General features: G+C 65.6%; 34 protein-coding genes (1 of these 34 running past the window's edge). 16 read left to right on the top strand and 18 right to left on the bottom strand.

From position 1 onward, the window contains the following. Window positions 1-109: 109 nt before the first annotated feature. From FFY45_RS00725 to FFY45_RS22055, 3 genes are all read right to left on the bottom strand, one after another. Window positions 110-841: a copper homeostasis protein CutC gene (locus FFY45_RS00725; RefSeq protein ID WP_176338958.1), complete on the bottom strand. Its 732-nt coding sequence runs from the start codon at window positions 839-841 to the stop codon at window positions 110-112. Then, window positions 838-1,902, bottom strand: coding sequence for a glycosylasparaginase (locus FFY45_RS00720; RefSeq protein WP_176338957.1), 1,065 nt, complete (start codon window positions 1,900-1,902; stop codon window positions 838-840). Before FFY45_RS00720 ends, FFY45_RS00725 begins: the two co-directional genes overlap by 4 nt. Window positions 1,903-2,429: 527 nt before the next feature. Continuing rightward, window positions 2,430-2,579 (bottom strand): hypothetical protein, encoded by a 150-nt coding sequence (locus tag FFY45_RS22055; protein ID WP_255171836.1) that lies wholly within the window; start codon window positions 2,577-2,579, stop codon window positions 2,430-2,432. Window positions 2,580-2,757: 178 nt separating this feature from the next. Between FFY45_RS22055 and FFY45_RS00715 the strand changes: the two genes are divergently transcribed. From FFY45_RS00715 to FFY45_RS22050, 3 genes are all read left to right on the top strand, one after another. Further along, complete coding sequence (locus FFY45_RS00715) at window positions 2,758-4,242, top strand: vWA domain-containing protein (RefSeq protein ID WP_439333502.1); 1,485 nt, start codon at window positions 2,758-2,760, stop codon at window positions 4,240-4,242. A 29-nt stretch (window positions 4,243-4,271) separates the two neighbouring features. Beyond that, window positions 4,272-4,844 (top strand): sigma-70 family RNA polymerase sigma factor, encoded by a 573-nt coding sequence (locus tag FFY45_RS00710; RefSeq protein WP_176338955.1) that lies wholly within the window; start codon window positions 4,272-4,274, stop codon window positions 4,842-4,844. A 404-nt stretch (window positions 4,845-5,248) separates the two neighbouring features. Further along, complete coding sequence (locus FFY45_RS22050; protein ID WP_255171834.1) at window positions 5,249-6,652, top strand: hypothetical protein; 1,404 nt, start codon at window positions 5,249-5,251, stop codon at window positions 6,650-6,652. A gap of 205 nt (window positions 6,653-6,857) precedes the next feature. Here FFY45_RS22050 and FFY45_RS00700 read toward each other — a convergent pair whose 3' ends face one another. The 8 genes from FFY45_RS00700 to pilG all read right to left on the bottom strand — a co-directional run bounded on the left by FFY45_RS00700 (window position 6,858) and on the right by pilG (window position 20,025). Beyond that, the gene (locus tag FFY45_RS00700) at window positions 6,858-7,430 is read right to left on the bottom strand and encodes a GNAT family N-acetyltransferase (protein WP_176338954.1); all 573 of its coding nucleotides are present in this window, start codon (window positions 7,428-7,430) and stop codon (window positions 6,858-6,860) included. A 51-nt stretch (window positions 7,431-7,481) separates the two neighbouring features. Next, the gene (locus FFY45_RS00695) at window positions 7,482-7,958 is read right to left on the bottom strand and encodes a chemotaxis protein CheW (protein ID WP_006450740.1); all 477 of its coding nucleotides are present in this window, start codon (window positions 7,956-7,958) and stop codon (window positions 7,482-7,484) included. 34 nt (window positions 7,959-7,992) lie between these two features. Then, complete coding sequence (locus FFY45_RS00690) at window positions 7,993-9,180, bottom strand: chemotaxis protein CheB (protein ID WP_176339088.1); 1,188 nt, start codon at window positions 9,178-9,180, stop codon at window positions 7,993-7,995. A 7-nt stretch (window positions 9,181-9,187) separates the two neighbouring features. Next, window positions 9,188-16,522: an Hpt domain-containing protein gene (locus FFY45_RS00685; protein WP_176338953.1), complete on the bottom strand. Its 7,335-nt coding sequence runs from the start codon at window positions 16,520-16,522 to the stop codon at window positions 9,188-9,190. Window positions 16,523-16,637: 115 nt separating this feature from the next. After that, window positions 16,638-18,674, bottom strand: a complete 2,037-nt coding sequence (locus tag FFY45_RS00680) for a methyl-accepting chemotaxis protein (protein ID WP_176338952.1) — start codon at window positions 18,672-18,674, stop codon at window positions 16,638-16,640. A gap of 39 nt (window positions 18,675-18,713) precedes the next feature. Next, complete coding sequence (locus tag FFY45_RS00675) at window positions 18,714-19,244, bottom strand: chemotaxis protein CheW (RefSeq protein ID WP_006450736.1); 531 nt, start codon at window positions 19,242-19,244, stop codon at window positions 18,714-18,716. Beyond that, entirely contained in the window at window positions 19,244-19,606 is a 363-nt protein-coding gene (locus FFY45_RS00670) for a response regulator (protein ID WP_006450735.1), read from the bottom strand. Before FFY45_RS00670 ends, FFY45_RS00675 begins: the two co-directional genes overlap by 1 nt. 17 nt (window positions 19,607-19,623) lie before the next feature. After that, window positions 19,624-20,025 (bottom strand): twitching motility response regulator PilG, encoded by a 402-nt coding sequence (pilG, locus tag FFY45_RS00665; RefSeq protein WP_023904776.1) that lies wholly within the window; start codon window positions 20,023-20,025, stop codon window positions 19,624-19,626. A 236-nt stretch (window positions 20,026-20,261) separates the two neighbouring features. Between pilG and gshB the strand changes: the two genes are divergently transcribed. Next, window positions 20,262-21,212, top strand: a complete 951-nt coding sequence (gshB, locus tag FFY45_RS00660; protein ID WP_176338951.1) for a glutathione synthase — start codon at window positions 20,262-20,264, stop codon at window positions 21,210-21,212. Further along, window positions 21,209-22,084, top strand: coding sequence for an energy transducer TonB (locus tag FFY45_RS00655; RefSeq protein WP_176338950.1), 876 nt, complete (start codon window positions 21,209-21,211; stop codon window positions 22,082-22,084). Before gshB ends, FFY45_RS00655 begins: the two co-directional genes overlap by 4 nt. 573 nt (window positions 22,085-22,657) lie before the next feature. On the opposite strand, the gene tsaB is transcribed toward FFY45_RS00655, so the two are convergent. From tsaB to mrcB, 4 genes are all read right to left on the bottom strand, one after another. Beyond that, window positions 22,658-23,380: a tRNA (adenosine(37)-N6)-threonylcarbamoyltransferase complex dimerization subunit type 1 TsaB gene (tsaB, locus tag FFY45_RS00650; RefSeq protein ID WP_176338949.1), complete on the bottom strand. Its 723-nt coding sequence runs from the start codon at window positions 23,378-23,380 to the stop codon at window positions 22,658-22,660. 28 nt (window positions 23,381-23,408) lie between these two features. Further along, a complete protein-coding gene (gene yoaA, locus FFY45_RS00645; RefSeq protein WP_176338948.1) occupies window positions 23,409-25,415 on the bottom strand; it encodes a DNA repair helicase YoaA in 2,007 nt (668 codons plus the stop codon). Window positions 25,416-25,695: 280 nt separating this feature from the next. Beyond that, on the bottom strand, window positions 25,696-26,223 hold the full coding sequence (locus tag FFY45_RS00640; RefSeq protein WP_176338947.1) for a hypothetical protein: 528 nt from the start codon (window positions 26,221-26,223) through the stop codon (window positions 25,696-25,698). A gap of 14 nt (window positions 26,224-26,237) precedes the next feature. Further along, the gene (mrcB, locus tag FFY45_RS00635) at window positions 26,238-28,685 is read right to left on the bottom strand and encodes a penicillin-binding protein 1B (protein ID WP_176338946.1); all 2,448 of its coding nucleotides are present in this window, start codon (window positions 28,683-28,685) and stop codon (window positions 26,238-26,240) included. Between the two features lie 95 nt (window positions 28,686-28,780). On the opposite strand from mrcB, the gene FFY45_RS00630 reads away from it, so the two are divergent. Further along, window positions 28,781-30,883, top strand: coding sequence for a glycosyltransferase (locus FFY45_RS00630; RefSeq protein WP_176338945.1), 2,103 nt, complete (start codon window positions 28,781-28,783; stop codon window positions 30,881-30,883). A gap of 149 nt (window positions 30,884-31,032) precedes the next feature. On the opposite strand, the gene FFY45_RS00625 is transcribed toward FFY45_RS00630, so the two are convergent. Together FFY45_RS00625 and FFY45_RS00620 are read right to left on the bottom strand one after the other, a co-directional pair. Further along, window positions 31,033-32,547, bottom strand: a complete 1,515-nt coding sequence (locus FFY45_RS00625; protein ID WP_176338944.1) for a hypothetical protein — start codon at window positions 32,545-32,547, stop codon at window positions 31,033-31,035. A gap of 199 nt (window positions 32,548-32,746) precedes the next feature. Next, window positions 32,747-34,933 (bottom strand): RelA/SpoT family protein, encoded by a 2,187-nt coding sequence (locus FFY45_RS00620; RefSeq protein ID WP_176338943.1) that lies wholly within the window; start codon window positions 34,931-34,933, stop codon window positions 32,747-32,749. A 290-nt stretch (window positions 34,934-35,223) separates the two neighbouring features. Between FFY45_RS00620 and pqqA the strand changes: the two genes are divergently transcribed. From pqqA to FFY45_RS00580, 8 genes are all read left to right on the top strand, one after another. After that, entirely contained in the window at window positions 35,224-35,304 is an 81-nt protein-coding gene (gene pqqA / locus FFY45_RS00615; RefSeq protein ID WP_002812057.1) for a pyrroloquinoline quinone precursor peptide PqqA, read from the top strand. 67 nt (window positions 35,305-35,371) lie between these two features. Further along, window positions 35,372-36,271, top strand: coding sequence for a pyrroloquinoline quinone biosynthesis protein PqqB (gene pqqB, locus FFY45_RS00610; protein WP_176338942.1), 900 nt, complete (start codon window positions 35,372-35,374; stop codon window positions 36,269-36,271). Then, entirely contained in the window at window positions 36,268-37,020 is a 753-nt protein-coding gene (pqqC, locus tag FFY45_RS00605) for a pyrroloquinoline-quinone synthase PqqC (protein ID WP_176338941.1), read from the top strand. The genes pqqB and pqqC overlap by 4 nt, the downstream gene beginning before the upstream one ends. Beyond that, window positions 37,017-37,295, top strand: coding sequence for a pyrroloquinoline quinone biosynthesis peptide chaperone PqqD (gene pqqD / locus FFY45_RS00600; protein ID WP_055823953.1), 279 nt, complete (start codon window positions 37,017-37,019; stop codon window positions 37,293-37,295). The genes pqqC and pqqD overlap by 4 nt, the downstream gene beginning before the upstream one ends. Beyond that, window positions 37,292-38,416, top strand: coding sequence for a pyrroloquinoline quinone biosynthesis protein PqqE (gene pqqE, locus FFY45_RS00595; protein WP_176338940.1), 1,125 nt, complete (start codon window positions 37,292-37,294; stop codon window positions 38,414-38,416). Before pqqD ends, pqqE begins: the two co-directional genes overlap by 4 nt. A 171-nt stretch (window positions 38,417-38,587) precedes the next feature. Further along, window positions 38,588-39,100, top strand: coding sequence for a hypothetical protein (locus FFY45_RS00590; protein ID WP_176338939.1), 513 nt, complete (start codon window positions 38,588-38,590; stop codon window positions 39,098-39,100). Window positions 39,101-39,504: 404 nt separating this feature from the next. Continuing rightward, window positions 39,505-40,539, top strand: a complete 1,035-nt coding sequence (locus FFY45_RS00585; RefSeq protein WP_176338938.1) for a glucokinase — start codon at window positions 39,505-39,507, stop codon at window positions 40,537-40,539. A 107-nt stretch (window positions 40,540-40,646) separates the two neighbouring features. Next, entirely contained in the window at window positions 40,647-43,283 is a 2,637-nt protein-coding gene (locus FFY45_RS00580) for a TonB-dependent receptor (RefSeq protein ID WP_176338937.1), read from the top strand. Window positions 43,284-43,530: 247 nt separating this feature from the next. Here FFY45_RS00580 and hrpA read toward each other — a convergent pair whose 3' ends face one another. Beyond that, window positions 43,531-47,652: an ATP-dependent RNA helicase HrpA gene (gene hrpA / locus FFY45_RS00575; RefSeq protein ID WP_176338936.1), complete on the bottom strand. Its 4,122-nt coding sequence runs from the start codon at window positions 47,650-47,652 to the stop codon at window positions 43,531-43,533. 90 nt (window positions 47,653-47,742) lie between these two features. Between hrpA and FFY45_RS00570 the strand changes: the two genes are divergently transcribed. Next, the gene (locus FFY45_RS00570; RefSeq protein ID WP_006452768.1) at window positions 47,743-48,300 is read left to right on the top strand and encodes a Dps family protein; all 558 of its coding nucleotides are present in this window, start codon (window positions 47,743-47,745) and stop codon (window positions 48,298-48,300) included. A 279-nt stretch (window positions 48,301-48,579) separates the two neighbouring features. Beyond that, a protein-coding gene (gene recQ / locus FFY45_RS00565) for a DNA helicase RecQ (RefSeq protein WP_115040745.1) crosses the window boundary here: on the top strand, window positions 48,580-49,184 show its 5' end (the start). The gene runs 1,198 nt beyond the window's last position; the window shows 605 of its 1,803 coding nt (coding positions 1-605); the start codon lies at window positions 48,580-48,582; its stop codon lies off the right edge, out of view.

Below are 49,184 nucleotides of genomic sequence, written 5' to 3'. Positions count from 1 at the left end.
GTAAGAGCCTACACGGACGTACTTGCGGCGTGTCCCGCGACGGTGGGCGGGCAAGGGCCCTGCAGCCAAGCCACAGATCAGCCGCTCTACAACTGAGCAGCTTCCAACCTCATGCCCCCTGCAACAACCCCACTATCCGCCGCACACGTGCCACATCGGTACGCTGGTAATCGCCGCCCAGATCAGTGATATACGCATGCCGCGCATGCACCTGCGCCGCAACCGGCCCACGTGAGGAGGCATGAAACTCGCGCGCACCGGTCTTGGCACGCAGCGTAAGTACATTGGTTTCGGACACACCAGCGCCCGGCATCACGCTGATCCGATCGCCGGCCTGACGCACCAGTGCAGCAATGGTGTCCACACCTTCAAGCGCGCTCGCACGCCCACCCGACGTCAGCACTCGCTCGCAACCCAGCGTGATCGCATCTTCCAGCGCGCGCCCCGGATCGGCACTGACATCGATCGCACGATGGAAGGTCACACCGAGCGATCCCGCTGCCGCGATCAACACCCGCATCGTGGCCATATCGACCTGCCCATCCGGATCCAGCGCGCCCAACACCACGCCATCGCAGCCCAGCCGCACACACAGCTCCACATCGCGCCGCATCACCTCGACCTCGTCCGCATCGAAGACGAAATCGCCCACGCGCGGACGGATCAACACATACAGCGGAATCTGTAAACGCTCACGCACCACCGCCAGCGTGCCGAACGACGGCGTCAACCCGCCGCCATCCAGCCCCCCGCAGAGCTCGACCCGCATCGCACCGCCCTCCTGCGCAGCCAATGCCGAACCTATCGAATCGGCAGCCACTTCCAGCCCCAACGCGCTCATGCCGCAGGCTCAGTGGTGTAGTGGCTTTCACCGGGCACCAGCAGATCCTGACGTTGCGCATCGCAGACCGCGTAGCTGAAACCCTTCTGGATCGCGAATGCACCCACCTCGCCCCGCTTGTTCATTGCCAGAAACCCCACCTGCAGTGTGCGGGTGAGTTCGGGCTTGCGCCGTATCAGCCGCATGACGACCTCGCGGCAGGCATCGGCCGGCGACTTGCCCTGACGCATCATTTCCACCACCGCGAAACTACCGACATTGCGGATCACTTCCTCGCCAACGCCGGTCGAGGTCGCACCGCCCACCTCGTTGTCCACATACAGGCCCGCACCGATGATCGGGCTGTCGCCAACGCGCCCGTGCATCTTCCACGCCATGCCGCTGGTGGTGCACGCACCAGACAGATTGCCGTGCGCATCCAGCGCCAGCATGCCGATGGTGTCGTGATTGTCCTTGCCGCCCGGCAATTTGGCATCGCGCCAGGCGCGGTTTTCGATGTTGGCTTCCGGCGAATACTTCGAGGTCTTCAACCACTCCTTCCACGCCGCTTCCGAGCTGGGCGTGAGCAGCTTGGTCTTCGGAAAGCCCTGCTCCAACGCGAACTGACGCGCACCATCGCCGACCAGCATCACATGCGGGGTTTTCTCCATCACCGCGCGCGCTACCGAGATGGCATGCACCACGTCTTCCAGTGAAGCAACCGAGCCGCAATTGCCCAGGTGATCCATGATGCAGGCATCCAGCGTCACCCGCCCATCGCGATCCGGGTAACCACCCAGCCCCACGGTGGGATTGCTCGGGTCCGCTTCGGGCACGCGCACGCCGGCTTCCACTGCATCCAGCGCGATGCCGCCGGTACTGAGAATTTTCCAGGCGGCCTGGTTGGCCGCAATGCCGAAATCCCAGGTGGAAATCACCCGCGCCTGGCCGCGCGGCAACACCGCAACGCGCCCGCCGGTGCCGGCACCGACCGCCGCCTGCGCACGTGCGCCCCACCCGGCCAGACCGGAAGCGATCGCACCAAGCGTGGCGCTCTTGAGGAAGTGACGACGTTGGATCATCCGGGCGAACTCCATGCATGAAGAAAACAGGCAGCCGCAGGACGCGGCAACAGCCTTCTATCATGCGGCAGCGCCGCGTGCGGATAAACCGTATTGCGGCCCCCAGTAATGCGGATCCGCGCATAACGCACGGTAATGGCTGTAAAGCCCCTCTCCAGCGGGGCGAGAATGCACGGCTTGCGCGCCACTGGCGCGCGTGCCTTGGAGCGCCCGCTGCTGGCGCGGGCCGGGCCGGGGCGCGGAGCGGGGGGTTGTGGTGAGGGTACGAGGCGACCGACACCGCCCTGCCCAGCCGTACCCTCATCCGGCGCTACGCGCCACCTTCTCCCGATGGGAGAAGGGAAGAATCCCCCCCCGCTGGCGCTGCAAACAGCAGCACGCACCAGCGACCAAAAAATCTTCAACCCACTTAACCCCATTCGGCGCACTGGCCCGTTTACTCACCAGAGGCGCAGTGCACGGCGACCTCGGGCTGTCCGGTTGTTCACCCATCCCACCTTCGCCACGCAAAGGATTCCCATGCCACGTCACAGCCTTCTTGCGCTCGCCCTGCTGCTGAGCGCCTGCTCGCACGAGCCGACCGAGCCGAACAGCGACAGCTCGCGCACCACCGCGCCGCCTGCAACCGCGCAGCCATCGCAACCCAGCGCATCGACCACGCCCCACACAGAAGGCAATCTCGCAGCGCCTGTCCCCGCATACCCCATGCAGCAGCCGTCTGCGCCGAGCCCACAACCGGCACCGTTATCGCCATCAGCGATGCCGATGCCATCGCCGATGCCGGCAGCGCCCATCGCGCTCGAGTCCTTCGTGGCACAACGCGCACCGGCCGCCAAACTGGTCGCGCGTCGCCCAATGCTCGACAACCTCATGCCGATGCCGCCGATCCTCCCGGCACCCGCCGACAACCGCGAAACCTACCAAACGCTGAGCGACAACCCGATCGTGCAGACCGCGGCGAATCCGGTGTCCACCTTCAGCATCGACGTGGACACCGGCAGCTACAGCAATGTGCGGCGCTTCCTGAGTGCAGGCACGCTGCCGCCGGTCGACGCAGTGCGCGTGGAAGAATTGATCAACTACTTCCGCTACGACGACCCGGCGCCCACCAATGGTCAACCGTTCGCCGTGCGCACCGAACTGGCGAGCACGCCCTGGAACAACGACAGCCTGCTGCTGCGCGTGGGCATCGCCGGCCGCGACATCGCCACCGCCGACCTGCCGCCCGCCAACCTGGTCTTCCTGGTCGACGTCTCCGGCTCGATGGACGCGCCGGACAAGCTGCCGCTCCTGCAAGCCTCGCTCAAACTGCTGGTGCGTCAGCTGCGCAAACAAGATCGCATCACCCTGGTGACCTACGCCGGCAACACCGCAGTGGTGTTGCCGCCTACCCCAGGTAATCAACAAGCGCGCATTGTCGAAGCTATCGACAGCCTGCAATCGGGCGGCGGCACCGCCGGTGCCAGCGGCATCGAGCTGGCGTACAAGGCGGCGCAGCAAAGCTATCTGCGTGGCGGCATCAATCGCATCCTGCTGGCCACCGATGGCGACTTCAACGTGGGCGTCACCGACTTCGATCAGCTCAAGGGCATGGTCGCCGAGAAGCGGCGCTCCGGTGTGGCGTTGTCCACGCTCGGCTTCGGCACAGGCAACTACAACGACACCTTGATGGAGCAGCTGGCCGATGCCGGCGACGGTGCCTACGCCTACATCGACTCGCCGCTGGAAGCACGCAAGGTACTCACCCACGAGCTGGGCGCGACGCTGGCCACGATCGCCCGAGACGTCAAGATCCAGGTCGAATTCAATCCCGACACGGTCAAGGAATATCGCCTGATCGGCTACGAAAACCGTGCCTTGCAACGCGAGGATTTCAACAACGACCAGGTCGATGCAGGCGAGATCGGCGCAGGCCACACCGTCACCGCGTTGTATGAAATCACTCCGACCGACGGCCACGCATCGGTGGACCCGCTACGCTATGCCACCACCACCGCGCCTCGACAGCAGCGTGCGGTGGACAACGAACTGGCGCACGTCAAATTGCGCTACAAACTGCCCGACGCACAGCGTAGCCAGCTGCTCGACACGGTGGTCCGCAGCGAGCAACGCCGCGCCTTGAACGCCACCAGCGATGCCTTCCGCTTTTCCGCCGCAGTGGCCGGGTTCGGCCAGCGCCTGCGTGGCGGCAGTCAGTTGCGTGGCTGGGATTATCCGCAGGTACGCGCCTTGGCTGCCGGCAGCCTGGGCAGCGACCACTTCGGCTACCGCGCCGATTTTCTGCGCATGGTGCAGCAGGCCGACACCCTGAGCACCCGGCCACTCGCCAACACCGACTGATGCACGCGGCGCTTGCCTATACTGCGCGCATGCAACCTGCCGATCTTGCGCACCTTCCCGACGAGGAGCTCATGCTCCTCGTCGCCAATGGGTTTGTCGAACAACCGGCCACCGAGTTGTTCACGCGCCACAACCGCGCCCTGTTCAATTTTTTGGCCTGGTTGTGCGAAGGCAACCTGAGCGAAGCGGAAGATCTCGCGCAGAAGACCTGGGTCAAGCTGATGACACGCTGCAGCGACTATCGACCCGGGCAGGCGACGTTCATCAGTTTCCTGTTTCAGATCGCGCGCAACGGCTGGATCGACATCCGCCGCAGCGCATATCACACCACCTCGGTTGCGCTGGACGATGCGCATCTGCAGCTGCCAGACGACGACTTGAGCACCGAGCAGTTGGCCGTGCTCGGCCAGCAGCAACATCGCGTGCGCGCCGCAGTGATGGCATTGCCCGACGCACAGCGCGAAGTGGTGGTGCTGCGCTTCTTTGCCGAACTCAGCATGGAAGAAATCGCCCAGGTGATCGGCGAAGGCTTCGAGACCGTCAAGAGCCGGCTGCGCTATGCGTTCGCAAAACTGCGCCTGAGCCTGGATGCGACGCAATGAGTAGCGCATTCGACCGCTTTCTCGCGGGCAGCGATGGCCTTGCCGCACTGCTGCGTGCCCTGCCGTCGCATGCACCGCCTGCGTCCATGGATGCATGGTTTGCGCAGGCCGCGCGCACTGCAGATGCCGAACGCAATGCAGCGACTCCCGCACAGGACGGATTGCAATTCGAAGCACCCTCCACGATGGCAGCCGTGTTTGCCGCCGCTGCCGCGCAAACCGAACAAGCGCAGGCAGCACAGCGCGCTGCCGTGCAGGCGCGTCTTGCGCAGGGCGAGCGTGCCGATCAGGCATTGGGGACGGCGTTGAGCGCATCTGCGCGTGCGTGGATCGAGCAGCAAGCGCGCACTGACAAGGCAGCTATGCGGCCGAGTGTGGATGTGCCCTCCGCTGCAGATGTGTCGATGGCTGCAGAGGTATTTCTAGCTAAAGATACTTCGATGGCTGCGGATTTATCTCTAGCTAAAGATGCGTCGATAGCTGCGGATCTGTCGGCTTCTTCGAATGAAGCGGTAGATACCTCTGGAGCTGCATCGCGCTCCCCATCTGCGCCTGAAATTGCATCTTCATCTTCATCTTCATCTGCGTCTGCGTCTGCTGCTCAGGCTCAGGCATCAACACTGCCAGCACTCCAATCAAGCACAACCTCTACTCAAACCAGCCACGCAGCCGCCTCCCGGCGCAGCAGCCGGCGCCCGCGCTGGATGCCAACGCTCGCCTTCGCTGCATCGATCACCCTGGCCGTTGGCATTGGCCTGCAGTGGCAGGCCAGCCAACCCACGCTGGAGCTGCCGACGGCTACGACGCCTGATACGGCATTGGCAGAACCGCAAAAGACTCAACAGGCAATGCGCGACGCCCACCAGGTGGATCGCACAGCAGACAGCACATCCGACATGCCTGCACTGCCGGCACCGGCGTATGCCGAGGCACCCAATGCGGCGGCGCCTTCGACAGCGCCACGACCATCGCAGTCGTCACTGCCGCCCGCGCTGCCATCGCCAGCCCGGATCGTCGCTCCGGAACCAGTCAGTGCGCCATCGCCAACTCCTGCTACCGCACCCGCACCTGCATCGCCTGCTGCGGCACCTGCTGCTGCGCCTGCACTTGCAGCCATGAGCGTCGCCGAACCCGCGCCAGATGTTGATGCGCAATCCATCGACGCGCAGGTACCAGCAGCGCCCCCGCCGCCGCCTGCTCCAATCGTCGCAAGCCCGGCCGATGCATTCGTCAGTGGCTCGCTTGCCGCAACCGCAGATCGCAGCACACCCGCACCCGCACCCGCACCGATTGCACCAGACGCGGCATCGGCACCTGTATCGCCGTCAGCGCAAACCTCACTGGTCGAGCGAACACAGACCAACGCGTATGCAGCAGAAACACCGCTCATTTCCCGCGCTGCACCTGTCGCAGGCCAGGCTGCTCCGCTGCGCGTGCGCAATGCACCCACACTGCACCTCGATGCCCATCGCGATGCATCTCCATCATCCAGACCAACCGGAAGCACAGCCGCGCCGGACGCAAAGGTCTACCAGGCAAAAGGCAGCATGGCCCGCAAGCCCGGTCTGCTAAAACTTTCCACTTCGCCACGCGACTGGCTTGCGCGTTACGCACTGTCGGCCGATCGAGCGCCTGCACAGATCCGCCTCCGGGCCGCCACAGCGGATGCGCCCGAGGTGCAGAGCTGGGCCACTCAACTGCGCGATCAACTCAAGCAACGCGGCTGGTCGACGCAGGTGGATATCGTGCAAGACACGCACCTGGCAGCTGACCAGCTACGCCTCGAACCATTCGACACTGCGCAATAAGGGCGCCCCCTTTCAGCACAACGCTGCGATCAACGCAGACATCAACGCAAGGTAGCGCCACTGGGCAACGCGCGCAGTTGTGTAAGCCCTGACCTTTTGGTGGACCAGTCGTCTCTCAAACGTCAGGCGCTGCACAGCAAATCGCGAATAAACGCTCAGCAAATCGACCGCGCACATCGGCAACTCAACGCGTACTCCACAGGCACTAAGCGCCAACAGGTGGGTCATCGTCGCGCAACTTGCTGGTCAACACATGGTCGCGCCAGACGCCATTCAATTGCAGATAACGCCGCGCATAACCTTCGATCTGGAAACCCAACCGCTGCAGCACACGCGCACTGCGCAGATTGTCGGGGACGTATTGCGCCATCACCCGATGCAGCCCGAGCGGGCCGAATGCGAAGGCGATGCCCTGCGTGGCCGCCCACTGGATCAACCCGCGTCCCTGCTGCTGCGCATCCAGGCCGTAGCCCAGATGGCAGCCCTGGAAAGCGCCACGCTGGATCTGGGTGAAGCCGACCGTGCCGATCACCTGTGCATCGCGCAACAACACCAGTTGCAACTCGCGCTCGCCGGGCACCGCAGTGCGATAAGCGATACTCAGCCGCCGCCAGCCGTCGGTGGTGTAGAACGCAGGCGGCCGCAGTGGCATGGCACCGGCCAGATGTGCGCGGTTACTGGTGTGGTACTCGGCCATCGCCGCCGGATCGACCACCGCCAGATCGCACAGCACCACACCGTCTGCATGATGCACTGGCGCGAAAACGGGAAGGCTCATGACAGTGCGCGTGGTGCAGATGCCGCCGCGTCGTCGTCTTGCCAGCCGCGCTTAGGCAGCAACCGCGGCAAGCGCCTGCGCAACCTGCGCTTCGATCGCATCCAGGTTCGGTAGCAGTGCGCTCTGCTCGCCCAGCAGCACACGCATGTGCACGCCGTCGGGCAGTGCGTCTTCGGAGGCGTCGGCCAGCAGGCCGTCGCGCGGCACCGAGATCAGCTGCGGGAACGAGGCGGTGAGCAGCGCGAAATACGGCAGCGCCGGATCGCCACCGAGCGCCTTCAGCACGATCACCTTGTTGTTGACTGCGGCGGGCTCTTCGCCCATGCCGCTGAGGCGCGCGAACGACAGCAACGGCACTTTCCAGCCGTACCAGTCGATGCGCCCAACCACCCAGCGCGGCATGTCGGCCATCGGCTCGACCGCTACCCGCGACATCACCTCTGCCACGGTGGCATTCGGCAGCAGCACGCGCTCCTGTCCGGCCTGGATCAGGACGCCGCGGATTTCGTCATTGTTGGCGTAGCTCATCGCACTTGTTCCGATCTGAGAGGAAGCGCCCGGCTTACGCCGGCCAGCGCTGTGCCAACGCCTGCGCCAATTGCGCAGGGTCGCCGGTCAAAATGCCTTGGCGTGCCAGACGCGCTGCCGCAGCCGGGTCGTAGCAACCGTCGGCGGACTGACCCGCCAACCAACCGCCCTGTTCCGCCAGCGCCAGCGATGCATCCACCAGCGCCTCGTTGGCACCGCTGAGCATCAGCACCGCACTGTCGGCCGGCGGCAACGCGGCCACCAGCGCGGCAGGATCGGTGTGCGCGATAAAGGCCAGGGCGCCCGCATGCTGCTGCACACCAACTTCTTCGGGCAGTACATACACCTTGCCGGCCACGATCACCTGGCCGACTTCAGCCAGCTCGACCGGTAGCGCAGACACACGCCCCATCTGCCGCACCAGGTTGCCGTACTGGCCACCATCCAGCGTCATGCGCACCAGCACGGCGCGCGGAAACTGTGGCGGCAACGCGCCCAGCAGCCGACGGATCGCATCCGGGCCACCGATACCGGCCATCACCAGCACCGCACCGGCGGTCTCGCCCGTGTGATCCAGCTCAACCAGCGACAAACCGCCGGTCGACAGCCCAGCCACGTCCAGCTCGGCACGCGGGCGCACCACCACGGCGACCTCATCGACCAGGCCCCAGGTGCTGGAATCGCCCAGCGAAAGGCTCGGTTTGTCGTCAACAACCGCAGCGGCATCAGTGCTGCCGGAACGCGTGAAAAATCCATCGCCAGGAATGCGTTCGAAGATCTGCGCGGCTGCTTCCAGATGCTGGTCGAGCTGCAGATCCGAATGCTGCCGCGGCGCCAGTTCCAGGCCAGGCTCGGGCTGCAACGACGGCTCACTTTCGGTGCCCGGCGGCAACACGTCGGCATGGCCGTGCAGCTTGGCGGCCAGATGGCGTACCCACCGCTGCGCTTCCCAGCCCTCGCGGCGCACGGTCAACTCAGCCTCGTCGAAGATCACCGTGACACCGGGCATGTTGAAAGCCGGTTCCAGCGCTTCGAGTGCGTCTTCGATCGACGGCTCCAGCGCGACCAGCACCGCCACCGGCTCGGCGTCGCGCAACATCTGCACGTCCACCGCAGAGGGATCGTCTTCCAGCACCACCTGCGCACCGGCCAGACCGAGCGCTTCACGCAGGCGCTCGCGCGCCGGACCGGGCCGGCCCAGCAGGGCGACCGGCGTTCCCATTGCGCCATTATTCTCGGACACGGGCGATCCCCAGCAGGTCATACACGTTTCGCATCAGATCCAACTCTTGGTAGGGCTTGCCCAGATAACGTTGCACACCGATCTCGAAGGCACGCTGGCGATGCTTCTCGCCACTGCGCGAGGTGATCATCACGATCGGCACCGCCTTGAAGCGCGGGTCGGCGCGCATGGCGGTCGCCAACTCGTAGCCGTCCATGCGCGGCATTTCGATATCCAGCAGCATCAGGTCGGGCACGCGCTCTTCGAGCAGCTCCAGCGCCTCGACGCCGTCGCGGGCGGTGGTGACATCCAGGTTGTGACGTTCCAGCACGCGGCTGGTGACCTTGCGCATGGTCAGCGAATCGTCCACCACCATCACCAACGGCACCTGGCGCTGCGCTTCGGCCGGCGTTTCCAGCGCCGGACGCGCCGGCTGGCTGAGGTAACGACGTACCAGCGGCGCCACGTCCAGGATCACCACCACGCGGCCATCGCCAGTGATGGTGGCGCCGTAGATACCCGGCACCGAGGCGATCTGCAGACCCACCGGCTTGACCACGATTTCGCGGTTGCCCAGCACCTGATCGATCGCCACTGCCGCGCGCAGGTCGCCCGCACGCACCAGCAACAACGGCACCTGCGCCTGGCCATCGGCACGCGCAACCGGCTGGCCGACCAGCGAGCCCAGGTCGTGCAGCACATACTCTTCGCCGGCGTAGTGGTAACCGCCCTCGCCCGATTCGTAACGGCTACGCGAGATGCGGCCGATACCGCTGACCGAACCCACCGGCACCGCGAAGGTGGTTTCGCCGATCCGCACGAATACCGCCTGGGTGACCGCCAGCGTCTGTGGCAGGCGCAGGGTGAAGGTGACGCCCTGGCCGCGCACCGAGTGAATATCCACCGAGCCGCCGAGCTGACGCACTTCGTTGCGCACCACATCCATGCCCACGCCACGGCCGGCCAGCTGGCTGACCTGCTCGGAGGTACTGAACCCGGAGGCGAAGATCAGGCCATCCAGTTCGGCCTCGCTGAGCTCCTGGCCGGGTTCGATCAGGCCGCGCTGCTCGCCGCGGCGACGGATCGCCTCGCGGTCCAGCCCGGCGCCATCGTCGGCTACTTCCAGCACGATTTCCGAGCCTTCGCGGCGCAGACGGATCGCGATGCTGCCCTCTTCCGGCTTGCCCGCCTCGCGCCGTTGCTCCGGCGTTTCCAGGCCATGCGCCACCGAGTTGCGCAGCATGTGTTCCAACGGCGCGACCATGCGATCGAGCACGTTGCGATCCAGCTCGCCCTGGGTGCCTTCGAGCACCAGGTGCACCTGCTTGCCGGTATCGGTGGCCGCCTGGCGCACCACCCGGCGCAGACGCGGCACCAGCCCGTCGAACGGCACCATGCGCGCACGCATCAGGCCGTCCTGCAGCTCGGAGCTGACGCGCGACTGCTGTTGCAGCAGGCCGTCGTATTGCCGCGAGAGATCTTCCAGCACGCCCTGCAAACCGCCCAAGTCGGCCGCCGATTCGTTCAGCGCGCGGCTGAGCTGCTGCAGGGTGGAGAAGCGGTCCAGTTCCAGCGGATCGAAGGTGCGGTCGCCCTGGTCCTGCTCGCGCTGATAACGCGCCACGATCTGCGCTTCGGTTTCCAGATCCAGACGCCGCAACTGGTCGCGCAAACGCGCGTTGGTGCGATCCAGTTCGCCCATGGCGCCGCGGAAGGCGCCCATCTGCTGTTCCAGCCGCGAGCGGTAGATCGCCACTTCGCCGGCGTGATTGACCAGCCGGTCCAGCAGGTCGGCACGCACGCGCACCTGTTCCTGCTGCGCACGCGGCATCAGTTCTTCCTCGACCTGGCCCTCCACCGGGATCGGCGCCGACAGCGGTGCCGGTTCCACCGACGCCTTGGCGATCGCACGCACATCGGCGTCGCTGGGCGGTGCGGCATTGCGGCCGCGGGTACGGGTTTCGAAGGCTTCCACCAGGTCGGTCGGCATCGCCACGGCGCGGTGCATGCCGGTGCGGGTCAACAACTGATGCAACCGGTCGAAGCCGCGTTCGAACAGGCGCACGTCGTCGCGATCGATGTCGGTGCGGTTGGCCGCCACCGCTTCGAGCAGCGATTCGATCGCATGACCGAGATCGCCGATGGCGTTGATGCCGGCCATGCGCGCGCCGCCCTTGAGCGTGTGCAGATCGCGCTGCAGTCCGTTGAGGACATCGCGGTCTTCCGGCACTTCGCGCATGCGGGCGATCAGACCATCGCAATGGTCCAGCAGGTCGCGGCCTTCCTCGACGAAGATGTCGACCAATTCGCCATCGAGCTGATCGAAGTTGAGCTGGCCGATATCGAAGGCAGCGCCGACATCGTTGGCGGGGGTGTCGGCCGGTGCGGCTTCTTCCACCGGCGCGCTGAAGGCTGCGGCTGTGGCGTCTTCTTGCTCGCTGGCGTCTGGTTCGCTGGCCGACTCTTCGCTGGCCGGTTCGATGTGCTCGATGTGTTCGGCTTGTTGAGTGTGATCAACGTACTCAGTGAGTTCGACATGATCCGTTGCCACGGTCGTGTCGTGCGTTGCGTGTTCGTCGCTGTGTCGAGCGTCGGCATCGGTGTTGCCGTCCTTGTCGGCATCCGCATCGACATCTACAGCCGCGTCGGCATGCAGCTCCGGTGCGATCTCGGACTGCGGATCGCCGGTCTCCTCGACCTGATCGGCCACCTGTGCCATCTCGAAGGCCTGCACCGACTCGATGGTGTACTCGGGTAAGGCTTCGGCAGTTTGCTCGGCCTCTGCGGTTTGCTCAGCCGCTGCAGCCTGCTCATCTTCTGCAACCTGTTCGGCTTCTACAGGTCGTTCGGCGTCAGCAGCTAGCTCGCCTGCCGCAGCTTGCTCGACTTCTCCAGCATGTTCTTCGGCAGCATGCTCGTGCGCTTGTGCATCCGACAGCGCTTGTGCGTCCGACAGCACTTGTTCGTTCGAGTGGGCGTGTTCTTCCGAACGCGCCTGATCGTCCGTCTGCGCGTCGGAGTGAACATGCGTTTCAGATTCCGCATGCTCATACGAAGGCGCGGGCTCTTCCGAAGGCACCTGTTCGCCAGCCTCGGCGTGTTGTTCCGAATAGGTCTGCTCGCCCAGTTGCGCGCTGTCTTCCGTGGCCACGGCAGCATCGTCGTGCACTGCGGAAACCTGTTCGTCCTGATCGGTCGATACGCTGTCCAGCGCTTCGGTTTCCGGCGTCCAGTCTTCGGCCGTCGATGCAGGCGTCTCATCGGCCACCGGGGCCTCATCGTGTACCGCCTGCAACGCTTCGATGGTCTCGACAGGCGCTTCGTCAGCAGACGGTGTGCCGTCGACCAAGTGCGCGTCGGCATCCTGCGCCGGTGCGTCGCCATCGATCTGAGCGTGCTGATCGTGCTGGTCATGCACGGCCCCGTGCTCGGTCAGCGCCTGCTGCTCGCCGTCTGCATGCTCGGCCTCTGCGCGCTCGACATCTGCATGCTCGGCTTCCGGCGTGGCAAGCGTCTGCGTATCACCCAACGCGGCTTCTGCGTCGGCCAACTCGCCCACCGCAACGTGCTCGGTCGCTTCAGGCACATCGCGTGTTTCGTCATGTGGCGCCGTGTCGACAGTCTCGGCGTGCTGCAGTTCGGTCGCATCCCAGGCGTCGGCTTCGACCACCGGCTCATCGGCCGGAGGGGCGTGCGCTTCGGCAGTGTGCGATGCGCTTTCGTCTATGCGCTCGTGCTGCGCAAAATCGCCTTGCCACGCGTCAACGACCTGCTCCGACTCGGCGGCAGATGCGAACGCATCATCGCTCACTGCATGCGCGGTCTCGGCCACATCACCACTCTGCTCTGCCGATGCAACACCCTGCTCTGCCGACACAACATCGACGGTCTCGTGTGCTTCGCTTGGCGCAGGCGCTTCCAACGCGAGCGCCGAGGTGTCTTCGGCTTCCGCTTCGGCCAGCTCGTCGACCGCGATCGGTGCATCGGCATCGACAGCGACCTGCGTATCGGCATCCTGCGTAGCCTCATCGGCAACAGGGGTCGGCGCGGCGGTATCGGCCGGATGCGACGACAATGCGCTCGCATCCAGATACTGCGACAGATCCTGCATGCCGGTCAGCTCGACCGCCGTGTCGTTACTGACTGCCTCGTCGCTCGTCGCGTCGAGATCGTCCAACTCCTCCAGGAACACCTGCGGTGGCCACTGCGCTTCCGGCAGCGTATCCGCCAACGCGCGCAGGCGCTCGGTCAATGGCGCAAACGATGGAATCAGCGGCGCATCGGCGCGCAACGCAGTGACGGTGGTCGCGATCGCGGCGGCGGTCGCCTTGATGGCATCGATGCCGTCGGCCGATGGCGTCACCGAGGCGGCGAGCAGACGCTTGACGTAACTTTCGGCCGGCGTGGTCACCAAGGTGATTTCCGGCACGTCGGTCATCGCGAACGCGCCACTCATCGTGTGCACAGCACGCAGCACTTCTTCGCTGACAAGCTGCGGCTCGACCTGCGTGGCCTGCAGCCAGGCGTTGACGGTTTCCAGGTGGGTGGCGACTTCTGCTTCCAGAATCTCGCGCAGCACGCTGTCTACCGATGCGGGTGTGCCGCCGGTTGCGGGCAGCACGCCTGCAATGGCCGGAATGTCTGGAATGACTGCGACATCTGCAACGCCAGCCGTCGCTGGCGCAGGCACGTAATAGAGTTCTTCGCCGGCGGCAACGCGCTCGGCAACGGCCTGGATTTCAGGCAGATCTGCACTGATGCGGCCCTGGTCGCGCAGCGCCGCATTGAATTGCGGCAACACGTCATACGCAAGTTGCACCATCGCCACGACCGCCGGGCTGGCCGGCCGCGAGTTGTCGAGCACGCGGTTGAGCATGCTCTCGATCTTCCAGCTGAACTCGCCCAGCACATGCGCGCCGACCAGCCGACCGCTGCCCTTCAAGGTATGGAAGACACGGCGGATCGGACGCATGGTTTCGGGGCTGTTCGGGGCGGCACGCCATACCGGTAACAGCTGCCCGAGATTGACCAGTTCTTCGTCGAATTCTTCCAGGAACACGTCGCGGATATCGTCATCGATATCGCTGTCGCCGAAGCCGCCAAAGATGCCGGCGTCCGCAGTGCCCTGCACGGGTTCGCTCGGCGTCTGCACCGGCGCTGTTTGCGCAGTGTCTGGCTCTGCGTGGGTGTCGGCGGCAGCGTAGGAAGTGGTCTTGGTCGTCAACGGCGCCTGCGGACGATTCACGTCGAACTGCGCAGCGGCAGCGTCGAGCTGGGCCAGGAACGCGGCCGATGCGTCGTCCAGTTCGAACTCGCTGACCACCGCCTGCTGCACGCGCGGCGGGCTCGACTCTGCGGTGTCTTCCACCGGCGGAGCCTGCGGCTCTGGCTCGGCGTCGACGAACGGGTTGTCGGGTTCCTGCGGCGACAGTGGCGGCAACGGCGGCGGCGAGAACGCATCGTCGATGCTGGTCTGCGCGCGGCGGGTGTTGGCCTCGGCCTCGGCGATGAAGTCCAAGGGTACTTCGGTCTGATCCGCATCGCCCGGCAGATCGATCTGCTCGATCTGCAGCGGCCCCTGCTCGGCAACCACCGGCGTTGCGATGTCGTCCTGCTCCAGCGCGCTCAGATCCACGGTGTAACTGACCTGCGCAAGCTCGGCCGGCACCGTGCCGTCCTGCTCGGCCGATACCGGGTCGAACGCGGAGGTGGCGATGGGCGCGGTTTGCTCGGTGGTTTCCAGCTGCCAGTCGCCAGGCGCCTGCGCGCCATCGTCGGATAGGTCCAGCGGCGCGACCGTAAACGGCACGTGCGCCTGACCGGACACGGTTTCTTCGGCAGCGACCGGGTCGAACGAGAACACCGTATCGGTGGCGGCAGCGCCGGTGTCGTGCACCACGCTGGCCGCGAACGGCGCCTCGGTCACGGTTTCGTTGGCCCATTCCAGCGACGGCGTAGGCGCAATATCGTTGGCGGCCACAACGCCCGGCGCAGCGGCAAGCGGTGCGAACGCGGCGGCAACCGGCTGCGGCTCGACCACGTCGCCCGGCTGGTCGGCACCCACCGGCAATTCGGACGGCTGGCCCGACGGCAGCGGCCAATAGCGCAGCGTTTCCAGGCTGTTGCGGGTGATGTCCAGAATCTCTTCGCGGCCGGGACGGCGCTCGCGCAGGGCTTCCAGGTAGTACTCCAGGCTGGCCATCGCATCGGCCAGCGTGTCCAGCTGACGCCCGCTGGGCACGCGCTGCTTGCCGATCAATTCCAGATCGACGTAACGACGCACACCTTCCAGATAATCGGCCGCCTGCGGCAATTCGAGGATGCGCAAGGCACCGCCGACTTCGCCGAGCAGATGCGGCACGTTGCTCAGACGCGCGTGGTCCCAATTGGTTTCGATGAAGGCGACGAAATGCTCGCGCGCCGCACCGAAATTGGCGATCGCTTCCTGTGCCAGCACGTCCACCGTGCGCCGCACTTCCGCCGAGGTGGCGCCGCTGCTGCCGTCTTCGTTTTCGCTGAAGTCGGCACCCAGACTGGCGACCTGGTCGTCCAGCGAAGCATCCACATAGAGCAGCGCGCCGGCGATATCCAGCAGCACGCCTTCGTCCATCTGAACATGGCCATCGACCACGCGTGCCAGCGCATCGCGCTGCTGCACCACCACGTTGCGCGCCACGCCCAGGCCCATCATGCCCAGGGTGTCGGCAACGCTGCCGAGATCCTTGACCTGGGTCTGCAGCTCGGCAATGTCGCCGCCGGTCCGCAGGTGCAGATCCAGCGCGTCCTTGACGCGCAGCAATTCTTCTTTGACCGCATTGCCGACAGTGTCGAGCAACTCGCGATTGCGCCCGCTCAGGCTGCCGCGTGCGTGATCCAGTTCGGCTTCGGTGGCGACACCGGCCTGCGGATCGAACGCGAACAGCACGCTCTCGTTGAGGCCCGGCTGACCACGCGTGGCACGGATTTCATTGAGCAACGGCAGCAGCACGATCGGAATATCGCGATGGCCGTTCTGCAGGCGCTCCAGATAATCGGGCAGCAGCACGGTGCCGCGCATCAGCATGGCGCAGGCTTCGTCGCGGTCGGCCACCTCGCCGACCTGCACGGCCTGGGCCAGCAGCTCGAGCTCCTCGGCCACCATGGCCGGGGCGTACAACTCCACCATGCGCAGCGTGCCCTGCACCTGGTGCAGATAGCCGGCGCAGAAGCGCATCCGACTGGTGTCGGATGGTTCTTCGGCAAAATACTCGATCTCGTTGCGCGCCTGGCGCAACGTCTCATCCAACTCCGGCTTGACCCAGCCCAGCGCGGCGTGACTCATCGCATCGCGAAGCGCACTCATTGCAGCCCCCTGCCTACGACCGACGCACCGCTCACGCGGCGACCGGTCTGTTCCTGCATCGACGTAACGCGACTACGCGCCATCTGCTGTGATCCTTTCCCGTTGCGCGTCGTGGTCACGCCGGCAGCTTGAAGTCGGCGACCGAACGGCGCAGATCGGCAGCGAGCTCGGCCAGGTTGCCGATCGATTTGGCTGTCTTCTCGGCACCCTGCGATGTCTGGCTGGTGATCTGACGGATCACGCCCATGGTCTGTGTGATATCCGTCGCTGCAGCCGACTGCTGGTGCGCGGCGATGGAGATGTTCTTGATCAAATTATTCAGTGCGTTGGACACGCGCTCGATTTCGGTCAGCGCGGTGCCGGCGTCTTCGGCCAGGCGTGCACCGGACACCACTTCGGAGGTGGTCTGCTCCATCGAGCTGACCGCTTCGTTGGTATCGGCCTGAATGGTCTGCACCAGGCCTTCGATCCGCCGGGTCGCGCCGGAGGTGCGCTCTGCCAGACGCTGCACTTCGTCGGCCACCACCGCGAAACCGCGACCGGCCTCACCCGCCGAGGCCGCCTGCACCGCGGCGTTGAGCGCCAGGATGTTGGTCTGCTCGGAAATGTCGTTGATCAGCTCCACGATCGAGCCGATTTCCTGCGAGGACTCGCCCAACCGTTTGATGCGCTTGGAGGTTTCCTGGATCTGGTCGCGGATCTGGTCCATGCCCTGGATCGTCTCGCGCACCACGCCGGCACCTTCGGCGGCGATCACCACCGAGCGCTGCGCCACTTCGGCCGACTCGGTGGAGTTGCGCGAGACCTGTTCGATGCTCGCGGCGATTTCGCTAATGCGCTCGGAGGCAGTGGTGATCTGGTTGGCCTGCTGGCCGGCCGCGTCGGCCAGCTGCATCGCCGTGGCCTGGGTTTCCTGGGTCGACACGGCCACTTTCGCCGAGGTGTCGTTGATCGTGGTCACCAGGTGGCGCAGCTCGTCCACGGCGTAGTTGATGGCGTCTGCGATCGCGCCGGTCATGTCCTCGGTCACCGAGGCCTTGACGGTCAGGTCGCCCTCACCGAGCGAGCTGATTTCGTCCAGCAACCGCATGATCGCCTGCTGGTTGCGGCTGTTGAATTCCACCTGCGCCTGGTAGCGCACGTCCTGCTCGCGCGAGCGCACCCGCACCGAGCTCCAGACGAAACCGATGATCGCCAGCAACGCCACCAGGCCGGACACCACGCCCAGCCAGAAATTCGGGAACAGGCGCGTGTCGCGCACCGAACCGAACGCCGAGAACGCGTCGAACAGCTTCTTGCTGTCGTCGAGCATCTTGTTCGAACCGACGGTCAGCGCGGCAGCGGAGGACTGCGCGGCGAACAGATTGCGCGAGGTGGCGAGGATGGCGTCGATGTCCTTCTTCATCGTCGTCCACTGCGCCTGCGACTGCTCCAGCGCCGACAGCGCGGCCGGGTTGCGCACTGCGGCGATACCCAGTTCGTCGTTGCCGGCGCGCAGGCCTTCCAGCATCTGCGTGAACACCACCGAGTCGCGGGCCAGCGCATCGCCGGAGGCCGCCGCATTGGCGCCACCGGCGCGCATTTCGGTGACCCGACGCGCCATGGTGCCGGCGACCACCACCTGCTGCAGCGTGTTGTAGATCTGCGAGGCCGGCGCGCCGCTGACCGTCATCGCGCGCACCACTTCGTTCAACTGCGCCTGCAACTGCGGCACGCTGCCGGAGAAGCGCTCGGCGTTGCCGGCCAGACCGAGCACCGCCGGTTCGCTGGCGATGATCTGATCGGCATTCTTGCTCAGCGGCACCCAGGTCGCCTTGAGCTGCGCCATCGCACTGGCCACCGAGCCTTCCTGGCCGTAACGGCCATCCAGTTCGCTGACCGTGCTGTCGATGCGGCTCTTGGTCTCCTTGAACGTGGCAAATGCCTTCGCATCACCGGAGACCGCTTCGCGGCCCTGGTTGGCCAGCTGCTGCGACAGCACCTGCAGATCGGCCGCGCCGGTGCCGGCGCCGGCAAGGCGACTGCCCTGCCAGGTGGCCACGCCGGTGTTGGCGCCAAACACGATCATCGACAACACCAGCAAGCCAAGCCAGAAGCTGGTGCTGACGCTGCCGAGCTTGTTGGTCTTGCGGGCGTCCGGGGCGGTACTCATGGTTCGACCTCGATCTGTATGACGTGGCGGGGTCGCGGCTTAGGCCGCGGCCTGCCGGAATTCAGGAGTGCGCGACAGCAACGCCAGGGAGAACACACCCCAGTCCTGCGTCTCGTTGCGAAAGGCGCGTTCAATGAAATGGGCGTAGCGGCCTTGCGCCAACTCGCCGGGTTCGACCGCCTGGACCTGCTCGAAGCTGCGCTGGCCGTACAACTCATCGATGGTCAGTGCGACGTCGCCACCGCTCTGGCGCATGATCAGCACACGCTGGCCTTCCTGCAGCACCGTGCGCCGGCCCTCCAGGAACTGCTTCAGATCGATCACCGGAAACAGATTGCCGCGCAGGTTGCCCACGCCCAGCAGCCAGGGCTGTGCGCCCGGCACCGGGGTGACCGGCGGCATCGGCACGATTTCCGCCACTTCGCGGAAATCCGAGACCAGGCGCCGGGTACCGACGCGATAACCGACGCCACGCCAGATATCGGCCGAGAACTGGCGTTCCGGCAGCGCCGTGGCGTGCGCGAGACTACGACGCTCGTAGTCTTCAAGAATGTCGAATGGAGAACGCATCAACGCACCAGTTGTTTGATGCGGGCGATCAGATCGTCTTCGCGCGGCGGCTTGACGATGTAGTCGCTGGCACCTTGTCGCAAACCCCAGGCCTTGTCGGTTTCCATGCCCTTGGTGCTGACCAGCAGCACGGGGATGTCCTTGGTGGCCTGGTCGCGTGCAAGTGCACGCGTTGCCTGGAAGCCGCTCATGCCGGGCAGCACCACATCCATCAACACCAGATCGGGCGCCTGGCTGCGAATCAGCTCAAGTCCCGCTTCGGCGTTGTCGGTGGCGACGACGGTATGGCCTGCTTTTTCCAGCCATTGACTGAAGACTGCCCGGTCGGTGGGCGAGTCCTCGATCAATATAATTCGAGCCATGTTGCCTTTCCCCCTGGTCAGGCGTGGACGTACGTGCGAATCGCGCTCAGTAGTTCTTCACGAGTGAATGGCTTGGTCAGATATTGCTCGGAGCCGACGATGCGGCCGCGTGCCTTGTCGAACAGCCCATCCTTGGACGACAACATGATCACCGGCGTCGACTTGAAGAGCTGGTTGCCCTTGATCAACGCGCACGTCTGGTACCCATCCAGGCGCGGCATCATGATGTCGACAAAAATGATCTGAGGTTGCTGGTCCGCAATTTTGGCCAGTGCCTCGAAACCATCCGTTGCTGTCACTACTTCACACCCTTCTCGCTTGAGCAGCGTTTCGGCGGTGCGGCGAATAGTCTTCGAATCGTCGATGACCATCACCTTCAGTCCTGCGAGTTCCCCACCCGCAGCAATGTGTTCACTCATGCAAATATCCCCGGACGTGCAACGCTTCTTCCTTTCCGTCGTCGCTACGAAACTGCATGTATATCCCAAGACCCGCATTGACTGTCAAGGGCGCATCGCCGGGGCCCCGCCAGGCGGACGTTCCGACCGCGTCTGGGTGCGTCAAGACCGGCTAGTCGCGCACTACGACCCGCCAGGCGCGCCATCGCCCACCGCTTGAAGTTACCATCGGCAGTCTGTTCGAAAGGTTTAGTCCCATGTCGCTCGACGTCGTTGTGGTGATGGATCCCATCGCCTCCATCAAAATCGCCAAAGACACTACCTTCGCCATGTTGCTGGAAGCCCAGCGCCGTGGCCACCGTTTGCAGTATGTGCGCCCCGGCGGACTCAGCCTGCGCGACGGACGCGCGGTGGCGCAGGTCGCACCCCTGAGCGTGCGCGAAGACAAGGCCAGCTGGTTCACGCTGGGCGAATTCGCCGAGCTGGCGTTCGGTCCCGGCCAGGTGGTGCTTATGCGCAAGGACCCGCCGGTAGACGCAGAGTTCATCTACGACACCCAGGTGCTGAGCGCCGCCCAGCGCGCTGGCGCGCAGGTGGTCAACGACCCGCAGGGTCTGCGCGATTACAACGAGAAGCTGGCTGCGCTGCTGTTTCCGCAATGCTGCCCGCCGACACTGGTCAGCCGCGATGCGGCGGCGTTGAAGGCCTTCGTGCTGGAACATGGGCAAGCCGTGCTCAAGCCGCTGGACGGCATGGGCGGGCGCTCGATCTTCCGCAGCGGCACCGGCGACCCCAACCTCAACGTGATCCTGGAGACGTTGACCGACGGCAACCGCAACCTGACCCTGGCGCAGCGCTTCATCCCCGACATCACCGCCGGCGACAAGCGCATTTTGCTGGTGGATGGCGTGCCGGTGGACTATTGCCTGGCGCGGATTCCGCAGGGCGACGAATTCCGCGGCAACCTGGCCGCCGGCGGACGTGGCGAAGGCCGGCCGCTGTCCGAGCGCGACCGCTGGATCGCCGCGCAGGTCGGCCCGGAAATGCGCCGCCGCGGCATGCGCTTCGTCGGCCTGGATGTGATCGGCGATTACCTGACCGAGGTCAACGTCACCAGCCCGACCTGCGTGCGCGAGCTGGATGCGCAGTTCGGTTTGAACATCGCCGGGCTGCTGTTCGACGCGATCGAGGCCGGCGCTGCGCAATGAGCGCGGCTGCGGCACTGCCGGCCCCCATGGACGAGCGCCGGCGGCTGACCACGACGCTGGTGATCTCGTTGCTGCTGCACGGCGTGCTGATCCTGGGCGTGGGCTTTGCGGTCAGCGAAGATGCGCCGCTGGTGCCGACGCTGGATGTGATCTTCAGCCAGACCAGCACCCCGCTCACGCCCAAGCAGGCCGATTTCCTGGCCCAGGCCAATCAGCAGGGCGGCGGCAATCACGCCACCGCGCAGCGCCCACGCGACAGCCAGCCCGGCGTGGTGCCGCAGGACCGCAGCGGACTGGCAGCGCAGGCGCAGCGTGCCACCACGGTGCAGGCGCCCGAACCGACGCAGACCCGCGTGGTCGCCAGTCGCCGCGGCGAGCAGACCGTGCCGCCCCCGCAACCGAATCCGCAGACCGACCCGCTCACCCCGGCCGACGCGCAACGCGTGCAGCGCGACGCGGAAATGGCCCGGCTCGCGGCAGAGGTGCATCTGCGCTCGGAGCAATACGCCAAGCGCCCCAATCGCAAGTTCGTCTCGGCCAGTACGCGCGAATATGCGTACGCCAACTATCTGCGTGCGTGGGTGGACCGCGCCGAGCGTGTCGGCAATCTCAATTACCCGGATGAAGCGCGCAGGCGCCGACTCGGCGGCAAGGTGGTGATCAGCGTGGGCGTACGCCGCGATGGCAGCGTGGAAAGCAGCCGCGTGCTGATCTCCAGCGGCACCCCGGCGCTGGATGCGGCAGCGCTGCGCGTGGTGCAGCTGGCGCAGCCGTTCCCGCCGCTGCCCAGCACCAAGGACGATGTGGATATCCTGCAGGTCACGCGCACGTGGTTGTTTTTGCCCGGCGGCGAGCTGCACGACGATCGCTGAGGTGTGGTGGGTTGAGGTGTGGTGGGTTTGATCGATGATGCGACCAAATATGTCGCCATCTTTTGCCAACTGCTCGCGACGGTTTTTCAGCCACCTTAAGACAGTGAGATCTTGGCTGTGTTGGGAGGAGCAGAAGCAGAGCGGCCGATCTGCCACTTGGCTGCAAGGCCCTTGCCCGCCCACCATCGCGGGACACGCCGCAAGTACGTCCGTGTAGGCTCTTCGGCATCCATGCCGCGTAAGGTCCCGCGACGGTGGGCGGGCAAGGACCAGTCGAGATGGTCGGTATGCAAGGCTTTCGACAGAGCAACCAGCAACCTGTCTGGTGCGGTGTCCTCGCCGATTGCGGGACCGTGTGGCGGCATGGATGCCGCCACCGAGCCTACATGGACGTACTTGCGGCGTGTCCCGCGGGCGGTGAGGGCACCGCACGCTCGACCGACTCAGCTTTTGACTCCATCTAAACGCCGCTAAGACTCGACATCTCGATTGCCTTGGAATCGTTGGACAGTTGTTTGCAACTTTCCATATCCGCAACCTTGCCGCCATCAATACCGGGTTCGAAAGGTGTTGTTAGCCGCTCTTGGCGCCGGCGGCCTTTGCAGCGCGTGCGGCCTGCTGCTCGATCAGGGTCAGCGCAACGTTGTCGCGCAGATAGGCTGGTTCGACCCGCTCCGGTGCCACGCCTTCGCCGCGCAACAGCGCCGGCACGGCGAGTGTGAGCAGATCGGCGGCGTGCGGGAGCGCGGCTGCATCGACGCTGGTCAGCTGCGTTGCGAATCGCTGTTGCAGCAATGCATCGGCAGCGGCGAATCCGGTGCCCACACCGGCAAAACGTTGAAGCATATTCGGCAGAACCAAGGCGTCCGGTGCACAGACCACTTCCGGCGCCAGTTCCAGCAGCGTGTCGCCGCGACGCTCGAACACGCCGGCATACACCTCGCCCATGCGCGCATCGATGCAGGCCAGTACCTGTGTCGCATCGGTGGGTGCGCGCAAGGCCAATACTTGCAACGTGGAGACGGCCAGCACCGGTACATCAAGGCCCAGGGCGATGCCTTGCGCGATGCCGATCGCCAGCCGCACACCGGTGAAGGCGCCGGGGCCACGGCCGACCGCAATCGCATCCAGCTGGCGGCGCGCAATACCCGCGTCGGCCAGCAGTTGCTCGGCCCACGGCAGCGCCAGCTCGGCGTGGCGGCGCGGCGCCAGTTCGAAGCGCTCGAGTACGCGGCCATCCACATGCAGCGCGACGGAACAGGCTTCGGTGGAGGTCTCGAACGCGAGGACTTTCATGACAGGACCGCAGGCAGGAAGGGGAAGCTCACGCGTCGCCGAACGGCAACGCGAGCACGCCATTGTCGCCCACCGGCTCGGCGACGCCAAAAAACGCGCGCACATCGCCAATCTCGCGGGTGCGCGCAAACGGCGGCAGCGAATTCATGAAGGTGCGGCCGTAGCCCTTGTTCAACAGCCGCGGGTCGCACAGCACCAGCACGCCGCGATCGGTCTCGCTGCGGATCAGCCGGCCGACGCCCTGCTTCAGCGCAATCACCGCCTGCGGCAATTGCTCGTCGCGGAACGGGTTGCCGCCCTCGCGGCGGATCGCATCCAGGCGCGCTTCGAACACCGGGTCGTCGGGTGCGGCGAACGGCAGCTTGTCGATCACCACCACGCTCAAGGCATCGCCGACCACGTCCACGCCCTCGCGGAAGCTGGCCGACCCCAGCAGCACGCCGTTGCCGGAAGTGCGGAAACGCTGCAGTAACGTGGCGCGTGGCGCTTCGCCCTGCACGAACAACGGCCACGGCGCACCGCGCAATGCTTCGGCCGCTTCGCGCAGCGCGCGGTGCGAAGCGAACAACAGGAATGCGCGGCCGTTGGAGGCTTCCAGCACCGGCGTCAATGCGGCGATCAGCGCCGTGCCGAAGCCGCGCGCCGCCGGATCGGGCAGATGTGGCGGCAGATAGCACAGCGCCTGGCGCGCCCAATCGAAGGGACTGGGCTGCAGCAAAGTCACCGGATCGCTCAAACCCAGGCGCTGCGCGATGTGGTCGAACTCGCCGCCCACCGCCAACGTGGCCGAGGTGAACACCCACGCCGCGTGCGATTTTTCGCGGTGTTCGCGCAGCGGGCCGGAGACATCCAGCGGCGTGCGTTGGCAGCGGAAACCGCGCGGGCTCAGCTCGTACCACAGCACATCGTTGTCGACGGTGTCTGGTAAATCCTGCGCAAAATCCAGCACCGGCGCGTCTTCGCCCAGCCACCGAGACAGCCGCGCGAGCGCTTCCTGCGCGCGTGCAGAGCAGCCATCGAACCCGGGCGATGCCTCGCGCAACGGCAGCAGAGATTCGCCCAACCGCGCCAGCGACGACAGCACCGCATCGAAGCCCTCGCGCACCTGCGGCTTGGCCAGCGCGCGCCATTGCGTGCCGCGTGGCGGCAGGCCTTCCATGCCTGAGCGCAGGCCGCGCAACGCTTCGTCCAAGGCGAGAATCGGTTCCTGCAGGCTGGCCTGCGCGCCGGCCACCAGCCGCGCTTCGACCATGCAATCGCGGGCCAGTTCCTGCCAGGGCCGCATGCCGAAACTTTCGCCAAAGAAGTTCGCCGCCAGTTCCGGCAGCTGATGCGCTTCGTCGATGACGAAGGCCTGCGCGCCGGGCAGGATCTCGCCGAAGCCTTCCTGCTTGAGCGCCAGATCGGCCAGCAGCAGATGATGATTAACCACCACCAGGTCGGCCGCCTGCGCGCGCTGACGCGCCTGCACCACAAAACACTCGCTGTAAAACGGGCATTCGGTGCCCAGGCAGTTGTCGACCGTGGAAGTCACCAGCGGTAGCAGTGGCGAGTCGTCCGGCAGGGCCTCCATCTCGGCCATATCGCCGAACTGGGTACGCCCGCTCCAGGCAACGATGCGATGGAACTGCGAGACCTGTTCGGGCGTAGAGAAACGCGGTTCGCCGCGCGCCTGCTGGGTGCGGTACTTGCACAGATAATTGGCGCGCCCTTTCAGCAGCGCGCTGCGCAGGCCGATGCCCAACGCGGCACGTAGGCGCGGCAGATCGCGATGGAACAACTGGTCCTGCAGCGCGCGGGTACCGGTCGAGATGATGGTCTTGAGCCCGGACAGCAGCACCGGCACCAGATAGGCGTAGGTCTTGCCGGTCCCGGTGCCGGCCTCTGCCAACAGCACATCGCGCTGCTCGAACGCCTCGGCGATGGCGCCGGTCAGGCGCAACTGCGCGGCACGCGGCGCAAACGCATCGAGCTGACGCGCAAGCGCCCCGCCCTCGCTGAGCGCCTCGATGCTGGCAGTGGCAAGTTGGGACATGAGACCGAACAGAGACGGGATACAGAAGCGAGACAGCCTAGCGCGTGTGCAGTGATGCTGCCTGGATTGCGCTTTATGGAGTGCGGACTAGCGCCATTGCGCCAGCAACAGCCACCCTCCCGTGCCTGCATCACCTCAGACGGCCTGCATAACGCAGCGAGCAGCATTCACATCAGCAGGGGGCAGCTTTCCAACCACCGATGCGCGGCAGTGACACTAGCTGCACCAAGCGCCGACCGCGCCCGCCTGGCGGTGAGCGCAGTCGGCTTGATTACTGCAATCAGTACCGCTTCACACCAGGCACCGTGCACCCGGCAATCTGCACCTTGGCCGAGGCGGCATTTTCTTTTTCGCCACGGGCAATCCGCGACTGCTCGATGGTGGCCCAGTGACGACGGCACAGCGGGCCGGTCTTGGAACCCAGTTCGATGGCCTGTTTGGCGAAGCGCTCGGCGCCCGGCCAATCGGCCTGCAGCACGGAAACTTCCGCACGCTCCTGCAGCACCGCCGGGTCACCGGCGACCAGACCCAACGCCTGATCCAGTGCTGCAGCGGCGCCAGCCAGATCGCCGGCCTGGCGCTTGGCCTTGGCGGTCTCGCGCAGATCGTCCACCTGCGGGTCGCGCAGCGGCTGCACCGACAGTTCGGTGTCGTCGACGCCAGCCTCGCGTTCGATCAGCAACAGCCGCTGTGTCGGGGTGGTCGGGTCCACAGGTGTCGGCGGCGGCGGCGCGGGCGGCGCACTGACGCAGGCAGACAGCGCGGCAAGCACGCCGAAAAGGGCAAGGAGGCGGTGCAGTCGGTTCATGAGGTCACTCCAATTCAATGCGCGGACGGGGGCGAGGCAGGCGCTTGCGCGGGTTCTTCCGGCTTTTTGTCCAGACCGAAGAAGCGGCGCCAGCCACTCCCGCCGGATTGTTCGGCAGGCGCTGCAGGATCGCCGGGCGCGCCTTCGATCGACGGTGCATTGCCGGCACACGGGGCGTAGGCCGGCGTGAACCCGACCACGAACGGGAACTGGCGCGCGCCCGGGCAACCGGGGTCGGTCACGCCGGTGCCGGCCGCATCCACCCACTGCCAATCCAGGCCCTTGCCGCTGACCTTCAGCGGCGCACTCGGCAGCCGCGCGAAGATGCTCGACCACACCCGCATCGCGCCGGTGGCACCGTACAGGCCGGTCTGCTCGTTCTGATCGTTGCCCATCCAGATCACCGCCAGGTGGTCGCCGGTATAGCCGGCATACCAGCTGTCGCGGCCGTCGTTGGAAGTACCGGTCTTGCCGGCCGGCGACAGCCGGCCCAGGCCATCGCCCAGCAGTTGCCGCGCGGTACCGCCGCTCACCACTTGCTGCAAGGCGATGCTGATCAGGTTGGCGGCCACCGAATCACCTTCCTGCGCAGGAGCCGGGGTCTTGTCGTAGCGCTTGAGCAGCTTGCCCTGGGGGTCGAGCACGCCGCGCACCGCATGCAGCGGCTGGATCTCGCCACCGGCGGCCAGGAACTGATACAGCTGCGCCATACCGTACGGGCTCTGATCGGTGGCACCGAGGATCAGCGAGGGATTGGTGTCGGCCTTGATGCCGGCCAGCACCTGGATCAGCTGCGCGATGCGCTCCGGGCCGACCTGCATGCCCACGCGTACCGTGGCCTGGTTGTAGGAATGCGCCAGCGCATCGATCAGCCGCACCGTGCCGTGACTGCGGTTGTCGGAATTGCCCGGCGACCAAGTCTTGCCACGGCTGAGCTGCACCGTCACCGGTGCATCGTCGACCCAGCTGGACAACGCCCAGCGATCCGGCGAGGCCAATGCCAGCAAATACACGAACGGCTTGAGCAAGGAACCGACCTGCCGCTGCGCTTCGACCGCGCGATTGAAGCCGGGCTTGGCCACATCGCGGCTGCCGACCACCGCCAGCACATCGCCGTTATGCACATCGGTGAGCACCAGGCCGGCCTGCAGCGGCGGGCGCTTCTTGTTGTCCAGCCGCTTGATGGTGCCGGTCACCGCGCCTTCGGCATACGCCTGCGCGGACGGCGACATGCCGGTGAGCACGCTCATGCCGGCGCCTTGCAGCACGCCTTCCGGGTAATCGTGCGCCAGCTGGCGCCGCACCAGATCCACGTAGGCCGGGAAGCGGTTGGCGGCGACCAGACCGGGTTCCTTGGGCACACCCAACGGCTCGGCCAGTGCGCGCTTGTACTCGGCCGCGTCGATCAGGTTGTTCTCGTGCAGTTTGCCCAGCACGAAATTGCGTCGATCCAGCGCCCGTTCCGGGTTACGCCGCGGGTCGTAATACGACGGCCCCTTGACCAACCCGATCAGCAGCGCGATCTGCTCGGTGGTCATCGAGTTGAGTTCGCGACCGAACCACAGCTCCGCACCGGAGGACACGCCATGAATCGCCTGCCCGCCGCGCTGCCCCAGATACACCTGATTGAGATAGGCCTCCAGGATGGTGCGCTTGTCGTAGCGCGCCTCCATGATCACGGCATACAGAATTTCGTTGAACTTGCGGGTAACCGTCTGTTCCTTGCCGATACCGAGCAGGCCGCTGCGTGCCAGCTGCTGGGTCAAGGTGCTGGCGCCCTGCCGCACCTGGCCGCCGGAGCGCGCCATGATCCAGGCCGCGCGCACCATGCCGCTGAGATCGATACCGTGGTGGCTGTTGAAGTCGCGGTCCTCGACCGCCTGCAGGCCGGTGACCAGCAGCTCGGGCACTTCTTCCATGCGCACCAGGCGGCGCTCTTCCTGCTTCTGCCCGTACAGCGTGGCGATGCGCGCCGGATCCAGCCGCGCACTCTTCAGCGCCTTGCGGTCGCCGGCATCGCGCAGGCTGGCCACACGCCCGCCCGAGACGCTGACCTCGATGCGCCGCGCAGGCACCCGCCCGTCCACGTCGATGTAGCCGCGGCTGGCGATGGTGAAGCGGCTGCCGTCCTGCTGATAGGTACCGGCCAGTTTGGCTTGACCATCGTCACGGTACGAGGCTGCATCCAGCTCGGTCTTCAAAGTGGCCGCATCCAACGCATCGCCGGGCACCAGCACCAATGGCCGCCCGTACACGCGGGTCGGGATCTGCCAACGCAGCTCGCCGAAACGCTGGGTGACCTGCTTGTTCAGATACACCGTGTAGGGAATCAGAAAACCAAGCGCCAGCGCGAATGCAGCAAAGGCCCAGACAATCAGCCTGCGTTGCCAGCGGGAGCCTTGCTCGTTGGTGTCGTCCTCGAAATCGTCGGGAGCGTCGTGGTCGTCGTGGCGTCGGGGCACAGGGATGCGAGAATGTAGAGTCCGGCGAGTCTAGCGCAGCGCTGTGGTGGTTGTGGTCAGCCGGACCCTTTGACTTAAGCTGGAGTTTCAACGCGATGTCGATGTCCCTGGCCGATGCACGCTATCTGTTCAATCGCGTGCTTGGGCTGATCCACCGCAGCGTGGCAAGCATGCGCACACGCGGCTGGCGCGCCACCTGGCAGCGCATTCGCGTGCACACGCAGGCGCCGCCGGTCGCGCTCGGCACGCCGCTGTGGTTGCCGGACCCCGCACCGTTTGCCGCGTTTGCGGTGCCACATAGCGCCACGCCGCGCGTGACGCTGGTGATTCCGGTCTACAACCACATCGCACACACGCTTGCCTGTTTACGCGCGCTGGCTGCGCATCCACCGCAGCTGGATGTGGAGATTGTGGTGGTGGATGACGGCAGCAGCGATGCCACCGAAGCGCAGCTGCCGCAGGTGCAAGGGCTGCACTACCACCGGCGCGCCAGCAATGGCGGTTTCATCGCCGCCTGCAACGACGGCATCGCACTGGCGCGCGGCGACTACGTGGTGCTGCTCAACAACGACACCATTCCGCAACCCGGCTGGCTGGATCGGCTGATCGACACGTTCGCGCAGCATCCCAGCGCAGGCCTGGTCGGCGCGCAACTGGTGTATCCGGACGGACGCCTGCAGGAGTCCGGCGGCGTGGTGTTCGCCGATGGCAGCGCCTGGAGCTACGGCCGCTTCGAATCGGCCGACGACCCGCGCTACGCGTATGTGCGTGCGATGGACTATTGCTCGGGCGCGGCGATCGCGCTGCCACGCGCATTGCTGCAGACGCTGGGCGGGCTGGATCGCCGTTACATGCCTGCGTACTACGAAGACACCGATCTGGCGTTTGCGGTGCGTGCGGCCGGGTATCAGGTGCTGGTGCAGCCGGCCAGTGTGGTGGTGCATGACGAAGGCACCAGCAACGGCACCGACACCCGCACCGGGGTGAAGGCGTATCAGGTCCGCAATCAAGCCGTGTTCGCCGAAAAATGGCGGCAGGCGCTGGCAATGCAGTTGCCGGTCGGCACCGTGCCTGCGCCTGCGCTGCTGCATCGCGGCCAACGTCAGGTACTGATCCTGGACGAGAGCGTGCCGCAGCCGGACCGCGATTCCGGCTCGTTGCGGCAGTTCAATCTGATCCGCCTGCTGTGCGAAGAAGGCGCGCATGTGGTGTTCGTGCCCACCCGCCGCGAACACGCAAGGCGACATACGCAGGCACTGCAGCAACTGGGGGTGGAAGTCTGGTATGCGCCGTTCCTGGATGGCATCGGCAGCTGGCTACGCACACATGGCGCGCGCTTTGCGGTGGTGCTGCTGGTGCGTCACCACGTTGCGCATGCCTGCCTGCCGTTGCTCAAACAATACGCCCCGCAGGCACGCACCCTGTTCGACACCGTGGATCTGCATTACCTGCGCGAACGCCGCGGCGCCGAGCTGGCCGGCGATGCCAACCTGTTGCGCGCGGCAGAACGCACCCGCCTGCGCGAACTGGAGATCATGGCCGCCACCGACGTCACGCTGCTGGTCTCGGCAGCCGAACAGGCGCAGCTGCAGGCGGACGCACCGCAGATCCGCACCGCCCTGCTCTCCAATCTGCATGAAGTGGCCGGTAGCGGTCATCCCTTCGCGCAACGTCGCGACCTGGTGTTCGTCGGTGGCTTCCGGCATCCGCCCAATGTGGATGCGGTGCAATGGTTCATCAGTGCGATCTTCCCGCAGGTGCGTGCGCAGTTGCCGGACGTGATCTTCCATTGCATCGGCGCGGACATGCCGGAGGCGCTGAAACTACTGGCCGACGAGTGCCCGGGCGTGCAATTGCGCGGACATGTGCCGGATCTGGTGCCGTACATGGACACTACGCGCATCGCGGTGGCGCCGTTGCGCTTCGGCGCCGGCGTCAAGGGCAAGATCAATCTGAGCATGGCGCATGGCCAACCGGTGGTCGGCACCACCTGTGCAGTGGAAGGCATGCATCTGCGTGATGGCGAAGACGTATGCGTAGCGGATAACGCCGACGCCTTCGCCGCTGCAATCGTGCGCCTGTATCAGGATGCAGCGCTGTGGCAGCGCCTGGCCGACAACGGTTTGCGCAACGTGGCGCAGCATTTTTCGCTGGATGCCGCGCGTAGCACGGTACGCGCGTTGTTTATCGAGGCTTGAGTTGCCTGCCACTGGCGTGCGTGCCTTGGTACACCCGCGCTGCCAGCGTGGGCCGGGCACGTAGCGGGAGTTGGTGGCCAGAGCCGCCATTCCCCGCGCGCCGCTCAGGCATCGCGCTCAAGGAAGCGCCGTCAAAAGCGGCCTCCACCTCAACGCTGCTCCGCTACCGCCTTGACCCGGCGCGTGAACTCGACCAATTCCGGCAGCCACGGATCCAGCTGACGCGCCTCGTCATGCGCGCGCCGCGCGAACGCCGCATCCTCCTGCCCCAGGCGTTCGCTGCCCACCGCAATCCAGCGCTGAGCCAGACGTCGGCGCGCGCCGATCAGCGCCTCGCCGTTCGGCATCAGTGCCTGCCACGCATCCAGACAACCGCGCGCGGCACGCAGACGGTTGTTGCGCAACTCGTCCTCGAAACAGCGCTGGCTCGCCGGCGCCACCCGTGCAGCGGCCTGCAGCACGCGCGGATCGCGCGGTGCCAGCGCCTGCGCTGCTCGCACCGCGTCGTAGGCACTGGCGCCGGGCGGGGTCATCCATTGCTGCTGCGCTTCGGCATCTGTCACCCGTTGCAGCAGCGCGCGCAGACGGCGCTCGCGTGCACCACGCGACAAACCGGTTTCAGGGCTGCGTTGTGCATCGCGTGCACGCGCAATCGCCTGTTCTGCCTGCGCGATCGATGCAGCGCCCGGCACCAGGGCGCGCGCCTCCTGCAGCGATTGCAGTGCAGCGTCGAAGTGGAAATCCGCCGCCTGCCGGCTGGCCTGCGCGGCGTATTCGCTCGCGACCTGATCGAGCCCGCGACGCGCTGCAGCATCCTCTGGCTCGGCCGCCAGCACGGCGCTGAAATCGCGTGCGGCCGGCGCCAGGCGACCACGCCGCAACAAGCCTTCCGCGCGTTGACGGCGCTGCTCCAGCATGCGGTGGTAGTGGCCTTCGGTCAGCGGTACATCGGCATGCCCGGCGTCGTAGCGCTTGGCGGCTGCCAGCAACATCGCCGCATCGCCGAGCGCGTCGCGCGCCAGTGCGTGGCGGGCCTGCGCCAGCAGATCGGTCAGGGCATCTTCGCGCCCTTCCAGGGCATCGGTGCGGTCCGGCGCCAGGGTCAGGATGCGTTGGTACAACGGCAATGCACTGTCCGGCGTGCCATCCAGGCGTCCTTGTTGCTGCGCGGCCACGGCCTGCGCGAACAAGGCATCCAACCCGGCGCGACGTGCCTGCAGCGCGCGCAAGCGCAGCGTGACTGGCGCGATCTGCGCTTGCGGCACTTCCAGCGCAGTCGCCAGCGCCAGTGTGCGTTGCGCTCCGGCGGCGTCCCCGGCCGCGATTGCCGCACGCGCCTGCACCACTGCGGCGGCACCGGTGCGCGCCAGTCCGGCACGGGCTTCGCTGCGGTCGCTATCCAAGGCGAGCGCGGCAGCAAACAGTTCGCGCGCGCCGCTGCCATCGGCGGCACTGAGTTGGCCGCGCGACAAGGCCGCATTGCCCCGTTGCAGCAGCTGCTGGATACGCGTATCCGGCCACAGCCAATCGGCCAGCGGCTTGCGCACTACGATCGTGGTCAACAGCAGGCATGCGCAAAGCACCAATGCCACGCGCCATAGCGCACGGCTGCGCAACGGCGCCCAGAGGCGGGGCGATCTGGCCCAGCGCGGAAGCGGGAGCATGCGGTGGCGTCCATCCTTGGCGCGACCTGACGGGGACGCGTTCACCCCGCTATGGTAGCCGGCCGCTGCGAAGACGATGTGCGCTTCGGGATTCGGGATTCGGGATTCGGGATTCGGGATTCGTCAGGCAAGCACACCTTGCCTGCTGTGTGTGCCGCCTGTTTCAAATCGATTGACGCTGGCGAGGTGTGCGGCGCGCTCAGCCGAGTCGGCGCACCTCACTCACCCCGGGCAAGGCATCCAGCTTGCCAAGCAAGCCGGACAGCTGGTCGTAATCGCTGACCTTCAAACGCAAACGCAGTTGCGCGCGGCCGGTATCGCGCACGTTGTCGCTGTTGATCTCCAGCACATGCGCGTCTTCCTGCGCGATCAGGTTGGTGATGTCCTTGAGCAGCCAGCGGCGGTCGACCGCGCGCACCTGCACATCCACCTCATAGCCGCTGCCGGCCTGTCCCCACTCCACCGGCAGCACGCGCTGCGGATGCGCGGCAGCCAGACGCGACAGCGCCGCGCAATCGGTGCGATGCACGGTGATGCCGCGGCCGCGTGTGAGATAGCCGGCGATTGGCTCGCCCGCCACCGGCTGGCAGCAGCGCGCCAGCTGCACCAGCAGATTGCCCACGCCCTGCACGGTGAACTTGGATTTGCCCAAGCCCTCGCGCCGTGCGGTGGGCCGTGGCGGCGCCGGTACGGCAGGTTGCGAGGCCGCGCGCTCGGCTTCCAGCAACGCACGGCTGACCTGGTTGGGCCCGGTATCGCCCAGCGCCACCTGGATATACAGATCGTCGATGTTTTCGGCGTGGAATTTGCGCGTGGCCACACTCAGATCGGAGTGCTGCAGGCCCAGACGCTTGAGCTCGCGATCGAGCAACTCCTTGCCCGCGTGCACGTTGCGCGCGCGGTCGAGCTTGTGGAACCACGCACGCACCTTGTCGCGCGAGCGCCCGCTGGCCAGAAAGCCGTTGGACGCCAGCAACCAGTCGCGGCGCGGGTCGGCTTCCTTGGCGGTCATGATCTCCACCCGGTCGCCGCTGCGCAGCCGGTAGGTCAGCGGCACGATGCGATCGTTGACGCGCGCGCCGCGGCAGCGATGCCCGACCATGGTGTGCACGTGGTACGCAAAATCCAGCGGCGTGGCGCCTTGCGGCAGATCGATCACCTCGCCCTTGGGCGTCAGCGCATACACGCGGTCTTCGATCAACTCGGCATCCAGCGCGCCGGCCAGTTCGCCGTGGTCGCCCTCCTGCACCTGTTCCAGCAGCTGGCGCATCCACAGGATCTTGCGGTCGAAGGCCTTCTCGGCGCCCTTGCCGCCTTCCTTGTACTTCCAGTGCGCGGCCACGCCGAGCTCGGCCTGCGCGTGCATCTCGTGGGTGCGAATCTGGATCTCGATGGTGCGCCCTTCCGGGCCGAGCACTGCCGTGTGCAGCGAGCGATAGTCGTTGGCCTTGGGCCGGGCGATATAGTCGTCGAACTCGCTCGGCACCGGTGCCCACAGCGAGTGCACCGCACCCAGCGCGGCGTAACAGGCGGCCACGTCGTCGACCATCACCCGCACCGCGCGGATGTCGTATAGCTGGTCGAACGACAGGCGCTTTTTCTGCATCTTCCGCCAGATGCTGTAGATGTGTTTGGGCCGCCCGCTCACTTCCGCACGCAGGCCCTGCTGGGTCAGCGACGTCGACAAGGTGCGCTTGACCGTTTCGAGATAGCGCTCGCGCGCCACGCGGGTTTCGTCCACCTCGCGGGCGATGCGGCGGTAGGTCTCCGGCTCAAGATGCCGGAACGCCAGGTCTTCCAGCTCCCACTTCACCTGCCAGATGCCCAGCCGGTTGGCCAGCGGGGCGTGGATGTCGCGAGTGAGCTGGGCAAGCGCGCGGCGTTGTTCTTCGCTCAGGCGGTCGGCCACGCGCATGCGCGCCAGCTGCCGCGCCAACAGGATCGGCACCACCCGCAGGTCGTGGATGATGGACAGCAGCAGCCGCCGCAAACCTTCGCTGTTGCGCCCGGCCTCGCGCCCGGCATGCAGCGCCCAGACCTGGTCGGCCGCATCCAGCCCATCGAGCAAACCTTCGACCACCACACGCCGTTCGGCCGGTTGCCATGGCAGGCTCGCGACCACGCCGCGCAATGCAGGCAGATCGAACAGCAATGCAGCAATCAAGGTGGCCTCATCGGCCGCCAGCAACGCCAGCGCATCCAGCGTGTCGGCAAGCAGCGCCCACGGCACGGCATCGGCTTGCGCTGGCGGCACGTTCTGCCAGGCCTGCGCCAATGCATCGCGCAAGGCGGGCGCGATCGACGCGACAGCAGGACGCTGCAGCACGGCATGCAGGCGGTCGAATGAGGAACTGGTCACAACGGTGGACACGGGCGTGGGCAACAACAGTGGTCTGACAGCTACGGTAACGTGCGCGTCACCTTCTCCACAACGCGCAATCGCAGCGCAGCCACGGAAATCCGACACCTTCGCGCTTATGCCCGGTTCACCCGCCAACACCTTGATTCGCAACCGCTCTGTGCGGAATCCGATGCTGTTGCGCATAGGAACTCAGCCTGATCGGCGACTTTTTACATGCTCTTTACAATTCGCCCAAACCGGCTGCCTATGCTCCGTTGGCGTCGTCGCTGCTCAGTGCTGCGGCAACGTCATTCCAACCAACTGCGAGGTAGCCGATGAAGACCTGGAAGAAGCCTGTCGTTCGTGAAGTCAATTGTGGCGCCGAGATCAACTGCTACGTCTCCGGCGAATTCTGAGCTCACCTGCCGCCCTTCCTCTTGATGCATGACCGGCTTGCTGCCGGCAGATAGGTAACAGTTCTCCATGCGCATCATCGTTCTGGGATCGGCGGCCGGCGGTGGGCACCCGCAGTGGAATTGCCACACACCCGCGAGTCAACGGGCGTGGCAACAAGCAGACGGTGCCCAACGTCGTACCCAGGCCAGCATCGCCGTCAGCGCCGACGGCCAACGCTGGGTACTGATCAACGCCTCACCCGATTTCCGTCAACAAATTCTCGCAACGCCTGCGCTTTGGCCGCAGCACGGTCTGCGCCATTCGCCGATCGAAGCGGTGCTGCTGACCAGCGGCGAGATCGACCATATCGCCGGGCTGTTGTCGATGCGCGAAAGCCAGGCTTTCTCGCTGCATGCCAGCAGTCGTGTGCTGGATCTGCTCTCGCAAAACCCCATTTTCGACGCGGTCAATCCGCAGTATGTGCAGCGCCAGCCGTTTGCGCTCGACACGCCGTTGTCGCTGCTGGGTTTGCAGCTCACGCCATTCTCGGTGCCCGGCAAGGTGCCGCTGTTCATGGAATCGCGCAGCGGCGGCGATCTGGCCGGCTCCAACGAAGAAACCCTCGGGCTCACCATCGACGATGGCCAGCACCGCCTGCATTACATCCCCGGCTGCGCGGCAATGACCGATGCCTTGCGCGCGCGCCTGCAAGGCGCCGAACTGGTGTTCTTCGACGGCACGTTATGGCGCGACGATGAAATGGTGCAACTGGGCGTCAGCCAGAAGACCGGCCAGCGCATGGGACACATGAGCATCGATGGCGCCGACGGCACGATCGCCGCATTCGCCCCGCTGGAGGTGGCACGCAAGATCTTCATCCATCTCAACACCACCAATCCCGTGCTCGACACCCGCTCGCCGGAGTACGCCAGCGCGCGTGCCAGCGGCTGGGAAGTCGCGCACGACGGCCTGGAGATCACCCTGTGACCGCCCTGCTCACCCCGGACCAACTGGAAGCGGATCTGCGCGCCATCGGCGCCCGTCTGTACCACGACCAGCACCCATTCCACGCGCTGCTGCACGACGGCAAGCTCGATCGCGGCCAGGTCCAGGCCTGGGCCTTGAATCGCTTCGAGTACCAGCGCTGCATCCCGTTGAAAGACGCCGCGATTCTGGCGCGCATGGAAGACCCGGCGCTGCGGCGGATCTGGCGTCAACGCATTCTCGATCACGATGGCAATAGCCCCACCGATGGTGGCATCGCCCGTTGGCTGCATCTGACCGATGCGCTGGGCCTGGAGCGTGGCCTGGTCGAATCCGGGCGCGCACTACTGCCCGGCACGCGCTTCGCGGTGCAGGCCTACCTGCAGTTCGTGCGCGAAAAAAGCCTGCTCGAAGCGATCGCCTCTTCGCTCACCGAGTTGTTCGCCCCCAACATCATCGGCCGGCGTGTGGCCGGCATGCTCAAGCACTACGACTTCGTGTCGCCCGAGGCGCTGGCCTACTTCGAGCATCGCCTGACCGAAGCGCCGCGCGATTCGGATTTCGCACTCGATTACGTCAAGCAGCACGCCGATACGGTCGAGAAACAGGAGCTGGTCAAGGCCGCGCTGCACTTCAAGTGTTCGGTGTTGTGGGCGCAGCTGGATGCCTTGCACGTGGCCTACGTCAACCCTGGCATCGTTTGGCCGGATGCGTTCGTGCCCGACCGCGACGCCAGCCGGGCCGCTGCGTGAGCAGCATCACCCGCGACAGCCAGCCAGCCCTGCGCGCCGGCGTGCGCCTGCAGCACGACCGCGCACGCGATCAATGGGTGCTGCTGGCGCCAGAACGCGTGGTCGAGCTGGACGAGATCGCGCTGGTGGTGGCGCAGCGTTACGACGGCGCGCGTTCGCTGGCGCAGATTGCGCAGGAACTGGCCGCCGAATTCGATGCCGACGCGGCAGACATCGAGGTCGATGTGATCGAACTCACCAACACTCTGCATCAAAAACGTTTGCTGCGGCTATGAACATCGCCCCGCCGCCCCTGTCCGTGCTACTGGAGCTGACCCATCGCTGCCCGCTGGCGTGCCCGTATTGCTCCAACCCGATCGCACTGGCAGCGCTGCGCGAAGAAATGGACACCGCCGGCTGGCGCTCGTTGCTGCAGCAGGCCGCCGACATGGGCGTGCTGCAGGCGCATTTTTCCGGTGGCGAACCGACGCTGCGCAAGGACCTGCCCGAGCTGGTGGCGCATGCGCGCGCGCTCGGGCTGTACAGCAATCTGATCACCTCGGGCGTGGCCGGCGGCGAGCCGATGCTGGATCAATTGCAGGCGGCCGGACTGGAACACGTGCAACTGAGCGTGCAGGACGTCGACCCGGCCGGTGCCGACCGCATCGCCGGTTATCGCAACAGTCTGTCGAAGAAGCGCGACTTCGCTGCCGCCGTGCGTGCGCGTGGCCTTCCGCTGACGCTCAACGCGGTACTGCATCGGCATAACGCCGAGCGCGTGCCGGGCATGATCGCGCTGGCGCTGGAATGGCAAGCCGAGCGTATCGAAGTGGCGCACACCCAGTATTACGGTTGGGGCCTGCGCAATCGCGCTGCGTTGATGCCCAGCCGCGAGCAACTGATGGCCACGATTACGGCAGTGGAAACCGCACGCCGCGAGCTCGGCGACCGCCTGGCGATCGACTTCGTCACGCCCGACTATTACGCGCGCCAACCCAAACCCTGCATGGGCGGCTGGGGCCAGCGCTTCGTCAATATTTCCCCGCGTGGCGATGTACTGCCCTGCCATGCGGCCGAAACCATCGAGGGCATGCGCTTCGACAATCTGCGCGAGCGCTCGCTGGCCGATATCTGGAACAACGGCGAGGCGTTCGTGCGCTTCCGCGGCACGGCGTGGATGCCGGAGGTGTGCCAGGGCTGCCCCAAGCGCGAGATCGACTGGGGCGGCTGCCGCTGCCAGGCCCTGGCGCTCGCCGGCGATGCCGCCACGCTGGACCCCGTGTGCGAACGCTCGCCGGTGCACGCCGACGTGCGCGCCACCGCCGAACGCGAGGCCGCCGCGTCCACACCTGAGTTTGTCTACCGCCGTCCCGAACGTGCTGCGCGCGCGAACGTAGCAACGGTAGACGAGGAATAATTCACAGCAGCAGCTTGAGCCTTTTTGCGCATCTGCCTGCCACCTCTCCATGCGGCGCGAAAGGGCCTGTAGCTTGTGGAGGCGAACACCAGCAGCGCGCGCCGTAGGCCAAGCTGCACGATGCGCGCCAGCGTCTACACTAGCGGCCTCTTCGTCTTCCGGATCGCCTCCATGTCGCTCGCGCGCCGCATTCCCCTGCTGGTCGGCCTGACCTTCGCGTTGACCGCTCTCCCGGCCCTGGCGCAGCGCGCCGTGCAAGGCGATCTGCAGTCGCAGATGAGCGCCGAGCAGTTCAAGGCAGCCGGCCTGGACAAGCTCAATGCCAGCGAGTTGGCCGCGCTCAACGACTGGCTGCAAGGCAAGGTCGCCAAGGAAGCGGCCGTGGTGGTCGAACAAGCCAAGGAAGCCGGCCGCCAGGAAGTGATCGTCAAGAACCGCGGCTTTTTCGATTTCGGCAGCAAGGAGCCGATCGAAAGCACGATCGTTGGCGAGTTCAAGGGCTTCTCCAAGGGTCGCGTGTACACGCTGGCCAATGGTCAGGACTGGGAGCAGACCGACGCCGCCAGCTTGGCCGGCGTTCGCAAGGATGCGCCCAAGGTCAAGATCAAGCCCGGCCTGGTCGGCGTGTGGTATCTGCAGATCGAGGGCTACAACACGCCTGCCAAGGTGCGTCGGGTCAAGTAAGCGCGGCTGACTGACGACTACGCCGCAACCAAGCGCGCGTGGTCGGTGTACGGAACCGACGATAGCGCCTGCAGCACCTTGCCGGGCGTCACGACCACCGCTACTGCGGCCCAGACTGTGGAGCGATCGCACACGCTGGCAGCCGACAGCGCCGTCTTGTCCAAATAGGCTTCGGCTACAAACACAGTCCACCAACAAACAGGCGCTACCCACGCTGGGAGCGCCTGTCCTGTTTGCGCATTGAAGTCCGCACAGACACCTCCAAAACAGCCTATTTAGCGCTTGAGTGCGTCAACAAGATCGATCCAACCCGACTGATCCATTGACATCGTTGTCACCAACTCCTACACAGGCCCGTACTCGCTGACGGCATCGGACGATCGGCGAACCCTTGAGGATTGAATGTGGCTGCGACCTCGCGCTCTGCTCACGCTGCTGTCTTGCCCGCTTGCCCCGCTGCCACCGGCTTCATCGCTGCCGATGTCGGTGGCACGCATGTGCGTGTCGGCCACGTGGCGTATGCGGGCAACGCAGCGATCGAGCTGTCGCAATACCGCACTTATCGCGGCAGCGAGCACGCCAGTCTGGAGACGATCCTCGGCGACTTTCTGCAGCAGGTGCGCGGTGTCGATGCGGTGGTGATCGCCAGTGCCGGTGTCGCACTGGACGATGGCAGCTTCATCAGCAACAACTTGCCGTGGACGATTTCGCCCAGACAGATGCGTCACGCGCTTGCAGTGCGCAGCGTGCATCTGGTCAACGATTTCGAAGCGGTTGCCTACGCTGCGCCACAGATGCAACAACGCGCCGTGCTGCAGCTCAGCGGGCCGACGCCACGGCATACGCGCGCCGCCGGTCCGATCCTGGTGGTCGGTCCCGGCACCGGGCTTGGTGCTGCAGTGTGGATCGATGCCAAGCCTCGTCCGATCGTGCTCGCCACCGAGGCCGGCCAGGTCGCGTTGGCCAGCACCGACGACAGGGAGCTGCAACTGCTGCGGATTCTCCAGCGCGGCCAGCCCTATCTGCCCCTTGAGCATGTGTTGTCCGGCCCCGGCCTGCTCAATCTCTACAACGCCGTGTGCGAACTGCACGCGGTGCCGCCACGCCATCGCCTGCCTGCCGCGATCACGCATGCAGCGCTGCACGAAAACGATGCCGTGGCGCTCGACTGCCTGCACAGCTTCTGCGCATTGCTGGGCAGCGCGGTCGGCGATATGGCGCTGGCCTACGGCGCTGCCGGCGGCATCTATCTGGCCGGCGGGATCCTGCCGACGATCGGGCAGTTTCTGGCAACCAGCGCTTTTCGCGAACGTTTTTTAGCCAAGGGAAACATGCGTGCGCTGCTCGAGCGCATCCCGGTCAAGCTGGTCGAGCACGGGCAGCTGGGCGTGCTCGGCGCGGCCAACTGGTATCTGCAACAACACGTCCACGTGTCGTAAGCGATCCACCACGCGTTTGTGCTCCCCGCAAAACGCGCGACATCAAGACCCGCATCCGGCGAGCTGTCGCTCGCCGTCCATCCCTGTGCGTGATGAGGAGAGACATCATGAAATACAGCACCACCCTGCTGTCCAGCGCGATCGCATTGTCGCTGGCATTCGCGGCGCAAGCCCAGGACAACGGTGACCCGCAAGCCACCGACCTGGACGCCGTGCAAGTCGTCGGCATCCGCGCAAGCCTGGAAAAATCGCTCGACACCAAACGCAATAACACCGGTATTTCCGAGGCGATCACCGCCGAAGACATCGGCAAGTTTCCCAGCACCAATGTGGCCGAAGCGCTGTCGCAGATTCCCGGCGTGACCCTGGACCGCCGCTTTGGCCAGGGCGAACGGGTGAGCATCGACGGCACCGACCCCAGCCTCAATCTATCGTTCCTGGACGGGCATCCGGTGGCGCAGGCGATCTGGTTGTACGGCGAGCAGCCCAGCCGCGGTTTCGATTACACCTTGCTGGCACCGCAGATCCTGGGGCGTGTGGAAATTCTCAAATCCTCCGAAGCGCGTCTGACCGAAGGCAGCCTGGGCGGCACCGTGTTGATGCACACACGACAACCGCTCGATCTGGAGGTCAACGAGGTCGCCGCCTCCATCGGCTACAGCTACAGCGCGCAAGCCAGCCAGGGCAAACCGAATGCGGCACTGCTCTACAGCTGGAAAAACGCCGCCGACACCTTCGGCATCGCGGTGTCGGCGCAGCATTACGAAGAACGCGTCGACCGCCGCGGCATGGAAGTGTTCGGCTACGCGCCGGCCAGCAGCTTCGCCAATGCGGCAGGCAGCGTCCCTGCCGACGCGGACGTGCCCAATTCGATCAATGCGGCCTGGTTTCAGCAGGATCGCGAACGCGACAGCGCGGTGGTCAACCTGCAACTCAAGCCCAGCGATGCGCTGGAGTTCAACCTCAGCGGCCTGTACATCAACGAGAACTTCGACAACTACAACCAGTCGATGTACAGCTTTCTGACCTGGAATCCCGGCACGGTGGCGGCAGTGGACCAGCTCGGCGGGCTGCGCAACGGGGTGGTGACCAGCGGGCATTCCGGCGCCAATGCCGACCCGCTCGGCGGCACGGTGATCTACGACAACAACGTGCGCGAATCGGAAGTGACTACCAAGGGCCTGGACCTGCGCGGTGCGTTTCGCGGCGACGGCTGGGGTTTGAACGGGCAGCTCGGCCAGAGCAAGTCGGAGAACAAGGACCTCTCGCAATACTTCATCGAGCCGTTCTACAACGGCGGCTTCAGTTGGGATACGCGGCGTGGCATTCGCTTCGACGATCCGGCGCGCGCGCGCGACCCGGCCAACTGGGGCTCGGCAGGTGGCTGGTTCGGCAATAACGGCATCTTTTCGACCGAAAGCAAGGACACCTATGGTCAATTGGATCTCGCTGTGCAGTTCGACAGCGTGTTCAATCAGTTGCTGCTGGGCGTGCGCCACGGCAAGCACGAGGAACGCTTCGAGCTCAATGTCTATGGCGGCGTCACGCCGGGCACGCTGGCCGATGTGGGTACGATCGGGCTGACCGATCTGCAGGATTTCTACCCCGATCATGGCCAGCATGTGCAGGCAGGTCGCGACAATGTACTGAACTGGATCCGCAACAGCCCGGTCGACTACGGCGCGCCGGACCCGTCCAGTTATCTCAACAACACCTGGGCGCTGCAGCAGACCAATAACGCGGCGTACGCACAGCTGAATTTCTCCGGCGGCGGTCTGCGCGGCAACCTCGGGCTGCGCTATGTGGACTCCAAGACCGAAGGCAGCGGCTTTGTCTACAGCGGTACGCCTTCACTGCTGAATGCCGACAGCCTGTGGCAGACCCGCACGCGCAAGGAAGACTTCCTGCTGCCTTCGCTCACGCTGGCCTACGAGGCTGCAGACGACTGGGTGTTTCGCTTCGCTGCGGCCAAGGTGATCGCCTGGGCACCGTACAACCAGATGGTCAACAACACCTTCATCAACGACACCACGCTGACCGGCAGCGGCGGCAATGCCGAGCTGTCGCCGTATGAATCATGGAACTTCAATCTATCGGCCGAGTACTACTTCGCACAGCAGTCGGTGGTGGCGTGGTCGGTGTTCTACAAGAAGATCGACAACTACATCGACACCAGCGCCAGCGTGGAGCGCCAATACAACGCGCTGCGCGACACCGCACCGCAGAGCTGGGCGCAACTGGTCGGCAGCAATGGCTGCAGCGCAGATGGCTATTGCGATTACAGCATCCAGCGGCCACGCAATGCCGGCGACGGCAAGGTCAAGGGATTCAACATCGCGTTCCAGCAACCGTTCGGCGACAGCGGCTTTGGCCTGACCGCCAATTACACCTACGCCAATGGCGAAAACAACACCGGCGATGCGCTGCCTTATCAGTCGCGCAACAGCGTTGCCTTCAGTCCGTACTACGAGAAAGGCCCGCTCAATGCACGGTTGACCTACAACTGGCGCGATAGCTATCTGGCCGGCGGTTACGTGGCCGGTGCCGCACCGGCGAGCGTGGATGACTACGCCGAACTCGGCGCGAGTGTCGGCTATGCATTCAGCCCGAACTGGTCACTGCAAGTGGATGCGCAGAACCTGTTGGACGAGGAGTACCTGCAGTATCTCGGCGACAAGGAACATCTGGCTGGCCGCTACAAGAGCGGGCGCCGCTATATGGCGAGCCTGCATGTGAAGTTTTGACGGCATTGCCAAAGCCCGGGCGCAGCGTCAACAAGCTGCGCCCGGGCGGCCTGGAGCCCACCCAGGCGGCGGGCTCCAGGTATGCCGCACGCACCTGTCTGACAAGCGCTCAGCAGGTTTTTAGAGGCGTCATGCGGCTGCATGCGCTGGCCGCTTCGATGCGATCTGTCGGAGCGGCTAGTGGATGTCGATCCGCATGGATCAGCGCGTCTGGTGATCACCTCGACCCTGGCGCATCCGGCACCATTCAAGCGCGCAACGCAGCCACCCGCTGCGACAACTTCTTCGCAGACACGCCCGACTTGGCGCCCAGCTCCTGCGCGAACACCGAGACGCGCAGCTCTTCCAGATCCCAGCGCAGCGACTCCCACTCCGGGCGCTGCCGCAAACCGCGTGCGGCCGCATCGCCCAACGCATCCACGAACGGTTTGAGTTCGAGCATGCGGGTCTGGTCGCGAGCCGGATCGCGTTTGGCCCGCTCGGTACGCAGGATCATCGCCTTGAGATAGCGCGGGTAGTTGGCCAGCGCCTCGGCCGGGGTCTCGCGCAGGAAGCCGGCATGCACCAACGCGCGCAATTGCTGCTCCATATCGTCCAGATTGCCGCGCGCCCAACCCATCAACGGCGCTTCCAGCAAGGGCTTGAGTTCGGCCACGGCGCCAAGGATGTTCTCAGCCAGTGTCAACCGCTCCATCGCCTCGCCGAACAGGCGCTTGGTCGCATCGTCGCGGCGTTGCGCAAATGCACTCGCATCGCGAATCGCGCCCAAACCTTCGGCCAACACCGCATTGAGCGCGGCATCGACCAGATCGCCGCGCAGCCGCTCCTGCGACTCGATTGCCGCGTACAACAACCCGGTTTTGGGCGACACCGGCAATTGCTTGCGCGCCTGCTTGATCTTGTCGGCAAGCGCGATTTCCAGCAGCCGGCGCACGCCGCGCGGATGCGCCTGCGCCGCCTCATTGCGGTCGGCAAAGATGCGCAGCGCTGCGTCTTCGCCCTGATCCACCAACGCCGGATACGCCGGCACACCGGCCTCGCCCGACACCTGTTCGGGGATCGGGGTGGCCGGGAAATCGCGCAAGCCCTCGGCAGCCAGGGCGCGGCCCGCACGTGCGGCAAACGCCTGCCCCGCACGCTCGCCGAAGCGTGCGCGCAACCCGTCCAGATCGCGCGACTCGGCCAGCACCTTGCCGTCGTCATCGCGCAGGCGCAGGTTCATCAGCAGATGCGTGTCCAGCGACTCCTCGTCGAAATCCAATGCTGCCACCTGCGTGCCGGTGGCCTTGCTCAGAAAGCGCGCCAGCTCGCCACGGATATCGTCGGCCGACGCAATGCTGTAGGCCTCGTAGAATGCGCGCCCGAAATCCGGCGCCGGCACATAGTTACGGCGCTGTGCCTTGGGCAGGCTGCGAATCAATGCCGATGCCTTGTCGGCAACAAAGCCAGGCGCCAGCCACGACAGCCGCGTTGGATCCAGCGCATTGAGCAGATGCAACGGCACATCCAGGGTGACGCCGTCATCGATGGCGCCCGGCTCGAAGCGGTAATGCAACGGTAGCCGCGCATCGCCAAGGGGGAAATACTTCGGGAAGCGATCGGCCTCGCTGCCTTCGCCCGGCAGCAGATCGTTCAACGACCAATGCAGGCTGCGGCGTTTGTCCGGCGGCAAGGTTTTCCACCATGCATCCAGGCCGCTGGCCGAATGCAGTTCGGACGGAATGCGATCCAGATACCAACGTGCCTGCCACTCTTCGTCGGCAACGATGCCGGCGCGACGCAACTTGGCTTCTTCTTCGCGCGCCTGCTCCAGCACCTTGAGGTTGTCGGCCACGAACGCCGCGCGCGTATTGATTTCGCCCGTCACCAGGCCCTGACGCACAAACAGATCGTGCGCGGCGGCCGGGTCGATTTTGCCGAAATGCACCGGCTTTTTCGGCGCCAGCACCAGCCCGAACAGGCTGATCTGCTCGGAGGCGACCACCTGCCCCTGCGCACGCGACCAATGTGGGTCGAAGTGCTTGCGCGCCAACAGATGCGGCAGCTCGGCGATCGCCCAATCCGGCTCGATCGCGGCGTTGGTCATGCCCCATACTTTTTGCGTGTCCAGCAGCGTGGCGGCCAGAATCCACGGCGGCGGTTTGCGCGCCAACGCCGAGCCGGGGAACGGCACGAACCGGCGTTGCCGCGCGGCGAGGAAATCGCCTTTTTCGGTGCGATGGCCGATCTGCGTCGGCAGGCCGGCCAACAGCGCGCGATGCAAGGCCTGATACGCCGCAGCGCGTTCGCGCTCGCTGGTCCGTGCCGATACTTCAGCAGCCTCGGCCTGCTTGTTCGTAGCTGCGGAGGTGGTGCGTGCAGGTGCCGCACTTGGCTCCGGCTTGCCTTCGCGCGCCAGACGCGCGGCGCGATGCAGCTGTCCGCGCGTGGGCCGGTTGGCGTTGTGGCCGTCCTCGCGCGGCGGTGCGCTGGCACCGGCCAGCAGCGGCGCCATCATCACCGCGGCCGGCTCTTCGCTCCAACCGAGTTCTTCGCACAACAGGCGTAACTGCCGATGCAGTTCGCGCCACTCGCGCATGCGCAAAAAGCCCAGAAAATGTCGATTGCACCAATCGCGCAACTTGGACTGGGTGAGCTCTTCGTGCACCTGTCGATATGCTTCCCACAAGCGCAGGATGCCGACGAATTCCGAGCGCGCGTCGGCAAACAGCGCATGTGCGTTGTCGGCGGCCTCGCGCGCTTCGGGCGGGCGCTCGCGCGGATCCTGGATGCCCAGGAAGGAGGCGATGACGATCATCTCGCGCAGGCAGCCGTGCTGCTGCGCGGCCACCAGCATGCGCGCGAGTTTGACGTCTACCGGCAAGCGCGCCATCTGGCGGCCGGTCGCGGTCAGGCGGCGCTCGCCATCGATCGCGCCCAGCTCCAGCAACTGCTGCCAGCCGTCGGCCACCGCACGCTCGTCCGGCGCTTCCAGAAATGGGAAATCCTCGATCCGCCCGAGACCCAGTTGCAGCATGCGCAGGATCACGCCCGACAACGACGCGCGCCGGATTTCCGGGTCGGTAAACGCTGGCCGGGCGGCAAAGTCGGCTTCGGCATACAGGCGGTAGCAGATGCCCTCGGCGATGCGTCCGCACCGGCCCATGCGCTGGTTGGCGCTGGCCTGCGAGATCGGCTCGATATGCAAGCGGTCCAGCTTCTGACGCGGGCTATAGCGCTTGATGCGCGCAAACCCGGGGTCCACCACATAGCGGATGCGTGGCACCGTCAGCGAGGTCTCGGCCACGTTGGTGGCCAGCACCAGGCGCCGCCGCGGGCCCGGATTGAACACCCGGTCCTGATCCTGCGCAGACAGCCGCGCGTACAACGGCACCACTTCGGTCTCGCGGTATTTGCGCCGTTCCAGCGATTGATGCGCATCGCGGATTTCGCGCTCGCCGGGCAGGAACATCAGCACGTCGCCGCGCGGGTCGATGCGGGTGATTTCGTCGATTGCCGCCACGATCGCATCGTTGACGGTGCGCTCGCCATCGCGGCCGTTGCCTTGTTCGCCGTCGCTGTCAGTACCGGCGTCGCCTTCGAGCGGGCGATAGCGCACCTCGACCGGGAACGTGCGTCCTTCCACACTGATCACCGGCGCATCGTTGAAATGCTGCGCGAAACGCTCGGTGTCGATGGTGGCCGAAGTCACGATCAACTTCAGATCGGGGCGCTTGACCAGCAACTGCTTGAGATAGCCAAGCAAAAAATCGATGTTGAGGCTGCGCTCGTGCGCCTCGTCCACAATGATGGTGTCGTAGGCCGACAACCAACGGTCGCTGGCGATCTCGGCCAGCAGGATGCCGTCGGTCATGAACTTGATCCGCGAGTCTTCACCAACCCGGTCGGTGAAGCGCACCTGGAAACCCACCGTGGTGCCCAACGGCGTCTTCAACTCCTCGGCCACGCGTGCGGCCACCGCACGTGCGGCGATCCGGCGCGGCTGGGTGCAGCCGATCATGCCGGCCGCCCCGCGCCCCGCCGCCAGACACAGCTTGGGCAGCTGGGTGGTCTTGCCCGAGCCGGTTTCGCCGGCAATGACCACCACTTGATGATCGCGGATCAACGCGATGATGCGCTCGGCTTCGCGCGCGATCGGCAGTTGCGTGTCCAGCGTGATGGCGGGCTGCTGCTCGGCGCGCGCCTTGCGCTGCGCCTGCGACGCCGCCAGCGCCTGCTCGAAGGCCTGGCGCAGCTGCACGTTGCCGGGTTTGCCTTGCCAGCGCGACCACAGGCCGAGCAAGCGGCCCCGGTCGCGGCTCATGCCGCCATCGACGGCGCTACGGCGCTCGCGCAAGGTGGTGGCCAGGTCGGTATCGATAGCGCTCATTGATGAAAAAATGTGAAAGATTGAATGACGAGTGATCCTTTAGAGTGACTATTGTGACCCGATATCTGTTCCCTCAGGAGGACCATTCCCATGTCCAAGAAAAAGAACGCCAACAAGCCCGTCGTCATCATTGACGGACCAGACGCCTTACCGGTTGCCGCCGCATCGGCCCCGCACATCGATATCGGGATCAAGGACGGCGATCGCAAGAAGATCTCCGACGGTCTGGCCCGCTACATGGCTGACGCCTTCACCTTGTATCTGAAGACCCACAACTTCCATTGGAACGTCACCGGGTCGATGTTCAACTCGCTGCACACCATGTTCGAAACCCAGTACACCGAGCAGTGGGCCGCACTGGACGAAGTGGCCGAGCGCATCCGCGCCCTGGGCTACAACGCACCGGGCTCCTACAGCGAGTTCGTCGCTTTGACTTCGATCCCGGAAGAACAGGGCCTGAGCGATAGCGCCGACTGGCGCGAGATGGTGCGCCAGCTGGTCAGCGGCAACGAAGCGGTCTGCCGCACCGCACGCAAGGTGCTGGGCACCGCCGACGACGCGGGCGACGACCCGACCGTGGACCTGCTGACCCAGCGCCTGCAGACCCACGAAAAGTACGCATGGATGCTGCGGTCACTACTGCAGTAAGCACCTCTCTCCACGCGCCGGCATTGTCGGGCGCGGGACACAAAGCCCCTCTCCCCTCGGGAGAGGGGTTGGGGTGAGGGTACGGAGCGAAGCTCAAGTGCCCCACCCAACGCGCGGCCACCGCCCATTTCCTGCGCCGTGCGCCCGACCCAAACACACGCTTAATGTGCGCATTTTCCCGGCGCGCCCCATCGCGTCGCGGCAATCCCCGACCCGTCATCGCGCAACACCGCTGGCATGACACCGACCAGGGCTTGACCCGCGCGGTATCCTAGACGGATGTCTTCCCCCGCCCACGAACTGCTCAGCCGCGTCTTCGGTTACGACGACTTCCGCGGTCCTCAACAGGCCATTGTCGAACACGTCGCCGCGGGTAACGATGCCCTGGTGCTGATGCCCACCGGTGGCGGCAAGTCGTTGTGCTACCAGGTGCCTGCGCTGCTACGCGATGGCATCGGCATTGTGGTCTCGCCGCTGATCGCATTGATGCAAGACCAGGTCGACGCCTTGCGCCAGCTCGGCGTGCGCGCCGAATTCCTCAATTCCACGCTGGATGCGGAAAACACCCAGCGGGTCGAGCGCGCCTTGCTCTCGGGCGATCTGGATCTGCTCTACGTCGCGCCAGAGCGCTTGCTGACGCCACGCTTCCTGTCCTTGCTGGAGCGCAGCCGCATCGCGCTGTTCGCCATCGACGAGGCGCATTGCGTCTCGCAGTGGGGTCACGACTTCCGCCCCGAATACCGCCAGCTCACCGTGCTGCACGAGCGCTGGCCGCACATTCCGCGCATGGCCTTGACCGCCACCGCCGACCCGCCGACCCAGCGCGAGATCGCCGAGCGTCTGGATCTGGTCGACGCGCGCCACTTCGTCAGCTCCTTCGACCG

The organism is Xanthomonas hortorum, from assembly GCF_011305375.1.
Taxonomy (GTDB): Bacteria; Pseudomonadota; Gammaproteobacteria; order Xanthomonadales; family Xanthomonadaceae; genus Xanthomonas; species Xanthomonas hortorum_E.
This window is presented reverse-complemented; position numbering and strand designations above follow the sequence as displayed.

Bases quoted from the DNA above. Each gene is read 5' to 3' on its own strand.
- FFY45_RS22050 (WP_255171834.1), top strand. From the start codon at position 5,249: ATGGCTGCAGAGGTATTTCTAGCTAAAGATACTTCGATGGCTGCGGAT.
- gshB (WP_176338951.1), top strand. From the start codon at position 20,262: ATGTCGCTCGACGTCGTTGTGGTGATGGATCCCATCGCCTCCATCAAA.
- FFY45_RS00710 (WP_176338955.1), top strand. From the start codon at position 4,272: ATGCAACCTGCCGATCTTGCGCACCTTCCCGACGAGGAGCTCATGCTC.
- FFY45_RS00580 (WP_176338937.1), top strand. From the start codon at position 40,647: ATGAAATACAGCACCACCCTGCTGTCCAGCGCGATCGCATTGTCGCTG.
- yoaA (WP_176338948.1), bottom strand. From the start codon at position 25,415: ATGTCCCAACTTGCCACTGCCAGCATCGAGGCGCTCAGCGAGGGCGGG.
- pqqA (WP_002812057.1), top strand. From the start codon at position 35,224: ATGAAGACCTGGAAGAAGCCTGTCGTTCGTGAAGTCAATTGTGGCGCC.
- FFY45_RS00695 (WP_006450740.1), bottom strand. From the start codon at position 7,958: ATGAGCTACGCCAACAATGACGAAATCCGCGGCGTCCTGATCCAGGCC.
- FFY45_RS00715 (WP_439333502.1), top strand. From the start codon at position 2,758: ATGCTCGACAACCTCATGCCGATGCCGCCGATCCTCCCGGCACCCGCC.
- FFY45_RS00725 (WP_176338958.1), bottom strand. From the start codon at position 841: ATGAGCGCGTTGGGGCTGGAAGTGGCTGCCGATTCGATAGGTTCGGCA.
- FFY45_RS00675 (WP_006450736.1), bottom strand. From the start codon at position 19,244: ATGCGTTCTCCATTCGACATTCTTGAAGACTACGAGCGTCGTAGTCTC.
- FFY45_RS00590 (WP_176338939.1), top strand. From the start codon at position 38,588: ATGTCGCTCGCGCGCCGCATTCCCCTGCTGGTCGGCCTGACCTTCGCG.
- hrpA (WP_176338936.1), bottom strand. From the start codon at position 47,652: ATGAGCGCTATCGATACCGACCTGGCCACCACCTTGCGCGAGCGCCGT.
- FFY45_RS00690 (WP_176339088.1), bottom strand. From the start codon at position 9,180: ATGGGAACGCCGGTCGCCCTGCTGGGCCGGCCCGGTCCGGCGCGCGAG.
- pilG (WP_023904776.1), bottom strand. From the start codon at position 20,025: ATGAGTGAACACATTGCTGCGGGTGGGGAACTCGCAGGACTGAAGGTG.
- FFY45_RS00570 (WP_006452768.1), top strand. From the start codon at position 47,743: ATGTCCAAGAAAAAGAACGCCAACAAGCCCGTCGTCATCATTGACGGA.
- FFY45_RS00670 (WP_006450735.1), bottom strand. From the start codon at position 19,606: ATGGCTCGAATTATATTGATCGAGGACTCGCCCACCGACCGGGCAGTC.
- FFY45_RS00700 (WP_176338954.1), bottom strand. From the start codon at position 7,430: ATGAGCCTTCCCGTTTTCGCGCCAGTGCATCATGCAGACGGTGTGGTG.
- FFY45_RS00630 (WP_176338945.1), top strand. From the start codon at position 28,781: ATGTCGATGTCCCTGGCCGATGCACGCTATCTGTTCAATCGCGTGCTT.
- FFY45_RS00680 (WP_176338952.1), bottom strand. From the start codon at position 18,674: ATGAGTACCGCCCCGGACGCCCGCAAGACCAACAAGCTCGGCAGCGTC.
- pqqB (WP_176338942.1), top strand. From the start codon at position 35,372: ATGCGCATCATCGTTCTGGGATCGGCGGCCGGCGGTGGGCACCCGCAG.
- pqqE (WP_176338940.1), top strand. From the start codon at position 37,292: ATGAACATCGCCCCGCCGCCCCTGTCCGTGCTACTGGAGCTGACCCAT.
- FFY45_RS00685 (WP_176338953.1), bottom strand. From the start codon at position 16,522: ATGAGTGCGCTTCGCGATGCGATGAGTCACGCCGCGCTGGGCTGGGTC.
- FFY45_RS00655 (WP_176338950.1), top strand. From the start codon at position 21,209: ATGAGCGCGGCTGCGGCACTGCCGGCCCCCATGGACGAGCGCCGGCGG.
- FFY45_RS00640 (WP_176338947.1), bottom strand. From the start codon at position 26,223: ATGAACCGACTGCACCGCCTCCTTGCCCTTTTCGGCGTGCTTGCCGCG.
- FFY45_RS00720 (WP_176338957.1), bottom strand. From the start codon at position 1,902: ATGATCCAACGTCGTCACTTCCTCAAGAGCGCCACGCTTGGTGCGATC.
- FFY45_RS00625 (WP_176338944.1), bottom strand. From the start codon at position 32,547: ATGCTCCCGCTTCCGCGCTGGGCCAGATCGCCCCGCCTCTGGGCGCCG.
- tsaB (WP_176338949.1), bottom strand. From the start codon at position 23,380: ATGAAAGTCCTCGCGTTCGAGACCTCCACCGAAGCCTGTTCCGTCGCG.